Consider the following 56,312-nt stretch of genomic DNA (forward strand, 5'->3'; position numbering starts at 1 on the left):
ATGGAGACACCGTCGTTGGTGATCGTGGGGGCGCCCCACTTCTTCTCCAGCACGACGTTGCGGCCCTTGGGGCCCAAGGTCACCTTGACGGCGTCAGCGAGCTGGTTCATGCCGCGCTCGAGACCGCGCCGGGCGTCCTCGTCGAACGAAATCATCTTCGAAGCCATGTTCTCTCCTGCTCACGATGGGGGATTGCCGGGACGGCGCCCGCGACGGACGGCCCGCAGGCACGCGGACCTCGCCGTCCCGGCGGTTGGCACTCTCCAGGGATGAGTGCCAGGCGTGCCCCGCACTCTACCCACAACTTGCGTGCCACGCACATAGTGCGCGCCACGCAATATCGGATAGAGTCATGCCATGAACGACGACGCCGTGGACCTCCGGGCCCGCAACAAGCAGGCCACCCGGGAGGCGATCAGCCATGCCGCCCTGCGCCTGGCCATCGAGCAGGGGCCCCACGGGCTGGCCCTCGTCCGCGTCCATGACATCGCCACGGCCGCGGGCGTCTCCCCCCGCACGTACAACAACTACTTCTCCAGCAGGGAGGAGGCGATCTGCGCCTTCCACGCCGACCAGGCGAGGCGCGCGGGGCAGGCGCTGCGGGCCCGGCCCGCCGGAGAGCCGCTGGACCAGGCCGTCATCGCGGCCGTGGTCGAGCTCTACACCGATCCCGAGCCCGACCGGGCCGGGCTGCGCATGATCATGTCGACACCGGCGCTGGAGGGCGAGGCGCTGAAGACGTTCACCATGGCGGAAGGGCCGCTCGCCGAGGCGATCGCGACGCGTACCGGCACCGACCCCGGGCGTGACCTGTTTCCCGCCGTCGTGGCCGCCGCGGTGGCGGGCGCCATCCGGGTGGCGGGGCGGCGCTGGCTGGAGCCCGGCAACACCGACTCGTTCGCGGCCATCCTGCGCCGCGCCCTGTCCGTCGTCCTGCCTGCCGCGCCGCCCGAAGGGCCCCGCGGGTAGGGGCGCTCAGTGCTGCGCCGAGGCCAGATCCAGCCGGGCGGGGGTGCGCCACCAGACGGCCACGGCCGCCAGCAGCATGAGGACGCCGCCGTACAGGCTGGTCGTCCGCAGCGATTCGGTGAAGGCGAGCATGGCCTGGGCGGCCAGGTCGGAGGAGCCGAGCGCGCGGGCGGCCGCCAGCGCGCCGCCGAGCGACTCGCGGACCGCGTCGGTGGCGCCCTCGGGCAGCTCGGCCCGGTAGAGGGCGGCGGCCAGGCTGCCCAGCACCGCGACGCCGAAGGTGCCGCCGATCTCGTACGAGGTCTCCTCGATGGCGGCCGCGCTGCCCGCCTTGTCCGCCGGGGCGCCTGACATGATCACGGCGGAGGCGATGGCCAGCGAGCCCATGCCCGCTCCGATCAGCAGGATCGACACGGCCACCCACAGGTAGGTCGTCGGGGCGATCCAGAGCACCACGAAGCCGAGCGCGCCGATCACCAGCCCGCCGGCCAGCACCGTACGCGCGCCGATCCGGGCGGCCAGGGCCGGTGCCAGCGGCGAGAGGACCGCGGAGCCGACCGCCATGGGCAGCATGGCCAGGCCCGTCTGCAGCGGCGAGTAGCCCTGGACCAGTTGGGCCCACTGGACCATGAGCAGCATCATGCCCGCCATGGCGATCGAGGTGGTGAAGGCGGCCAGGGTGCCGGAGGTGAAGGCGCCGCCGCGGAACAGCCGGATCTCCAGGAGGGGGTCGGAGCGGCGCAGGCACCGCCGTACGAACCAGGTCAGAGTGATCGCGGCCAGGACGGCCGCGACGGCGGTCCAGGCGTCCAGGCCCTCGGTGGCCACGTGCTTGATGGCGTAGACCAGGGCGATCATGCCGACCATCGACAGCACCGTGCCCAGGGCGTCCCAGCGGCCCGGGCAGGGGTTGCGCGACTCGGGCAGCAGGAGCAGCCCGGTGACGACGGCGACGGCCATGATCGGTACGTTCACCAGGAACGCGGCGTGCCAGCTGAAGGCCTCCAGCAGCAGCCCGCCAACGATCGGGCCGAGCGCCCCGCCCACCGCCGCCATCGCCGCCCAGACGCCAAGCGCGGTGGCCCGCTCGCGGGCGTCGGTGAACAGGTTGCGGATCATCGACAGGGTCGACGGCATGATCGTCGCACCGCCGACGCCGAGCAGCGCCCGTACGGCGATCACCTCGGCCGGGCTGTCGGCCCACAGCACGGCGACGGAGGCCAGGCCGAAGAGGGCGAAGCCGGAGATGAGCATGCGCTTGCGCCCCCAGCGGTCGCCCAGCGCGCTGACGGCCACCAGCAGGCCCGCCACGACCAGGGAGTAGATGTCGATCATCCACAGCAGTTCGACCGCGCCCGGTCGCAGGTCGGCCGAGATCTGCGGGAGTGCCACGTTGAGGATGGTCATGTCCATCGTGATCAGCAACAGGCTGGCCGACAGGACGGCCAGCGCCGCCCAGCGTTTGGGGTTCAGCTCGGTCACGGTGTTCGTCATGAGGGTCCTCCGAAGAAAAGGGGCGACGGGGGTGGAGGCGCAGGGTCACGCGGCCGGCCCCGGCGACCTGGGCGATGCCGGTCGTCGGGGTGGCTGGGCACGTACGGGGGGTGGAGGACGCCTGCTCGGGCTCCCGCTTCAGCCGGCGTCGGCGTCCTCCGCCGCCACCAGCTTGAGCAGGCGGTCGTGGAGAGCCTTCCTGACCGGCTCGGGCAGGGGGGTCGTGCTCGTGGCCCGCCACATCCACAGCCCGTCGACGGCCAGCTGGGCCAGGAGCAGGTCGATGTCGCGGGGGTCGGTCGAGGTGGGTGGCGGGGTCCAGCGGCCGATGAGGTCGTCCCACACCTCGGCCAGCTCAGGCGTGGTGACCGACTCGACCATGAACGCGAGGTCCGCCTTGCTCGCCGAACCGTGCGTGCCCACCCGTACGTAGGCCTCGACGGCCTCCTGCGGCGACGCCTCCGCCAGCGGCTTGCCCAGCTCGGCGACGAGCTGGGCCTCCCACGCGTCGGTCAGATGCCTCTGGATCGCCACCAGCAGCTCGTCGCGCGTGCGGAAGTGGTACATGAGCCCGCCCTTGGTCACGCCGGCCTCCTCGGCCGCCGACTCCAGGGTCAGGGCGGTGATGCCGTCGCGCTCCGTCACACGGATGGCGGCGTCCAGGATCCGGGTCCTCTGGCTCGGTCGCATACCCGTAACTGTACCATCCAGAAGGTACAGTTACTCACCGACGCGGCAGCCCCGAACGCCGCGGCCGGACATTGGGCGCAGCCACGCAACCGACGAGATCACCCCGGGGCGCCCGGGCCTGCACCGCGCGCGTACTGGCGCAGGCTCGGGCGGAGTCGAGGTCAGTCGGGGCGCAGGGCCTTGAGGGTGAGGTCGACGAGGGCGTCGGCGTACTCGGGCGTGAGCGGGCCCGAGCGGTGCAGCCAGCGCTGGAACAAGGGGGCGTACAGAAGCTCCAGGGCCAGGTCGAGATCGGCGTCGTCGGCGACCTGACCGGCGCGCTGCGCGCTGCGCAGCCGGGCCTTCTTGGCCTCGTCGACCGGCCCCGCCAGCTTCTCGCGGTACTGCGCGGCGAGGTCGGGGTCGTTGATGATCTCCGTGTTGAGCGCCCTGATCGGCGCCTCGAACCCCGGGTCGGCGAACTCGGCCACCGTCGCCCGCATCACCAGCTTGAGATCGGCCTCGATGTCGCCCGTGTCGGGCAGCGCGATGCTGTCGCCGACCTGGCTGAGGGCGAGGAAGGCGTCGAAGATCACCGCCCCTTTGGAACGCCACCAGCGGTAGATCGTCTGCTTGCCGACGCCCGCGCGGGCGGCGATGGCCTCGATCGAGACCTTGGCGTATCCCATTTCGGAGACCAGCTCGCGGGCCGCCTCGAGGACGGCCTGCCGGGAGCGCTCGCTGCGGCGGGCGGGGTCGGGTTGCTTGGACATGCGGCTCAGCATAACAGTCAGACGAGACGACACGTTCCGTCTCGATTTTGAACCCCGGCAAGCACTCGGGTCATACGCGTCACTCGACAGTGTGCGCGAGGATAGCGGTGGCCCGGGTCCTCGTGCACCTCCGGCGGCAGCGTGCGCACGACGATCATCAACCGCGCCCCCGGGATCCGCTCGGCGATGATCGCGCCGTGACCCGGCTTGACCGGCTCGTGGCTGCCCTCGATGACCAGCGTGGGCGCCTTCACCGCGCTCGCCTGTTCGGTGAAGCGCCGGGCGCCGCGCGAGCGAGCGCTCCGCCTGGCACCAGCGCACCCGCGAGGGCATGGCCATGAAGACGAGGCCCCAGGGTTCAGCCAGTCGGAGTCTGGGACGCGAGGTCGATGCCGGCCGAGCGCATCCTTGCCTCGACCAACACATTCAGCCGAGCCCAGGCCGGCTTCTGCTCTTCTCCGTGGTGGCTGAGCAGGCTGTACCGGATCGCGCCGTCGGTGCGGGCCTGGAGTCCGGCCGGGACGGGCAGCAGGGAGGGGTGGGCGAGATAGTAGTCGGCCAGGGCTGTGGCGAGTTCGTCAACCCGGGGGTCGTCCGGCTCCCACTCGGCGGCACGCCACATGCGCTTGATCAGGGAGACGTAATGAGGGTCGTCGAGGGCGCGCTCGACCCGGGAGACATAGTCGTCGAAGCCCTCAGGCACCAGGGCCCTGATCAGCACCAGGCCCTCACGGGCCATCGTCACGTCGTCCGGGGTGAAGCCGAAAACGGCGGCCGCCTTGTCCAGCTTCGCGAGAAGGTGGTAGGGCAGCAGTGCCCGGTCGCCGGTGGCGAGCCGGTGCAGCATGTCACGTCGCGCGATCAGATCGTCGATCCGATCGTTGAGGCGCCGTTCGACGTCGACGAGCGCGGCGGCGAACCGGTCAGGATCGGCGTCGAGTATCGCCCCGATTTCGGCCAGCGGTACGCCGGCGGCGGCCAGCGTGCGGATCTGGACCAGCCGCAGCAGGTCGGCCGATCCGTAGCGCCGGTAGCCGGAGCTGTCGCGGCGGGGTTCGTCGATCAGGCCGTGCTTGTGGTAGTGCCGCACGGTCTTCACCGTGACGCCGGCGAAGGCCGCCGCCTGGCCGATCGTGATGCCGTCCGTCATCTGCTCAGCGGGCCTCGTGATCGTGGGGTGCCGGCGAGTTCGCGAGCCGCGTCGGCGACGGCGCGGAAGTCCTTGCGCAGCATGTTGCCGTGGTTGCCGGCGACCTTCGCGCTCACCTTGATGTTCGGGTTGCGGGCGAGCACCGGGTCGAGGGTGGCGCGCATCTGTTCCATCTCCTCCCGGCTGCCTCCGAGGTTGGCGCCCGTGGCGACCACGTACCGGACGGGGAAGGTCACACCGTCGAGGACCGGGCCGAGGGCGGCGCAGATCTCGATGAGTTCGATGTTGCTCTCGGCGTGCTCCTCGACGGACATCTTCGCGCACAAGTGCAGGGGACGCAGCACCGGAAACAGCCAGCCCCACCGGCGGAACAGCCCCCGGATCCGTTCCGGGGTGACGGTGTCGGTCCAGCCGTGCGGATACGCGCCGTCCACGGACACCACCCCCAGGACGCGGTCCGGATTCCGGCCGGCCCAGTGCAGCGCGACCGGCGCGCCGTAGGACCAGCCGACCAGCAGCGGCCGGTCCACGCCCCTCGCCGCGAGGACGGCGTCGACGTCACGGACGTTCGCCTGGAACGAATAGTCCGCCGAACGCCTCGATCGGCCGCGGGCCCGCATGTCGTAGGTGATGTGCCGGTAGTCGCCGCCGAGTTCGGCGATGACGCGCCGCCAGTACGACTGGGTGGCGAACTGGCCATTGAGGTAGACCAGGCAACGGCCGGGCCCGCCGGTGTCGGTCACGGCCAGCGCGGTGTCGTCGACCGGCACCATGCCGGTCCAGGTGGAGCTTAAGTCGGTCACCCGATCAGCGTGCACCCTGACCCAAGGTCAAGGTCAAACCCCCCAGGGTGACACCCCGGCAACGGTCACGGGGTGACACTGGGGGACCGATGTTCCGCACCGGGCGGCGCGCCCACGTCGCCCTCGGCGCCGCATCTGGGTGGATCACAGGCGACGACGCGGCCAGGTCGTCAGCCGGGGAGCCACCCTGCGCCCTGCGCCACGCTCATCTCTCTTGGAGATGACAGTCATCGCTGATTATCGCTTTGAGAGAGGAAGCGTGCGCGCAGGCCGGCTGTTGGAGGCGACACGAGGGATCCCGAAGCCCTCGATGAACCGCTTTCATCCCTGAGAGGTTCCTGTGACCGCTTCCGTCCAACCCCAGACCGGCCAACGGATCGCGTCGCCGGCGGCCGCGCCGTCAGGATGGCTCGTCGCGCTCCTGGCCGTCGCCACCGGAATGACCGTCGCCAACCTGTACTACGCACAGCCACTGCTGTCCGCGCTGAGCGCGTTCTTCACGATCAGCACGGCCGCCGCCGGCGGGCTGATCACCGCCACCCAGATCGGCTACGTGGCGGGCATGCTGTTCCTCGTCCCGCTGGGCGACCGCGTCGAGAAGCGGCGGCTGGTCACGATCCTGCTGTCCGTCACCACACTGGCGCTGCTGGTGGCGGGAACCGCTACCAGCTTCCCGATCCTGCTGGCCGCCTCACTGATCGCCGGAGGAACCTCGGTCGTCGCCCAGATCCTCGTCCCCTTCGCCGCGAGCCTCGCCCCCGACCACGCCCGCGGGCGCGTCGTCGGACGGGTGATGAGCGGCCTGCTCACCGGCATCCTGCTGTCGCGCACCCTGAGCAGCCTGGTCTCCCAGGCGGCCGGCTGGCGCGTCGTGTTCCTGGGCTCGGCCGTCCTGATGGCCGTGCTGGCGCTGGCGCTGCGCTCGGCCCTCCCCCGCCACGCCCCCAGCACGAACGCGTCGTACGCCCGGCTGCTGCACTCCATGGTGCTGCTGGTGCGTACCCACCCGGCGCTGGTGCGGCGCGGCGTGTACCAGGCGGCGATGTTCGGCGCGTTCAGCGCCTTCTGGACCACGGTCTCGTTCGTGCTGACCGGCCCCGGCTTCCACTACTCGGGCTTCGGCGTGGGCATGTTCGCCCTGGTCGGAGCGGCCGGAGCGGCCGTGGCCCCGTTCGCGGGACACTGGGCCGATCGCGGGCTGGTGCGCCCGATGACCGCCGTGGCGATCGCCGCCGCCGCACTGGCGTCCGGGCTCGCCGGACTCGGCCGGCACAACATCCTCCTGCTGGCCGTCGCCGCCATCCTGCTCGACATGGCCGTGCAGACCACGCTCATCCTCGGCCAGCACACCATCTACCGGCTGGACGCCGGCGCACGGGCACGGCTCAACAGCGTCTACATCGCCACGTTCTTCGCCGGAGGCGCCTTCGGCTCCCAAGCCGGCTCGATCATCTACCACGCCTACGGCTGGACCGGCGTCACCGTCCTGGGCGCCGCGCTGCCCGTCCTCGCCCTGCTCTACTGGGCCACCGAAGGCCGCGCCAGTGCCCGCACCGCGTCGTGACCGGGCGAGGCGGGCCGCGTCCCCGGATGAACGATCACGTCCGACACGAAAATCACCCAAAGCATCAGTAACTGGCAGAATAAGGTCGCCTGCTTGGACAGCCGGTTGAGAGGCGCGGCAGGCATCGGTACGACGGGGGACACACCATGGATGAGCCGATGGTCGCCACCGGTCGGGGTTCTTCCTGGCCGGGGGTGCGCATCGACGGCGCGAGCGAGGGACGCGGGATCCCGCACCCGCCCGGCCCCCCCGCGGCGCTGGTAGGCCGGCGGGCCGAGATCGCCCACATCCTGGACGCGATCGACGGAGGCCGGAGCGAGCCGCGGACGATGCTGCTGCTCGGGGAGGCCGGCACGGGGAAGACGGCGCTGCTGGCGGCCGCGGCCGACCACGCGCGAGGGATCGGAAGCCTGGTGCTGACCTCGCGCGGCTGTGAGGCCGAGGTGGAGCAGTCGTTCGCCGCCCTGCACCAGTTGCTCGTTCCGCTGCTGCCCGAGACGGGCGATCTTCCCGAACACCAGCAGGAGGCGCTGAAAGCGGCGTTCGGGATCGTCGCCGCCACCCGGCAGCACGACCCGATGCCGCTGCGCCTCGGAGTGCTGAACCTCCTGGCCGGCGCCTCCCGGAGCCGGCCCGTCCTGCTGATCGCCGACGATGTGCAGCACTTCGACCGCGACTCGCGCGACGTCCTCGGTTTCGTGATGCGCCGCCTGGCGACCCACGCCGTGACGGTGCTGCTCGCGGCACGGGGCCACACACCTCCGGACGGCCTCAATCCGGACCTGCCCGTGCTGTCCCTGGCGCCACTGAGCCGCCGGGCGGCCGCGCACCTGCTGGACGCCCAGCCGGAGCCGCCCACCGGCCGGGCCCGGATCGGCCTGCTCGAGCAGGCCGCCGGAAACCCCCTGGCCATCATCGAACTGTCCCGAGCCGTACGAGCAGGGCAGGCGGTGCCCGGCGGCGGGCTGCCGCAGACCCTGCGCATCCAGGAGATGTTCGCCGCCCAGCTGCGCGCCCTGCCGGCCGGTACCCGGCGGCTGGTCCTCTACGCGGCCGCCTCCTCGGACCACGAGGACCTGGAGACCATCATGGCCGCGGCCGGCGCCGGATCGGATCTCGGGGTGTGGGCGCCCGCGGAGGACGCCGGTCTCATCACCATCGCGGGCGCCCGGGTCGCCTTCCGGCATCCGCTCGTGCGTACGGCCTCGTATGACGGAGCCCCGGCGCACCTGCGCCGGCAGGTGCACACCGACCTCGCGGCCGTCCTCGACGCCGATCCCGCGCGCCGGGCCTGGCACCTGGCCGCCGCGTGCCTGCGGCAGGACGAGTCCGTCGCGGCGGCGCTGGAGGACACCGCGGAGCTCGCCGAACGGCGTGGCGGCTTCTTCGCGGCGGCACGGGCGCTGGAGCGGGCCGCCGAGTGCAGCCCGGGCGCCGCGGACCGGGCGCGGCGGTACGCCAAGGCGCTGCGAGCCGCCCAGAACGCCGGCGACCCCTCGTGGGTACGCGAGCTGTACGACAAGGTCACCGCGCTGACCGGAGACCGAGACCTGCTGGGTGTCGCGGCCTGCGGCGCCGGCATCGCCCTGTCGCTGTCCGGCCACCAGCGGCAGGGGTTTCAGGTGCTGATGAGCGCGCTGGAGCCGGATCCGCCCAAGGACGGCATGACGGTGCTCGCCCTGGCCGCCGTGCTGCAGGCGGTCGCCTTCCAGTCCGGCCTGCCCGAGGTGAGGCGGCCGATCGCGGCCCTGCTCGACGGGCTCGAGGCCGGGAGCCGCGACACGCCCTACTCCGAGCTGACGACGAGCGACGCCTTCGAGGCGGTCCGGGCCGTGGCCCTGGCCGGTGCCGACCCCGTCCGGGCTCCCGAGCTGCTGCGGCGGATCCGCCGCCGCACCAGCACGCCGGAGCCACCGACCGGCGTCGCGGACATGACCCGCCTGCACGCGGCCGGCGCGATCGCCTGGTACGCCGACGAGTCCGAACTGTGCGTGGAGTCATTCCGGCAGGCCTACGCCCTGCTCACCGCGTACGGCTCCATGGGCAACGCCGCGCCCACGCTCGCGGCGATGGGCTCGGCGCTGATCGACACCGGACGGTGGGCGGAGGCCGAGGAGCATCTGGAGGAGACCGCGACGCTGGCGGCCGTTCAGAAGCTGAGGCATCTGGAGATCGACGTCGAGGCGCTGCGGATGACCCTGCGAGCCCTGCGCGGGCAGCCCGACGACATGCCGGCCGACCTCGCCTGGACGGCCGTGGGCCTGGAGGAGAACCGTGCCACCCATGCCCGCCTGCTGCGCGCCGCCGGCACGGGCGCCGCGGCGGCGGGCGACTTCGACGCAGCGTTCCGCCACTTCCGGCTGCTGTTCGGCGAGGATGGCGTACCCCTGCACTATTTCCTGTCACCCCGGTCGGTCGTCGACCTGACCGCGGCCGCCCAGCGGACGGGCCGGCAGGAGGAGGGGGCGCGCGTCGTCGCGGCGGTGCGCGCCGCGCTCGGCGAACGCCCGACGACCCGGATGACGCTGCTCGTGCACCACGCCGCCGCGCTGACCGGTGACCCCAAGGACGCCGAGCACCACTTCCGGCTCGCCACGGTGAACCCGGCGGGGGAACAGTGGCCGCTGGCCCGGGCGCAGGCCCGGCTCCACTACGCGCAGTGGCTGCGCAGGAAACGGCGGCCCCTGGACGCCCGCCCGCTCCTGGCCACGGCGCTGGAGTCGTTCACCCGGCTCGGCGCCTGCGGCCTGGCTGACGAGGCGCGCGCAGAGCTGCGGGCCAGCGGCGTCGCCGCCGCGCCCGCCCAGGCTGACCCGCTGGCGGAGCTGACCGCCCAGCAGCGCCAGATCGTACGGCTGGCGGCGCGGGGACTGCGCAACCGGGAGATCGCCGAGCAACTCATGTTGTCTCCCCGCACGGTCGGCTCCCACCTCTACAACGTCTATCCGAAACTGGGCGTCAGCAGCCGTCACCAGCTCCGCGACCTCTTCGACGACCTGTGACCACCGGCGCATACGATCGGCACACTCGGCGAGCGAAAGGTGAGGGACGTGGGAACTGACCCCGCCACGGACAGCGGCGCCTGCGAGGGGCCGGCCGTCGTCCTCGATCCCCTGGTCCAGAGGCTCGTCGACGCCTCGGCGGCACCGCCGTACCTGCATCAGCTCGGCCCGGTCGACGGCCGGCAGGCGCTGCTGGAGACCCAGGATCACCAGCGCGACGACTTCGACGTGGAGGCCGGGTTCCAGGTGGCGCCGGTGGGGCCGTCCGGGCTCGCGGGCTTCTGGGTGTTCCGGCCGGCCCGGCCGACCGGCCCCCTCCCGGTGGTCGTCTACGTCCACGGGGGCCGCTGGATGCTGGGCGACGCCCGGACCCACGCCCGGATGATCTGCGAGCTCGCCGCCGCCAGCGACGCCGCGTTCGTGGTCCCCGAGTACACGCGGACGCCCGAGGCACGCTACCCGGTCGCCGTCGAGGAGTCGTACGCGGTGCTGACCTGGGTGGCCGAGCACGCCGCCGACCTGGAGCTGGACGGCCGGAGACTGGCGGTCGCCGGCGACTGCGCGGGCGCCACCATGGCCACGGCGCTCACCATGATGGCCAAGCGGCGCGGCGGGCCGCGCATCCGGGCCCAGCTGCTGTACTACCCGATGACCGACCCGCGCTGCGACACCGCCTCGCAGCGGCAGTTCGCCTCCGGCTACCTCCTGACCAGAGCGGCGCTGGAATGGTACTGGCAGCAGTACACCGACGACGAGCACGAACCCACCGCCGCGCCGGCACGGGCGACCACGGCGGACCTCGCGGGGCTGCCGCCCGCTCTGATCGTCTCCGCGGAGGCCGACGTCGTCCGGGACGAGGGCGAGCAGTACGCGCGCCGGCTGCTGGAGGCGGGCGTGCCCGTCACCTCGGTCCGGTACCTGGGAACCGTCCACGACTTCGCGTCGCTCAACCCGTTGCGGGACAGCCCGCCGGCGCTGGCCGCCGTCCGGCAGGGCGGCCTGTTCCTCAAGGACGCCCTGGCAGCCCGGCGCTGACCTCAGTCAACTTACTGATGCGTCCAGGCGGCCGGATTGCGATGCTGACCTGTATGTCCGATATCAAGCCCGTTCTCGAAGAGGCCGCACAGGCGTTCACCGAGGCGACCAAGAACCCGCCGTTCCTCTACGACCTCGGCCCGGTCGAGGGACGCAAGGCCGTCGACTCCGTCCAGGACGGCGACGTCCCCGTGCCGGACGCCGACATCGAGGACCTCACCATCCCCGGCGGCCCGTCGGGCGAGGTCTCCATCCGGATCTTCCGGCCGGCCGGCGCCCAGGGCACCCTGCCCGTGGTCCTGTACATCCACGGCGCCGGCTGGGTGTTCGGCAACGCCCACACCCATGACCGGCTCGTCCGGGAGCTCACCGTACGGGCCCAGGCCGCGACGGTCTTCGTGAACTACAGCCTCTCCCCCGAGGCGAAGTACCCCACCGCGATCGAGGAGGTCTACGCCGCGCTGCAGTGGATCTCCGAGCACGGGGCCGAGCATGACCTCGACCCGGCCCGCATCGCGGTGGCCGGCGACTCGGTCGGCGGCAACATGACCGCGGCGACCACCATCCTGGCCAAGCGGCGCAACGGGCCGAAGCTGGCCGCGCAGCTGCTGTTCTACCCGGTCACCGACGCCAACTTCGACACCGGCTCCTACGAGCAGTTCGCCACCGGCTACTTCCTCAGCCGCGACGGCATGAAGTGGTTCTGGGACCAGTACACGACCGACCCCGCCCAGCGAGCGGAGATCACCGCCTCGCCGCTGCGCGCGAGCCTGGACGAGCTCGCCGGGCTGCCGCCGGCGCTGGTCATCGTGGCCGAGGCCGACGTGCTCCGCGACGAGGGTGAGGCGTACGCCGCCAAGCTGCGCGCCGCCGGCGTGCCGACCACGGCCGTGCGCTACCAGGGGATCATCCACGACTTCGTCATGGTCAACGCGATGCGCGACACGTACGCCGCGAAGGCGGCCACCCAGCAGGGCGGCGAGTTCCTCCGCGACGCCCTGCGCGCGTGAGCGCCCCCGACAGCGTACCCCTGATCAAGGAGACCTCCCCATGACGGAAAGCACCACCCCCACGGTCGTTCTCGTGCATGGCGCGTTCGCCGACGCCGCCAGCTGGACCGGTGTCATCGCCGAACTGCAGGCGCACGGCATTCCCGTGGTGGCCCCGCCCAACCCGCTGCGCGGCCTGGCCTCCGACGCGGCGTACATCGCCTCCGTGGCCGCCCAGATCGACGGCCCCGTCGTGCTGGTCGGCCACTCCTACGGCGGCGCGATCATCACCGTGGCCGGCGCGACGGCCAACGTCGTCGGCCTCGTCTACGTCGCGGCGTACGTGCTCGAGGACGACGAGAGCCTCGGCGAGCTGCAGGGGCGTTTCCCGGAGTCGCCGCTGGGCGCCAACCTGCGTCAGTCGGCCTACCCGGTCGAGGGCGCCGAGCCTGCGGTCGAGGTCACGATCGCTCCCGAGGCGTTCCCGGAGATCTTCGCCGCGGACGTCCCCACCGAGGTCACCAAGGTTCTCGCGGTGGCGCAGCGACCGCTGGCCGCGGGGGCGTTCACCGAGACCGCGGCCACGGCGGCCTGGCGGACGAAGCCCTCCTGGGCCCTCGTCGCCACCGCCGACCAGGCGATCAACCCCGAGGTCCAGCGGTTCGGCGCCAAGCGGGCGGGCGCGATCGCCGTCGAGGTCGAGGGCGCCTCGCACGCCGTCGCGGTGTCCCGTCCCAAGGACGTGGCCGACCTGATCCGCGAGGCGGTCCGGGCCACCTCGGCCTGACGTACCCGCAGGCGGCGGGGATCAGGTGATGTGCCGGAGCAGCGCCGCGACCGCCGGCGGCGCCTCTCCGCGGGGCCGGACCACCATGACCTTCCACCTCGGCGCGTGCTGGGCGAAGCGGTGGACGGTCAGGTCCGGGAACCTCGCCGCGATCGACTCCGGCATGATGCACACGCCCAGGTCGTGGCGGACGAGCTCGGACGCCGCCACGATGTCGTTCACCTCGAACGTGGTGGCGCGCTCGACCAGGGCCGCGCGGAACGCCTGGTCGACCGAGTGCCGGATCGCCCAGCCGGGCGCGAAATCCACCAAGGGCAGGCGGGCCGCGTCGGCGAGCGTCACCGGCCCGTCCCCGGCCAGTTCGCGTCCGGCCGCACTCACCAGCACCATCTCCTCCCGCGACAGCAGCCGGGTCACCAGGCCCCGCTGCTGCTGGCGGTCCAGCGCGACCACCGCGAGGTCCACGGCGCCCTCGCGCAGCGCCTGCCGGATGTCGACGACCGCGGCCTGCCGCAGCCGCACCACGACGCCGGGATGCTCCTCGCGCAACCTGGCCAGCGCGCGATGCAGGTCGGCCCAGACCCCCTGCATCGTGCCGACGGTCACCCGCCCTCGCAGCTGTCCCCGTACGCCGTCGACCACCGTACGCGCCTGCTCGGCGGCCCGCAGCGCCGCCCGCGCGGCCGGGATGAAAGCCTCACCGGCCGCGGTCAGGGCCACCCGGTGGGTGGTGCGGTCGAACAGCGGAGTCCCCAGGTCGCGCTCCAGCGCGCGTACCGTGCTCGAGACGGCCGACTGGACGACGTGCAGACGCTGGGCCGCCGCCGTGAACCCGCCCTCTTCGGCGACCGCGACGGCCACCTCCATCTGACGCAGCTCCACATCGCCCTCCCCGGCCACGGACGGTCATCTCGAAAGGAGATGACGCTCGCCATCGATTATCACCGGGCGCGGCCGGATCGGCCTCAGCGGAGGGGGTCGAAGTCGGCCAGGGCAGCGGGTTGCTTGCCGGTGGTGATCTGTTCGGCCAGCAGCCGTCCCGTGATCGGGCCGTGGGCCAGGCCCCACATGCCGTGCCCGCCCGCCACGTAGACGGTGGGAGCCACCGTCGCGCCGATGAGCGGCCGTCCGTCCGGGGTGACGGGGCGGGGCCCCACCCAGACGTCGGTCCGCTCCTCCCAGTGCACACCCCGCAGCAGCGGACGGGCGGAGGCGATGATGGCCTCCAGCCGGGCGGGCACCTGCGGGGCGTCCGGATCCCGGAACTCCATGGTGCCCGCCACCCGCAGCCTGCCCTGGTACGGCGTGCACGCCACACGTACGCCGGGCAGGTAGACGGGGCCGGGGACGGGATGGTCGACCGGCACGGTGAAGGAGTAGCCGCGGCCGGCGCGCACCGGGACGCGCACGCCCCACTGCCGGGCCAGCCGGGGCAGCCACGCGCCGGTGGCGAGCACCACCGCGTCGGCGGACAGGACGGTGCCCTTGGCCGAGCGGACGATCACCTTCCTGTCATCGGTACGCACCTCGTCGACCTCGACGGCGTACACGGTCGCGCCGCGTCGCATGACGGCCTTGCCCAGGGCGTGCACGAAGGCGCCCGGGTCGACGTAGCGCTGGCCGTCGATCCGCACCCCTGCCCTCAGTGCGTCGCCGGCGAGCGGGACGTGCTCGGTGAGCCGGTCGCCGTCCAGCACGGTGTGGTCGACCCGCTGCCCGACCGCCTGGAGCCTGCGCAGCTCGCGCAGCAGCCCCTGGGCCTGGTGCGGCGTGCGGAACGCGGCCGTGATCGGCGCCGCGACGACCGGGGCGGACACGCCGTCGGCGGCGAGCACCTCGTAGGCCTCGACGCATTCGTCGTTGAGCGGCACGTTGGCGCGCGCGGCGCGGGTCCAGGACCGCCAGTGGCTGTTGGCGGCGAAGCGGGCCAGGAACCTCCACAGGCCCGGGTCGAGGCTCGCCGGCACGTGCAGCGGCGCGGCCGGGTTGAGCAGCGAGAGCAGGCCGTAGCGCAGGACGGCGGGCTCGTTCAGCGGGATGGCCAGGCCCGGCGCGATCCATCCGGCGTTGCCCCAGGACGCGCCGGCCGCCACTCCCCCGCGGTCCACCACGTCGACCTGGACGCCGCGCTCCTGCAGGAACCACGCGGTCGACAGGCCCACGATGCCCGCGCCCACCACGATCACCGATCGCGGCCAGTTGCCGACCATGCCCAACCTCCAACGGGACGAATGACGGGGTGTCGCAGTCAGCATGGCCCTGGCGGCGGCCGGCGGCGTTGTGGGCGAGCGACAATCGCAGCGCCGCCGTTGTCGATCCGGCACAACGTGTCAGTGGCGGGGCTCGTCCTCGATCGCGGCCAGCATGATGATCATGGCGAGACGCTTGCGGCCGTCGTTCAGGTCCAGCGGAACGAGCTCGTCCATCTTGCGCAGCCGGTTGCGCACGGTGTTGGGGTGCACTCCGAGCCGCTCGGCGGCCAGGGCGAGGTCGCCCTGGCTCATCAGCCAGGCCCGCAGCGTGGCCACGAAGCGCGTACCGTGGCCGGTGTCGTGCCGCAGCAGCGTGCTCACCGGCCCGCGGGCCGGAGTCCGGCCGGTACGCGCCGCCGCGCGCAGCCGCCGCAGCAAGATGTCGTCCCAGGACTCGTCGTAGGCGGGCGGGACGGCGCCGGGCCCGGCGCTCTCGTGCAGCGCCAGGCACTCGTCGGCTTCCTGGCGGGCGGCGGGCAGTTCCGCGACCTCGGCGGGGGCGCCGATCCCGGCCGCGACGCGTACCTGAGCGGGCAGTTCGCGGTGCAGGGCGACGATCCACTGCCGGGCCGCATCGGCGTGCTCGGCCGGGATCACGGTATAGAGCGTGTCGCCGAGCAGCGCGCTGCGGCCGGGCCTGGACCAGCCGAATCCGGTGGTCGCCTGCTCGAAGGCGAGCAGCAGCGCGGCGTGGCGATCAGGGGTGTGCGCACGGACGGCGATGACCCGCATCGGCTGCGGCGCCAGGCCCAGCCGGCTGATCACCGTCTCGGCGTCGGAGCTGCCCTCCAGCAGCCGGATGACCAGGTCCGACTCCACCTGCCGCTCCAGGTCGGCGCTGGCCCGGGAGCGCAGCAGGTGCAGCGCGACGGTGCGCGCGCCGTCCGCCAGCGCGCGCAGATGAGCGCCGGTCAGCGGGCGCTCGCAGGTCACCCACACCCAACCGAGCAGCTCGCGGCCGGCCCGTGCCGCCACCGCCATCCGCCCGGTCAGGCCGTGCCCGGGATCGGCGGGGACGAACACCGGCTCGTCCGTCGCGGCCAGCCGGGCGAACACTCCCTGCTGCTGGAACAGCTCGCGCAGCCGGTCGGGGACGCGCCGGGCGAGGATGGTCTCCAGCCGGGCCGGGTCGCCTGCCTGCTGGGAGCGGGAGTAGGCCAGCACCCGCGAGTGCCGGTCCTCGATGGTCACCGCCCCGCCGATGACGTCGGCCAGGCTGTCGGCCAGGGCGAACAGGTCGGTCGGGCCGCGTCCGGAGGCGGTCTCGCGGCTCTCCAGCACCAGCCCGTACACCACGCCGGCGAGCTGGCTCCACGAGACGGCGGGGTCGGCCAGCAGGACGGCCACCCCATGCCGGTCGCCGAGCGCGGCGGCGTCCCGCTCGACATCCGCGCCGCTCCCGCCTCCCGCACCGCTCCCGCCTCCGGCACCGCTGCCACCTCCGGCACCGCTCCCGCCTCCGGCACCGCTGCCACCTCCGGCACCGCTCCCGCTTCCGGCGCCGGTGGCGGCGGGGCGGACCAGGACCGCTGTGGCTCGGGACGCGGCGGCCCACTGCACCGCCTCGGCGATCGACGTGGCGCCGACGGCCAGGAGCAGGTCACCGGCGGCGTGGCGGTCGGTGGCATCGGGCATCGCCACGCTGCGCAGCCACGCCGAGCGTGCCTCGGGACGGCCGCACAGCCGCACGCCGTACCCGCCGAGCACGTTCACCAGGCGGTCCAATGTGATCATGTTCAACTCCGGGTCGGCGGAAGGGAGCGGGCTGCCCCGCTCCCTTCCGGGGTGTCAGGCGGCCTCGTGCCGCCGCTGGCAGTCGATGCAGTTGCGGGCCAGCGGCCGGACCTTGAGCCGTTCGAACGGGATGGCCGCCTGGCAGCCGGCGCAGCGGCCGTAGATGCCGGCCACCAGCCTGTCGTAGGCCTGGGACAGCTCGGCGACGGCGCGCTCGGCGGCGGTGATCGAGATGACCAGCTCCTGCCACGTGTCGTCGGCGCCGCTGCCGTCCTGCTCCTGCGCCCGCAGCCCGTCCAGGTGCCGCCTGCGCTGCTCCAGCTGCTGCTGCAGGTCCTGGCGCAGCGACTGGAGCTGCACGCTGCTGAGGTGTGAGGTCGCGTGGTCGTCGGTCATGATGGAACGTCCTTTCTGCGAAGGGAACAAGTCAGCGGGCGCTCAGGCCGAGGCCTTCGGCCAGAGCCGGCTGCAGGCACAGGCGCATCAGGCCGCGGATGGTGGCGTGCTGCGGCCGGGGCGCCACGTTGATCGGCAGCCGCAGCGCGGCGCGCAGGCCGCTCAGCAGCTGCTCCTGACGAGCGCCGCCGCCGGTGACCACCAGGCCCCGGGAGCGCGAGGCGGTCGGCAGGCGGCGTAGCAGGGCCGCCGTCATGTCGACGACGCTTTCCAGCGCGTACGACGGCAGCCCCGCGGCGGTGGTGGCGCTGAGCTGGAGGGCGACCGCGTCGACGACGGCCCCGTCACTGACGGCCACGGCCTCGACGATGCCCGCCCCGACGTCCAGCACCAGGCAGGGCCGGGGATCGAGGACGTCCAGGCCGACGCCGACGGCGGCGGCCAGCGGCTCCTCCACCAGCGTCACCTCGCACCCGGCGATCTCGGTCACCGCGGCGTGGACCGCCCGGCGATCGCCCGGCGACGCCGCCATCGGCACCCCGGCCAGGACCCGCGCCGGCGGCCGGCCGTCGTAGAGCCGGGTGTCCCGCAACACCAGGCGCACCAGCCGAAGGCAGGCGCCCGGGTCGGCCACCATGCCGTGCCGGATGGGCCGCACCACATCCGGCACACCGGAGGCTCGACTCATGATCGCCGACGGCCGGTCGGCGATGGTGTGCCCGCTCAAGGCCAGCGATCGGGTACGCGCGGTGCCCAGGTCGAGCGCCACCAGGCGCCGCGTCGAGCTCATTCCGCACTTCCACGTGCCGCCGGGCGGGGCCGCATGACAAGCGCGGCCGGCCCGGGCCCGCGCACGGATCTGACGAACGGCATGACGATGATCAGCTCCTAGCCGACGTCGAGGGAAAGACAGGTGGCCCTGTCACTTCTCCTGCCACAGGGATGATCGGCGGACGTCTCCAGGCGCGACGGCACGCAGGAATCCGGCGTCGGCGGACAGCGTGGGCGCGCGGTCAGACTCCGTGGCGCGTGTGGCCGCAGAGCCCGACGGGGAAGACGTCGGCTAGATGAGCGGCGGGCTGCGCGATCCCGCGGTGCGGTGCGCCAGCTGCTGAGGATCGCGGAGCGCGTCCGCGTCCGAACCCGCTGACGGCAGCAGCGCCAGATGGGCGAGCTCGCCGTGGCGTTCGCCACGCAGCGGTGGCCACAGCGACAGCACGTGGTGCTCGCGGACGCCGCTCGCCTGCGGCGGCAGGCTAGAAAGGTCGGTGTCCCATCCGCCCAGGCTCCACGCCGGGCCGGAGAACTCTTGCACAACGACGGGACCACTCGCCCTGCCCGAAGCGCCGGTCAGCATCAGCGCCACCAGGGACAGCAGGACCAGGACCATCACGCCGACCAACGCGATGGACCTTTGTGGTGTTCTCCACGGTCCCGTCATAGGGCCGACCATAGCCCACACCACCGGAAAAGGCATGTCAGGCCATCACCGGCGGCATATGCGCCCGCGTCAAGGCACAACGGCCGGCACTTCCCCACCGTGACCAAGGACCTGGCCGTCACCCGCACCGAAACCACGGCCATCGAGCAGGCCCGGGCCGGCGCCATGAAACATCTGGGCGGGGTACGCGGGGACGAAAAGCGGACGCTGTGTCGGGCAGTGCCCCGCGTCCCCGCCTCTGTGAGCTGTCAGGCGTCGAAGCTGCGGCGGGCGCCCTCGATGTGACCGAAGTACTGGTGGGTCCAGCCGCAGATCAAGTCGACCGTGGCGCGCAAGGCCTGGCCCGGCTCGGTGAGGGTGTACTCGACCCGTGGCGGCACGGTGGGGTACACCTTTCGCTCGGCCAGGCCGTTGCGCTCCAGCATGCGCAGGTTCTGGGTGAGCATCTTGTGGCTGATGCCCTCGACCTCGTCCCGTAGCTCGCTGAAGCGCAGGGTGCGCTCACCGAGAGCCTCGATGATCAGCAACGCCCACTTGTTGGCGACATCCGAGAAGATCTCCCGCGCCAGGGAGTCCGCCCGCCGCAGATCCGCTTCATCGGTCGAGCCGCTGAACTGCTTGGTCACCATCTGGTTCCCCAGTCACTGGAAAGTTCGTTCTTCCACGTCAACAAACACTCTCCTATGGTTTCTCAGTAACTGCAAGAGACCACGGGAGCGCTGTCCGGCGGACGCGGGCCCATGGGCCGCACATCGTCTGCCTTGCGCTCCCCCGACGTAATAATGACCGATAGGAAATCTCATGGCTGTCTCGCTCATCAACCCTGACAAGCATGTCCGAGTCCCGATCTATCACCACGTCGCGGTGGCGACGGGTAGCAGGCAGGTCCACATCGCGGGACAAGTCGCCTGGGACGAGAACGGCGAGCTCGTGGCACCGGGCGACCTCACCGGACAGGTCGCCCAGGTCTACCGCAACGTCGCCAAGGCGCTCGACGCGGCAGGAGCGACGTTCCACGACGTCGTCCGCTTCACGTGGTACGCCGCAGGCTGGAAGAGAGAAATGTACGACGCCTTCAACGCGGGAATCGAACAGGCGGCCCTCGAGTTCGATATCGCCACGCCGCCGCTCGCGCTGATCGGGGTCGAGATCCTCTTCGAGCCCGGCATCCTCGTTGAGGCCGAGGTCACCGCGATCATCGATTGAGGGGCGTAATGCGCTGCGCAGGTCGCACACCGGGGCGCGTCCACCACCCGCGCTCTCGAACAGGAACGCGGCTTCTACGACCGCAGCGCCCTGTGGCCCGCTACCCCCAGCTCTACAGCCGCAGTGGGCGGGACGGGCGCCAGCGCCGGATTCATTTCTCGGGACCCGCTTGAGCGGCAGGCGTGTCCTCGGCCGTGGCAGACCAGCTCATCAGGAGCTTGAGGCCGTCCTCGGAGGCGCTGCCGGGCTCGGCGCTGTAGGCGATCACGGTCAAACCGTCGTCGCCGGGCAGCTCCATCGCCTCGTGCGCCAGGTCCAGCTCGCCGACGTCGGGGTGCCGGATCCGCTTTCTCCCGTCCAGGTAGACGTGCACGTCGTGGTCGGCCCACAGGGTGCGGAAGGCGTCGCTGCGGGTGGCGAGCTCGCCGACGAGGTTCGACAGCTCGCGGTCGTGCAGGTTCCTGCCGGCCTCGACCCGCAGCGCCCCGACGCTGTTCCTGGCGATGCGTTCCCAGTCGACGTAGAACCGTGTCGCCCGGGGGTCGAGGAAGATGAACCGCATGATGTTCACCGGTTCCACCGCGCCGGCGTACATCTCCGAGAACAGTGCGCGACCGAGCGGATTGGCCGCCACGACGTCGAAACGGTCGTTGCGCACGAACGCGGCCACTCCGGTCAACGCGTCGATGATCCGCCGCACGCTGGGCCGTACGGCCGGCTGGACAGGCTTGCGTCGTCGGGCGGTGGCGGTGTTGGCCGCGCGGGCGAGGTCGAACAGGTGCGCCCGCTCCGTCTCGTCGAGCTGAAGGGCACGGGCGACCGCGTCCAGGACGCTTTCGGAGACTCCGCCGAGGTTGCCGCGTTCCATGCGGATGTAGTACTCGACGCTGACCCCGGCGAGGATCGCGACCTCGCCTCTGCGCAATCCGGTCACCCGGCGCTTGCCACCGGCGATCAGGCCGGCCTGCTCAGGCGTGATGTTGGCGCGCCGAGACGTGAGAAAGGTACGCATTTCAGCGCGGTGGTTCACATGTCCAGCGTAGGTGTGCCGCAGCGCGCCTGGGGGTCACTGTCGGTACCCCTCTCAGCGGTGCCTCCCACATCGCGGCCGTAGCCGGTTGCATGGTGACGGCCCACTTCAAGGACCGACCGATGCCGAGCGCTTCGGCCATGGGAGGAAGGCCCGCACTTGCGCCGTTCGCGGTCGAGGGGCGTCCCGTGCCGCCGGCAGCCGGGTGATCCGCTATCTCTTTCCCCGTACGGGTCCCTCCCATGAAGGAATCCGCACCTGGTGCGGGCAGTGCCCGAGAGGCGCTGGTCTGCGTCGTCATTCCACAGAGGAGACCGTGACTGTCATGAAAGCCATCGGAATAACGGAGTTCGGCGGCCCTGAGGTGCTGCGCGTCCTGGATCTTCCGATGCCCGAGGCAGGGCCGGGCGAGATCCGGATCCGCGTACACGCGGCCACCGTGAACCCCGTCGACGCCATGGTGCGCCAGGGAATGGCGTTCGTGCACGACGCCGAGCCGCCTTACGTTCCGGGTATGGAGGCCGCCGGTGTGGTCGAGCAAGTCGGCGACGGCAAGGACCGGGGCCTGAGTGTCGGCGATCGCGTGATGGCCGTCTCGGTCGTCTCCGGGACCCACGGCGCGTACGCCGAGCATCTGGTGGTACCGGCCGAGTCGGTCGTCCGGATTCCGCGCGGGGCGAGTGAGGTCGAGGCCGCGACCCTGCCGATGAACGGCCTGACGGCCCGCATGGCTCTGGATCTGCTGGCGATTCCCGCGAACGGCACCGTCGCGATCACCGGCGCGGCTGGAGCGGTCGGCGGCTACGCCGTGCAGCTGGCCAAAGTGGACGGTCTGCGTGTCGTGGCCGACGCGGCGCCGCAGGACCAGCAGCTGGTCAGCGACCTGGGGGCGGACGTCGTGCTCCCCCGCGGGGCGGACTTCCAGGAGCTGGTGCGCAAGGAGGTGCCGAACGGCGCCGACGGGCTCATCGACGCCGCTCGCCTGGGCGAGGCCGCCGCCCGGGCGGTGCGCGACGGCGGACGGATCTCCGGTTTCGGGGGCCGGGACAGCACCGGCGAACGCGGCATCCTCACCAAGGCCGTCTACGTGCCCGCGTACGCGCGTGACGCCTGCTACGACGCCGGCGACGGCAACATCTTCGTCGACGGCTACTACCGCGGCACCGCCACCTCAGGCCGCGAGGTCGAGGTGCGGTTCACCCACCACTGGACCGTACGCGACGGCAGGCTCGCCGTGCTGCGCCAGGTGGCTGACAGCCACGTCGCACGCGAGACCGTCGGAATGTGACGAGCGTCCCCCGATGGCCTTGGCACAGGTCTCGGCGGCCGAGCGGAAGATCACCGCACGGCGCCGGGACGACGTCAACGCTCTGCCAGGCGTCGGCTCGCCAGTGGGTGCGGCGGTCGCTTCCGGCTTGGTCGTCAGGACGATGGCCGGTGGCGGGCCGTCGTCGTGGGTGGGACCGGTGAAGCCGATGGCCTGCGGCAGGTGCGGGCGGTGGCCGCACCTGCCGAACGGCCGGCGCCGGCGATCGACGGCCACTACGCGTGACCGGCGGTGCCGTCAGTCATGGTCGTGGCAGGAGCTTGAAGGTGGTGGCTCGGGCCTGGGCGGCGACCATGGTGGCGACATAGGTGCCGCCGTAGCGGCGGTACTTGGTGCGGTAGGCCGCGTCGATCCGGTCGTTGACGCCGGGATCGTTCTCCTCGGCCAGGGCGACGTCCTTGTCGATGCCGCCTGCGGTGATGTGGGCGTGGTGGCTGGCTCGGGCGGTCCGGTACCAGGTGCCGTCGGTGCCCCGGTAGGAGCGGATGTAAAGATCGTCGCCGTCACGGACGATCCAGATGGGCACCGGCGTGCGCGGCGTGCCGTCGTCGCGGACGGGCGCGATCTGCAGCTCGTCCGCTGTGCCGATACGGGTGAGCTCGTCGCTGGTCCATGAAGCCATGACGAAGGTCCTTTCCTTGCGGTGGTGACGGTCGGTCACAGGCCGGTCATGCGTTCGAGGTGTTCGGGGTAGCGGGCGCCCTGGATGTCGATCTTGGCTGCGGCGGTCTCGATCTGTTCCAGGTCCTCGGTGGTGAGCTCGACGCGGGCGGCGCCGATGTTCTCCTCCAGGCGCTCCAGCCGCCGGGTCCCGGGGATCGGGACGATCCAGGGGTGCTGGGCCAGCAGCCAGGCCAGGGCGATCTGGGCGGGTGTGGCGCCCTTGCTCCGGGCGATGGCGCCCAGGAGGTCGACGAGTGCCTGGTTCGCCTTCCTCGCCTCTGGGGTGAAGCGCGGGATGCTCGCGCGGATGTCGGTGCTGTCGAAGGCGGTGGCCTCATCGACCTTGCCCGTGAGGAATCCCTTGCCGAGCGGGCTGTAGGGGACGAAGCCGATGCCGAGTTCCGCCAGGACGGGGAGGACCTCCTGTTCGGGCCTGTGCCACCACAGGGAGTACTCGCTTTGCACGGCGGTCACGGGCTGGACGGCATGGGCGCGGCGGATGGTGCCGGCGGCTGCCTCGGACATGCCGAAGTGCCGGACCTTTCCCGCCTGGAGCAGCTCCTTGACCGCTCCGGCGACGTCCTCGATCGGCACATCGGGGTCGACGCGGTGCTGGTAGTACAGGTCGATCACCTCGACGCCCAGCCGCTGGAGCGAGCCGTCGACGGCCTGCCGGATGTGCTCGGGCCGGCTGGACAGCCCGATCTGGCGGCCGTCGGCGTCGAAGGCGAATCCGAACTTGGTGGCGATCACGACCTGATCGCGCACGGGGGCGAGGGCTTCACCGACCAGCTGCTCGTTGAGGAACGGCCCGTAGACCTCGGCGGTGTCGAAGAACGTGACGCCGCGCTCCACCGCTGCCCGGACAAGCGCGATCATCTCCTGCCGGCTGCCCGGGTTGGGGCCGTAGCCATGGCTCATGCCCATGCAGCCAAGGCCGATCTCCGAGACCTCGAGGTCACGTCCGAGAATTCGGGTGTTCATGGCCATCTCCTCCGTTGATCGTTCACCGCTGCCGGCCGGTTCGGCGGTCGTCTGTCGCACCGCAGCGGCGCAGGCGCCCTCGCGGGTGGAACAGCGCTACGACGCCGCCAGAGCGGTCATGGAAAATGAGGTTGCGGTCGGGCTGACCGTGTCCGCGTCCGGCACGCACGACCCGGCACCAGCCAGCAAACCCCTGATGAGACGGATGCAGGAAGTTCCTGCTGTTCCCTGTACTGACAGAACACCCCACAGCAGTAAAACCCGGCCTACCCTGGGAAGACATGGACAACCGCAGTGAGGTCCGCGAGTTCCTGGTCTCGCGGCGAGCCAAGATCACCCCGCAGGAAGCGGGGCTGCCCGCCTACGGCGGCCACCGGCGCGTGCCCGGGCTGCGCCGCGAAGAGGTCGCCATGCTCGCCGGCGTCAGTGCCGAGTACTACGCCCGCCTGGAACGGGGCAACCTCAGCGGCGTCTCCGAGAGCGTCCTGGAATCACTTTCCCGCGCCCTGAAGCTGGACGAAGCCGAACGCGCCCACCTGTTCGACCTGGCCAGAACCGCCAACGCCGGGCCCCGCGCCCGCCGCCGCCCCGCCCAGCAGGAGATCCGGCCGGGTATCCAGCGCCTGCTGGACTCCATGACCGACGCGGCCGCCTACGTCCGCAACGGACGCCTGGACATCATCGCCGCCAACCGGCTCGGCCGGGCACTGTACTCACCCGTCTTCGACGATCCCGTCAGGCCCGCCAACCTCGCCCGATTCCGGTTCCTCAACCCTCGCGCCCGCGACTTCTACCCCGACTGGGACGAATCCGCCCACACCACCGTGGCCCTGCTGCGTACCGAAGCAGGACGCGATCCCTACGACCGGTCCCTGACCGACCTGGTCGGCGAACTCGCCACCCGCAGCGAAGAGTTCCGCACCCTGTGGGCCGCCCACAACGTCCGCCTGCACCACACCGGCGTCAAGAACTTCCACCACCCCGTCGTCGGCGACCTCAGGCTCCCCTTCGAAGCCATGCCCCTGCCCGCCGACCCCGGCCTGACCCTCACCGCCTTCAGCGCCGAACCCGGCACAGCGGCCCACGACGCGCTCACCCTCCTCGCCGGCTGGGCCTCCACACTCGAACAGCAGACGAACGGAACCGACAAAGCGACCAGGACACCTGATCTGCGCCGGACATGAACCGGTCCCGCCTGCCCGCCGGGCCGGTCATCGCTCGACGCCGGCGATGACCGTCGCCACCATCTTGCGGACGGCGGCGGGCTCCGGCGGGGCGCCCGTCCGGTCGGCGAACAGCAGGTGGCCGGTCCCGATCAGGGTCGGAGCGAGCGTGTCGACGTCGGCGTCGGCCGCGATGCGCCCCAGGTCCCGCTCCGCGCGGAGGTAGGAGGCGATCATGACGCAGGCCTCCGTCAGGACCGGGACACCGGCCGGCCAGGTCCGGCGCAGCCGGGCGCGCAGCTCGTCCCGGAAGGTGACGAGGGCGACGATCGACACGGCGACCGACCCGAACAGGGCCGTCAGCGAGTCGGAGAGGTTGCCGGCGACGGTGCCGGTCCCGGCGGACTCGCGCAGCGCGGCGGCCTGGGCGTCCATCCGGTCGACGCGATCGAGCACGAACTCGGCGAGGAAGGCGTCGAAGTCCTCGAAGTGCCGGTGCAGAACGCCCTTGGCGCAGCCGGCCTCGGTCGTGACAGCCCGGCTGGTCAGTGCGCTCGGCCCGTCACGCAACAGAATCCTGTCGGCGGCGTCGAACAGCTGCTCACGCACGTCGCGGAGGGCCACCCCTGTCGGCACCGCGCATCCCGCCTTCCATTTTCCGTCAACGCCGGGTTGACGAGTGGGCACATGCCCATCCATAGTGGGCGTATGCCCATTATATCTCGGCCGGCAGGCTCTCTTCCCGAGCCCGAGCCGCATCAAGCTCGGGAAATGGCGGAATCGTTCGGCGTGGACGCCGAACGCTACGACCGGACCCGGCCCCACTACCCCGACGCCATGGTGACCCGGATCGTCGCCGGCAGCCCCGGCCCCGACGTCCTCGACGTCGGCTGCGGCACCGGCATCGAGGCCCGGCAGTTCCAGGCGGCCGGCTGCAAGGTGCTCGGGGTCGATCCCGACGCGCGGATGGCCGACTTCGCGCGGCACGAAGGGCTCGAGGTCGAGGTGTCGACGTTCGAGACCTGGGACCCCGCCGGCCGCGACTTCGACGCGGTCATCGCCGGACAGGCCTGGCACTGGGTGGACCCGGTCGCCGGTGCGGCCAAGGCGGCGCAGGTGCTGCGTCCCGGTGGACGGCTGGCCGTGTTCTGGAACGCGTCCCACACCCCGCCCGATCTCGCCGAAGCCATCGCCGCGGTCTACCGCAGGATCATGCCCGACGCGCCGATCTTCCAGCGCGCGCTGTCCGACTCGGACGCGTACGCGGCGCTGAGCGCCAAGGCCGCCGACGGCATCCGGCAGGCGGGCGCGTTCGGCGAGGTGGAGCGGTGGCGGTTCGACTGGGAGCGGCCCTACACCCGCGACGAGTGGCTGGACCTGCTGCCCACCACCGGCGTCCACACCCGGCTCCCGGCGGCCACGCTGCAGGAGGTGCTCGCGGGCGTCGGCGCCGCCGTCGACGCGGTGGGAGGCGGCTTCACGATGCGGTACGCCGCAGTGGTGGTCACCGCGGTGCGCGGCGCCTCCTGATCCAATGCGGGTACGCGCTTCGGCGACGGCCGGACGGGGAACGTACTCAGCACACTCGGGGAGCGCACGGTCGGTGAAGTCGCCGCCTCCTTGATGGCGGGTTGACGAGGAGAAGACGCATGTCCCCCCGCCGTATCCATCTCGTCGGAAGCTATCCTGCCGCGGACGCCCGCCAGGCCATGACCATCATGGCGAGCACGGCGGGCCCGTATCTCAGGACGCTGGCGGACGGGGAGGTCGGCGCCCGCCGCAACTGGATCCTCCACGTCATCAACGGCCTGCGCGAGCATCCGGACATCGAGCTGCGGACCGACGGGAACTGGTCCGACTACGACGACCGTCCGGTCTTCAGGGTGAAGCCCGGGCACCGGCTCACCGCCGCCTCCCTGCGCCCCGGCCACGCGGCCGCCGCCGGGGAGAGCTACGAGGTGTTCAAGGAGATCCGCGCGGAGCACGGGCTGAAGGGCGTGTCGTTCCAGGTCGGCATCCCCGGCGACCTGGACCTCGCGCTCTTCTCCTTCGGACCGGCGGGGGTGTTCACCCGCCGCGGGGCCTTCCGGGGCGCGCTCGCCCGGGAGATCGCGGAGATCTCCCGGTGGGGCGGCCGGGACGTGCTGTTCCAGCTCGAGGTGCCCGCCGAGCTGGTCATGGTGGCCGGCACCCCGCGCCCGCTGCGGGCGGCGGTCGCGCGAGCATTGGCCCGCGGCATGGTCAAGCAGGCCGCCGCCGCGCCGCCGGGCGCCCGCTTCGGTGTCCACCTGTGCGTCGGCGACCTCGGCAACAAGGCGCTGAAGCAGATGGACGACGTCGGACCCGTGGTGTCGATGGTTAACGCACTCCTGAGGGCCTGGCCGCGGGGCCGTCCGCTGGAGTTCGTCCACGTTCCGCTGGCGGCGGGCGACCGGCCCCCGCCGGTGGAGACGGGCTTCTACCGGAGGCTGGAGTCCCTGGCCGCGCTGCCCCAGGACATCAGGTTCGCCGCCGGCCTGGTCCACGAGGCCCAGGAGGAAGCCGACCAGCGCAGGATCCTGCGCACCGTGGAGAGCATCCTGTCCCGTACGGTGGACGTCTCCCCCGCCTGCGGGCTCGGCAGACGTTCCGCCCAGGACGCCCGGCGCGTCCTGGACAGAGCCGTCGCCCTGGCCGAGTCATGACGCCCCTACGCTGACCACCAGCCCGCGGATCTCGTAGCCGCCGATGTCGTTGTTGAAGCTCACGCGCGGCGCCGCCGCCATCCGCACGCCGTCCATGGCGAACAGGCGGCTGAGGAAGACGTCCGTCTCCAGGATGGCGATACCCGCTCCCGGACAGCGGTGCGGCCCGTCGCCGAAAGACAGCGCCGCGCCGCTCGTGCCCCCGTCGATGGCGCGGCCGGGGCAGACCGACAGCGGCTGCGAACCCACGGCTCGGGGATCGGTGTTCGCCGCGTCGACGAACACCTCGATCACCGCGCCCGGTGGCACCGTGACGGGCCCGTCGTCGCCGGCCAGGTCGAGGGCGGCGGTGGTGCGCCGGCGCAGCCGTCCGACCACGGGCTCGAGCCGCAGGATCTCGTGCAGGACGGCGAGGCGGCCGGGCTCGTCGGCCGCGCGGTAGCGCTCCAGCAGCGCCTCGTCGGTGAACAGGTGCCAGGCCGCGACGCAGATGAACTCGCGCGTGGTCACCATGCCGGCCGCGGCGAAGGTCAGGCACTCGCCGAGGATCTCGGCGTCCGTGCACCCTTCGGAGATCAGGTGCGAGATGAGGTCGTCGCGCGGCTCGCGGCGGTGCGCGCGGATCGCCGGGCACACGTCGGCCAGGTAGACGCTCAGCCAGCTGACGTTCTGCCTGACCAGCCAGTAGATCCCGGTCAGGCTGGTCAGGCCGGGCCTGCCGAACTTCTCGGGGAAGAAGCGTTCCAATCTGCCGCGGATCCCGGGCCTGCTGGACGTGAGACCGATGATCGCGCTCGCCACCTCGATCGCCATGCCGAAGCTCAGCTCCGACAGGTGCGCCTCCCCCGTCGCCCGCAGCTCGGCGAGCCGGCTCTCCGCGACCCGCGCCATCAGGTCGCGATACCGCTCGTCCACCCTGCGGGGCGTGAAGAACCGCGCGGTCTGGCGGCGGTCCTCGCGATGCTCGGGCCCGTCCCGGTAGAGGACCGGCCGCCGGATCCTGGCGGGCAGCTTCTCCACGGTCTCGATGCCCAGCCCGGCCTGGACGGTGTCGTCGCTGCGCAGCACGGCGCGGGCCTGCGCGTAGCCGTGGACCTCCCACGTTCCGTCGTCGGCGCGCCGGACCGGGCAGGACCCGGGTGGGGCCGCGCTCCGGATCTTGCGCGTGTCTCCGCTGTGGTCGTTCACGCCGGCACGTCTCCCTTGATCGTCCACCGCCGTTGACCATGCTCGTCCCCGTCCGGCGTGAGATCAAGGGAACGGGGTGCCCGGGAAATACCGGATGTCATGGTTCGACTTGACTGATGATCTTCGATGCACCAGATTGTTCGCGACTTTTCGGACCGTTCCCAAGGAAACCCATGAAGCGAGCCATCATCGGTGCCGCCGTGGTCGCGGGCGTGGTGCAACTCACCGCCACGCCCGCGCAAGCGGCACCCAAGATCGACCCGGTCAAGGCGCTCAAGGCCGAGTTAGCCGGCGGCAGAGCCGTCAACGTCCAGTCCACGGCGAAGGTGACCTACACGCGCAGCCTGGTCGTCACCTCGGGGCTGGAGGGCACGATCGGGTTCGACCGGCGCGGCGCGGCCGCGTCCGATGTGGCCCAGACCCTGCAGTACAGCAAGGACCTCCTCCGCAGCGTGAAGAAGTCGAAGCCGGAGGAGGTCGAGGCCCTGCAGCAAGGGCCCATCAGGATGATCTCCACGCGGGACGTGAGCTACGTCTCCGGCCCGGTGGTCGATCACGCGTTGCCCCAGGGCACGAGCTGGGTGCGCTACGGGCGGGTCATCCCGCCGCCGAGCAACCTGGTGCTGGAGATCCTGGAGCCCGCCACGCTCAAGACACTCCTGTCCCACCGCACTTCCTGGCGTGACGGGGTGCTGAAGGGCTCCATCAAGGCCACCAAGCTCGCGGCGGTGTCCCCGTCGTTCGTGTCGCGCTTCGGTACGCGTTCCAGGAGCGGCCGCGACGGCAAGATCGCCTACACCCTGTGGTTCGGCGGGAACGGCCTGGTCGAGCGGCTGTCCGCCAAGGCCGTCCTGCCCATCAACGACGGCTCCGTGACGGTCGAGTCGAGCACCCGCTACTCGGACTGGGGTCGGGAAGTCACCGTTCTCCTGCCTCTGCAGGGAGACGTGCTCGACCGGGAGCAGCTCGGGAACAAGGTGCCGGCCGAGGTTCCGGGGATCTGGAGCTAGACAGCGGCCGTTCGCCCGGCCGTGCCTCATGGGGGCCGGCCGGGATTTCCCAGCTCCGGAGCATGCCCTCGCGGGTGGTATGAAGTTGATTGAGTGCTTTGTCCTGAATTACCGTTCATCGCACCCCCAACCTCCTGTCCCCTGCCAAAGAGGCTGTTCTCCCCGATGTCCGGATATATCAGGAAAAGCTTGGCGGTGGCGCTGGCCGTCGTCCTCGCCTTGACCGTCGCGTCCCCGGCGGGCGCCGGCACCGCCGCCGCACCCAAGCGGCCGAACATCATCTTCTTCCTCGTCGACGACATGTCCGCCGAGCTGCTCCCGTACATGGACACGGTCAAGAGCCTGAGCCACGACGGCACCACGTTCACCGACTACTACGTGGCCGACTCGCTCTGCTGCCCGTCCCGCGCCACCATGTTCACCGGCCAGTTCCCGCACAACACGGGCGTGCGGACCAACCAGGGCTACGACCACGGCGGCTACGGGGCGTTCGCGAAGCACGAAAGCAGGACGTACGCCGCCTCCCTGCACCAGGCCGGATATCGCACGGGCTACCTCGGCAAGTACATCAACGAGTATCCCGCGGGCCCCGGCTACCACGTCCCGGCCGGCTGGGACGAGTGGCACGTGACGGCGAGCGGCGGCTACAACGAGTTCAGGTACAAGCTCACCCGCTACGTCAAGGAGGAAGCGGGCGGCCGGCGGCCGATCGACGCCTCCGGGGGCGAATACCTGGTCGACGAGCTGGGGCAGCGGGCGGTGGGCTTCATCGAGCGGTCCCGCCGGTACACCCCCGGCGAGCCGTTCTTCCTCCAGGTCTCCCCGTTCTCGCCGCACAACAGGGTCAACGTCAAGCCCGGCGACACGGAGCCGCGCTTCCCGCCCGCGCCGCGCGACCGGCCGAAGGACCGCTTCCCCGCCGGGGAGTTCCCCCACGGCGACTGCGGCGGCCCCGACTGCGACTCCATCGACGTGACCACCCTGCCGTCGTTCAACGAGGACACCGCCGACAAGCCCTCCTGGGTACGGCGGGCGCCCATCGGCCCGAAGATCACGGAGAAGCTCCGCGAGGACTTCCGCGACCGGATCCGCATGGTGCAGTCGATCGACGACATGGTGCAGCGCGTCCTGTCCGCGCTGACCGAGCAGGAGAGGCTGAACACGTACGTCGTGTTCACCAGCGACAACGGCTTCCACCTCGGGCAGCACCGCCTGGTGCGCGGCAAGGCCACGGCCTACGACCACGACGTACGGGTGCCGCTCCTGGTCAGGCGTCCGGCCTCGGGGCCGCGCGGCGACCTCGTGAGCCACGCCGTCGCCCAGAACGTGGACCTGTTCGCGACCTTCCTCGACATGGCCGGCGTCGGCGCGGCGACGCGTGACAGCCGCGACGGCCGCAGCCTGCTGCCCCTCATCCAGGGCCAGAACGTCACCGGCTGGCGCGACGCGGCGCTGGTCGAGCACGTCAAGCCGAACCCCCACGCGCCCGGCCAGCCCGACCCCGACGCGGACGCCATGAAGAAGGGCAACTCCCGGCCGCCCAGCTACTCCGCCGTGCGCACGGCCGGGGAGCTCTATGTCGAGTACAAGGGCGATCCGACGCCCGAGTACTACAACACCGTCACCGATCCGCGCGAGGAGTCCAACGACCCCGGCAACGCCAGGACGGCCGCCCTGAGGAAGGTCCTCGACGGCCTGAAGAAGTGCGGCAAGCCGGGCGCGGTGGACTGCTGGTCGGCCGCTCACCTGCGCTGACCCTCGTCCCGTGGGGGCGTGGCGGGCCTTGCCGGCCGCGTGCAGGAGGTCGTGGGCGGGCGTGCTGACCAGCGGCTAGAAGGCGAAGCCGCCCGGGCGGGCGTTGCGGTCGGCGATCAGGCCGGCCAGGGTGGCGACGGCGATCTCGGGCGGGGTGCGCGAGCCGATGTTGAGCCCGATGGGCCGGTGCACCCGGGCGATCTCCTCCGGCGGCACGCCGAGGTCGGCCAGCGCCCGTACGTGGGGCGCGGTGTGGCGGGCGCTGCCCATGATGCCGACCCACCGGACGGGGTACTTGAGCACATCGCGAAGGACCGGTCCGATCTCCTCGCGATGATGGTCGGTGAGCACCACGTCGGCCGTGGCGTCGAGAAAGGCGCCGAGTTCGGTCACCGCCGTGAATCCCTCGAGGCGACGCTCAGGATCGGGCTCGAAGAGGATCGGGCGGAAGCCGAGCTCGGCGCCGAACCTCAGCAGGCACTCGGCCACCGGGGAGGCGAAGACGGCGACCAGCGTCCGCCCGGCAGGCTCGGCGGGAGCCTCGCTGTGGGCCACCGCACACGCCGGGTCCTCTGCATCATGGGTGTGGGCCATAGTCGCAGTCTGACACGAAGCGATGGGCTCGTCCCCGAGCGCGGGTCCGGTGAAGCGCCACCCGACCCGCGGATTGCCCGAAATATCGGCTCTTGTTCTGGTGGGAGATCGCGGAGACACTGCGGACGGAGACACGCTGGAGACAGGCTGGGAGGCCCCGTGAGATGGCGTGCCGCGATCGTCGCGCTGCTGCTGACGCTGACCATGGGAGCGGCCGAGGCCCCCAAAAGCTCCTATGAGATCTGGCTGGTCGACCAGTCCGACACGAACGGCCTCGCCCACGGCGGCACCGTCCACGTCTACGACGGCGGCGACGTCACCAGGCGCCTGTCCGCCGCCCGCCCGGTCCACGTGATCGACCTGGGCGGCGCCACCTCGTCCCTGTGCCTGGCGAGCACCGGGCGGAACCCCGTCAGGCCCCACATGATCGTGTTCAACAAGGCCGGCACCCACGCGGCGCTCGCCTTCGTCGCCAGCGGCCACGTGGTCGTCTTCGACGCGGCCTCCCGGCGGCCGCTCGCCTGTCTCGCCACCGAGGCCGGGGCGGGCGGCGCCCGGCAGGCGCACGCGCTCTGGCCCACCGAGGACGACCGGTACCTCGTCGTCGCCAACCAGAACGGCAAGAAACTGGAGCGGATCCGCACCGACTACGCCGCCGGCGCGTTCACGCAAGAGCCCGCGGCGACGCTCGACCTGGCGGGCTGCACGACCCCGAGCAGCGCGCCGTGCCAGTCCCCCGGCGTGCGCCCGGACAACGCGCCGATCTGCCCGTTCATCGCCTCCGACAACGGCCCGGTCTTCGTCAGCCTGCGGGGCGGCGGCATGTTCGTCGTGGACTGGCGCACCACGCCGATGAGCATCGTGGGCGAGTACGACGGGGATCACGTGCCCGCGAACGGTTGCGGCTTCATCGAGGCCAAGGGCGCGGTCTTCGGCGACGGAGGCGGCGGCACCCCGGCCAACCTGGACCAGTTCAGCGTCTTCCGGGTGCCCCGGGGCGGCTACTCCGCCTCGAACCCGCCGAACACGCCTCCCGTGGAGCGGCTCTACGACGACGACTCGCCGGAGCGCGACGCCCACGGCACCGCCGTCGGCGCCCGGGAGCGCCACGTCTGGGTGGGCGACCGCGACGGCAACGTGGTGGAGGTCTTCGACGGCGGCACCGGCGCCCACGTCGGCACGATGCCGCTGGCGTCGCCGTTCAGCGCCGACCCGACCGTGGACCTGTTCGCCTCGTCCCCTGACCACGCGTGGGTGTTCGCCTCGACGCGCGGCCCGAACCCGCTCTCCGGCGACCCGCACTCCTCGCACGGGACCGACCCCGGCATGCTGATCATCCGCATGACGGACGGCGGTCGCACCGGTCAGGTGCGCGGCCTGATCCCCATCACCAACGTCGACGCGACCGGCGCCGAACGCGCCGACGCCCACGCCATCCGGGTCCGCCGCCTGCCCTCCGCCACGTAGATAGGCTTCGAAAATGGACGCCGACCCCAGGATCGACCGTACGAAGCCGCATTCCGCCCGGGTCTGGAACTACCTGCTCGGCGGGCACGACAACTACGACGTGGACCGCGAGGCCGGGGACACCCTGCTGCGCGTGTTCCCCGATTTCGCGCAGGTGGCCACGCTGCAGCGCGAGTTCCTCCGGCGAGCGGTGACCTACCTCGTCACCGAGGCGGGCATCCGGCAGTTCCTCGACATCGGCTCGGGCCTGCCCACCGCAGACAACACGCACGAGGTGGCACAGCGCCTCGCCCCCGAGTCCCGCGTCGTCTACGTCGACAACGACCCCCTGGTGCTCGTGCACGCCCGCGCCCTGCTCGCCGGCACCCCCGAGGGCAGGACCGCCTACGTCGACGCCGACGTGCGCGACCCCGACACCATCCTCGCGGCGGCGGCCGAGACCTTGGACTTCTCCCGGCCGATCGGCCTGATGATGCTCAGCATCGCCGGTCAGATCCCCGACGACGAGCTCGCCGCTGGCCTCGTCCGCCGGTACGTCGCGGCGCTGCCGCCCGGCAGCCACCTGGCACTGTCCGACGGCGCCGACGTCAACCCCTCGCTGGTGGCGGCGGTGAGCTCGTACAACGAGCGGGCCGCCTTCCCCTACACGCTGCGCAGCCCCGAGCGCCTCGCCGTGCACTTCGAAGGGCTCGAACTCGTGGATCCGGGCGTGGTCTCCACGCCGCTCTGGCGACCCCCGGCGGGCGCGCCGCCGCAGCCCGCGACGATCAACGCGGTCTGCGGCGTGGGACGCAAACCCTGACGTACGGGCGGTCCGGCGGGGCTGCGCCGGACCGCCGCGCGGGTCAGGTGAGCTGGATGTAGTCGAGTTCGGCGTATCCGGTGCCGCCCGCGAAGAACGGCGAGCCCTTGGCCAGGCGGATCACGTTGTACCCGGCCCGGAGGGTGACAGTGGTGCTGACGGTGGCGCCGAACTCGCCCCACGCCGACGTGGGCGGGTAGCTGACCGTGCTCCAGGCGCCGCCGTTGTAGGCCAGGCCCTGGGTCGCGGTGGCGCCGGTGCCGTTGGCGTAGCCGATGGTCATCGTGTACGAGCGCGCCGCGGGCACGTTCACCACGAAGTCGACGTAGCTGTCGGTACGCGGCGTGCCCGAGTTGTCGATCCGGCCCACGTAGCCGCCGCCGGACGCGCTGGAGGCGCTCAGCCGCTGGGCTCGGAAGACGGAGGCGTTCTCTGCCTCGTAGCGCTGCTGGTAGGAGGGCACCCCGCTGATCGGCTCGACGACGATCTGGTAGGCGCTGGTGGCCACCATGTTGGGCACGGACACGCTGAGCTGGCCGCCGCTGACCGTCCGGGTCGTCGTGGAGATCACCGTGGGGGCGGTGACCGCGGTGAAGCGGCCGCTGGACGGGGTGGAGGTCAGCGTGACGCGGACGCTGGAGCCGAGCGCGCCGAGGCCAGTGAGGTTGACGGTGTTGGTGCCGGCCTCGTTGCCGAACACCACGTTGACGATCTTGCGGGTGCCGTCGTAGGAGGCGAACCCGTCCAGGCCCGTCGTCGTGGTCGTCGTGGTCGTGACCATGTTCCCGGCCATGTCGCCGTACCACTTGTACAGCCACCAGGTGCCGGTGGGCTGATTGTTGTTGACGACCAGGCCGTTCATGGTGCCGTACTCGTACCAGAAGGCCCGGTGCGCGGACTCCACGCCGCCCCGCTCCAGCTTGGCGACGTAGCCGGCGATCCGGCCGGGCACGTCGACCTCACTGGTGGCGGCGTACTCGTTGATGGAGATGCGGCGCGGGCTGATGCCGAGCGAGGACTCCAGGTTGCGGTAGTCGGCGATGTCGGAGGCGATCCTGGTGGGGTTCTGCAGCTCGTGCCAGCAGATGATGTCGGGCAGGGTGCCGGTGTTCTTGGCGTTGGTGAGGAACGACTGCATCCAGGAGCGGTTGTAGGTGGCGGTGCTGGGGCCGACGATCGGCGTGAGCGTGTCGAGCGCGCGCACCGCCCGGTACGTACGCACCCAGGCGTCGTTGAAGTTGCCCGCCGCGGCGGTGTTCCAGGTGTAGTCGGGCTCGTTCCAGAGCTCCCAGCCGATGACGTTCGTGACCGTGGTGGCCGACAGCCGGGCGTTGACCATGGTGTTGACCTTGGCCAGCCAGTCGTCCCAGCTCACCCACCTGTACGGGAAGTCGGGATAGATGTCGGGCATCCGGATGAACTCGCCCGCGCCGACCCGGGTGGCCTGCGGGGCCACCAGCAGGGAGTCGCCGCCGGGCGGCTGGCCGTTGGGGCGCTGGCCGACGCCGGGCGCGGGCTGGGTCAGGGAGTTGACCTTGATCGGGAGGAGGGTGGAGTCGGCCGGCCGGGAGTTCTCGGCCAGGCCGTACAGGCCGCCGGAGGCGACGTGGGTGACCGGCCGGAACGGCTGCGCGACGTTGACGGTCAGCGTCGCGCCGGCGGCCGCGGCCGGGGGTGAGGCGGTCACCAGGGCAGTGGCCGTGGTGACCAGGGCTAAGGCGAGCACTCGGAATCGGGACATCGTGTCACTCTCCTTCGATGGGCAACCAGACACGCATGCTCGACGGGCCGCGACGGGCCCACGAGTGGTACGGCCGCAGCGGCACGTCGAACCACTCGACGTCCGCCGCGGAGGCAGCCGCGGCGCCGGAGTAGGCCCACGGCCGGTCGGGGGGCGCGGCCAGGCGGCCGCGGACCAGCACTCCGCCGGGCTCGGCCCGGGGGACGGATCGGGGGTCGATCGCCAGGGCGTCGAGCCCGCCGGGATGCGGGAGGTCGTGGGACTCGGCGCACAGGACCTCCGGGCCGCGCTCGACGGCGACGCAGCCGCGTACGGCGTCGATGCGGGGGTCCGGCCAGGTGAAACGGGGCTCCATCGGCAGTTCGAGCGTGATCACCTCGCCCGCCCGGAACGCGCGCCGCACCGTGGCCATGCCGGGCTCCACCGGCCGCGCCCGCCCGTCCGCGACGAGCGTGGCCCCGGCGGCCCAGGCGGGGACCCGCAGCGCGAGCGTCCAGAGCCCGTCGTCCAGGATCCGGACGCGGACGGTTCCGCTGTCGGGGTAGGCGGTCTCGACCTCCACCGCGATCTCCCGCCCGTCCGGCAGCTCGGCGCGGATGGTCGAGGGGGCGTACTGGTGGAGCTGCAGGCCGTCGTCGTCGGTGGTGGCGAGGTAGCCCTGGAGGCCGGCCAGGGTGCGGGCGACGTTGGTGGGGCAGCAGGACACGTCGAACCAGGCGGCCCTGACGCCGGCCTCGGCGCGCGGGCTCACCTCGTCCGGGTCCGCCGGCCGGCCCGGGGTCCGCTGGTGGAGGGGGTTGGCGTAGAAGAACGCCGTTCCGTCGGAGCTCGGGGAGGTCGCGACGACGTTGTAGAGCGTGCGCTCGATCAGGTCGGTGTAGCGGACGTCGCCGGTGGCGAGGTGCAGGCGCCAGGAGACCATGATCGAGGCGACGCCGGCGCACGTCTCGCAGTACGCCCGGTCCGGCGGCAGCTCCCAGTCCTCGCCGAAGCCCTCGTCCTGGTGGCGTGAGCCCATGCCGCCCGTGATGTACGTGCGGCGCGCGACCGAGCGCTCCCATTGCCGCTCCACGGCACCCAGCAGCTCGTCGTCGCCGCGCTCGACGGCGACGTCCACGGCGGCGGCGGTGAGGTAGAGCGCGCGGACCGCGTGGCCGCGCCACACGTCGGCCTCCCGGATCGGGATGTCGTCCTGGAAGTAGGCGCGTCCCAGGGGGATGTCCCTGAGCGTGCCGTGCCCGCGGCGGTCGAGGAAGATCCGCGCCTGCTCGACGTAGCGCTCCTGCCCCAGCGCCCGCCCGAACTCGGCCAGGCCGACCTCGATCTCCGGATGCCCGCAGATCCCGGCCCGGCCGTCCGGGCCGAACGTGCGGCACACATGGTCGGCGGCCCGCCGCGCGACCCGTACGAGGTCGTCCTCGCCGTGCGTGCGCAGCCGGGCCACCGCGGCCTGCAGGAGGTGGCCGGTGTTGTAGAGCTCGTGGCCCATCTCCAGGTCGCTGTAGCGCGGCTGCTGCGTGCCGTGCCCGAAGCAGGTGTTGAGGTAGCCGTCCGGGTCCTGGGCGCGGGCGATCCGCCCGGTGAGGCGCTTGATCGCCGCCTCCGCGCCCTGGTCGCCGGTACGGGCGCTCTCCCAGGCCAGGGCCTCCAGGAGCTTGTAGACCTCCGAGTCGGAGAAGGACCAGCCGGGCCGGTCGGGCGCGGTCGTCCCGTCGGCGACCCGATCGAAGTTGGCGAGCCAGCCGAGGCGCTCCATCCACGACTCGCAGTGGGCGAGCGTCGCCGCGGCGTTCACGGCCTGCCGGCTCCCCCAGAACCCTCCGGTGATGGAGACCTGCGCGAGCCCGAGAGGGCGTACCCGGCCGTGGGACGGCAGCACGGGGCTGGTCATGTGGTGAACCTTTCGACGAATTGCTGATCAGTCCTTCACGGCGCCCGCGGTGACCCCGGCGGCGATGTAGCGCTGCGCGAGGACCAGCAGGAAGGCCGCGGGGACGGACGCGATCACGGCGGTGGCCATGATCGAGTTCCACTGCGTGGTGTTGTTGCCGATGTAGCGGAAGATGCCGAGCGTGATCGGGATCACGTCGCTGTTGCGGTTGAGGGTCGAGGCGAAGATGAAGTCCGACCACGCCCACAGGAACGCGAAGAGCGAGACCGTGATCACCGAGTTGCGGCTCAGCGGCAGGATGATCGACCGGAAGGTGCGCCAGGTGCTCGCCCCGTCGATCTGCGCGGCGGCCATGAGCTCTCCGGGGATGCTCGCCATGAACGCCCGGAAGAGCAGCACCCCGAACGGCACGGCCAGCGTCGAGTCGGCGACGATCAGGCCGGGTACGGTGTTGAGCATCCCGAGCCTGATGTAGATGGCGTAGAAACCCATGGCCATGACGACGGCCGGGATCATCTGCGCGACGAGGAGCAGGAAGTCGATCCCGCGCGCGCCGCGCGGGCGCAGCTTGGCCAGCGAGTAGCCCGCGGGCAGGGCGACGAGCAGCGTGAGCGCGACGGTGCCGAGGCCGATGAACAGGCTCGTGGCCAGGGCCGGCAGCTGCTGGGCGAACGCCGCCGCGTACCCCTCGAACGTGGGGTTCCAGGGGAACCAGTGGGGCGGGTCCGCCCGCATGTCGCCCGTCCTGGTGAGCGAGACGTTGAACATCCAGTAGACCGGGAACAGCATCACCCCGACGAGGACGACGCCTGCCACGGTCTTCCAGGTCTTCATGCGCGCTCCTCCTTGCGCTGCAGGTGCACGTGCAGGAGCCCGGCGGCGAAGGCGATGAGGATGAGCAGGTTGCCGACGGCCGCCGCCGGCGAGAAGTCGGGCTGGCCGGTGCCGAACGCCTCCCGGTACGACCAGATGGCCAGCGTCGTCGAGGCGTCCGCCGGGCCGCCCTTCGTCATGATCCAGATGATGTCGACGACCTTGAGCGTGTAGATCAGGCCGAGCAGCAGCGTGATCGCCGAGACCGGGCGCAGCAGCGGGAAGGTGATGCGCCAGAAGCGCTGCCACCCGTTCGCCCCGTCCAGGCCGGCGGCCTCGTACAGGTCGGCGGAGATGTTCTGCAGCCCGGCGTACAGGATCACCAGGTTGAACGGGATGCCGAGCCAGATGTTGGCGATCGTGACGGCCAGCAGCGAGGTGTCGGGAGAGGTGAGCCAGTTGATCTGGCCGATCCCGAACGCCTCCAGCGCCGCGTTCACGATGCCGTTGTCGCTGTTGAGCATCCACGACCAGGTCGAGGCGGAGACGATCAGCGGCAGCAGCCACGGCACCAGGAACATCGCGCGCAGCACCGCCGACAGGCGGAAGTTGCGGTGGAAGAAGACCGCGAGGGCCAGGCCGAGGGCGTACTGCGCCGCGATGGACACCAGCGTGAACAGGGCCGTGTTGCGCAGCGCCCGCAGGAAGGTGTCGTCGGACAGGATGTCGCGGTAGTTGTCCAGCCCGGTGAACTCCGGGTCGCCCCGCACGAACGCCCGCGGCGTGTAGTCGTGCACGCTGAGGTCGATGTTGCGGTAGAGCGGATAGGCGTAGAAGACGAGCAGGTAGATCACGAGCGGCGCGAGGAAGGCGTAGGCCGTCCACTGCCGCGAGCGCCCCCGCCGGGGAGCCGCGTGCGCCGCCCTGCCCACCGTCACCGCCCCGCTGCTGAGAGAGGTCATCGGATCAGCCGCCGGTGGCCTGCTTCGCCTGGGCCTGCGCCTGCTTGAGCGCGTCGGCGGGGGTGGCCGAGCCGCTCAGCGCCTTCTGCACCCCGGTCCACAGCGCCTCGGAGATCTTCGGGTACTTGGTGCCGAGGTTGTCGCTGGTCCGGCCCTTGGCCGACTTCACGGCGTCGACCCACGGCTTCAGGCTCGGCTCCTTGGCGAGGATGGCCTGCTGGCCCTCGGCGGTGGAGGGGATGTAGTACGCGAACGTCGTACCGGTCTCCACCAGGCCCTCGGGCGTCGTCATGCACTCGAGGATCTTCTTGGTGGCGGCGTAGCGCTTGGTGTCCTTCTGCACCGGGACCGTGATGAACTCGCCGCCCGTGGGCGTGGGGGCGGTGCCCCCGTCCATGCCGGGGATCTGCACGATGCCGGTGGGGAAGCCCGCCTTCTTGGCGCTGTCGATCTGCCAGGTGCCGTTCTCGGCGAACGCGAACTCCCCGGTCAGGAACTGCTCCCAGGTGGTGTTCTGGGAGTTGCTGATGACGGAGTTGGGGGCGGTGCCGTCCTTGACCCACTTGGTCCACAGGTCGAGCGCCGCGACGGCCTGGGGCGAGTCGAGCTGGGTCAGCTGCGCGCCGGAGCCCCAGAACCACGGCAGGAACTGGAACGAGCCCTCCTCCGTGCCGATGGCCGAGAACGTGATCGGCTTCTTGCCCGCGGCCTTGACCTTCTTCAGCGCCGCGTTGAGCGTGGCCCAGTCCTTGATCGAGCCGGGGTCGACGCCGGCCGCGTCGAGGATCTTCTTGTTGTAGTAGAGGGCGAGGGTGTTCGCGCCGATGGGGATGCCGTACGTCTTGCCGTCCAGCTCGCCGGCGGCGATGAGGTTCTTGTCGAACCGGGCCGTGTCCAGGCCGAAGTCGGCCATCGTGGTGAGCATCCCGGCGTCCGCGAGCGTCGAGACGGCGGGGTTGTCGAGGAGGATGACGTCCGGCGCGTTGCCCTCCTGACCTGCGAGCAGCGCCTGGTTGGTCAGCGCGGTGGTGTCGTAGGCGGTGCGCTGGATGGTGACGCCGGCCTGCTTGCCACAGGTGTCCACCCGCTTCGCCCAGGCGGAGGACGCGTCGTGCTGCGGGTACGGGTCCCACCAGGTGTAGGAGCCGGCGCCGCCCGCGGAGGCGGAAGTGGTGGTGGAGCCGCCGCCCTGGGGAGCGGACGCGCAGGCGGACAGGGCCAGAAGAGCGGTTCCGAAGACCGCCGCCTTCGCGGAAACCGACGTGCGGTTCATCGAGGCCTCCAATGTTAGCGCTCACAGCCGAGCGCGGCCGGAAGGTGTGTGGATCGGGCCCGCGAGCTAGCGGGCGGTCGGGGACGCGGTGCTTCCGCGCGAGACCAGTTCGGGAGAGATGAAGCGCACGACGAACGGCTCGTCGCGGGCCGCCGGTGACTCCACGCGGCGCACGAGCTGGCGTACCGCCATGGCGCCGAGCCGGTCGGGCGCGCTCTCGATGAACGAATAGGGCAGGGAGAAGGTCGCGGCGAACTCGGCGGAGTAGCGCCCGATGACCGAGAGGTCCTCGGGCACCCGCAGGCCCCGCTGGTGGGCGACGGAGGGCAGGGCCGCGGTGGCCGCCTCGTTGTTGAGCAGCAGGCCGGTGGCCGAAGGGTAGGTGTCGAGCAGGGCGTTGAGCAGGCGGCCGACCGCGGGCTGGCGGGACTCGCCGTACACGGCGTGCAGGGTGACGCCGAGCTGGCGGGCCCGTTCGAGTGCGGCGTCGCGCAGGCGCCACACGTACGCGCCGCCGCGCTCGACGACGTGCTCGGGCTGCGAGATCAGGATGAGCTCGCGGTGGCCGAGCCGGTGGAGGTGCTCCACCATGGCCCGGCCGGCCTCCTCGAAGTCGAGGTCGAACACGTCGAGCCCCGAGCAGTCGCCCGGCAGGCCGACCAGGGCGCCCGGCTGCGGCGCGGCCCGCAGGATGGGCAGCCTGGGGTCGACCTGCGCGATGTTCATCAGGACGACGCCGTCCACCATGCGCGAGTCGGTGATGCGCCGCAGCGCCCGCACGCCGTCGGCCTCGGTGACCAGCAGCGTGTCGTAGCCCAGGTCGCGGGCGGTGTTCGTGACGCCCAGGATGTACTGCATCATCGCGGGCGCGAACTCGTCTTCGTGGAACTGGGCGAGCAGACCGAGGACCTTGGTCTGGGATGTGGCCAGCGCTCGGGCGCCCGCGTTCGGCGTGTAGTCGAGTGCCTCGGCGGCCGCCAGCACGCGGCGGCGGACCTCCTCCGAGATGGGCCGCTTGCCCGACAGCGCGTAGGACGCGGTGCTGCGGCTCACCCCGGCCTCCCGGGCCACGTCTCCGATCGTCGCCACTCTCACCTCCTGTACGTAGTTGAACCGGTTCGACAGTTGCGTCATGAAAACCCTCGGATCGCCGACCGGCCGGTGCCTTTTCCTGGGGATCAGCAGGATCGATCGGCCCGCGGCCGGTCATGGCCGGGAGCGGGCTCCACCTGCGGGCCGCCGGAATCAGCGAACCGGTTCAACGATGTGGCTCGACTGTCGCGCCGCCGGTGAGCGGGCGTCAAGAGTGAGGACGGCCGGCGATATCGAATCGTGACATGCCTGAAATGCCCATTGACGTGTGGGGCGCGGCTACGTAACCTACGCGAAACCCTCAGTTGCGTTCACCGATCACCCTCCCTGAGATTTTGTTAACGCTCACACCTCCCAGGGACATCGTGATGACCACCAAGGCCATGTGGGCCGGGCTGCTCCCGGCCGCCCTTGTCGCCGCCTTAACCACGGGCGTCGCGGATGCGCGTACCGTGGATCCGCCCCCTCCCGTGCTCGTCTACACCTTCGACTCCGACGACCTCGCCACCGGCTCGATCACCGACTCCTCCGGCAACGGCCTGAACGGAACGCTGGTCAACGGCTCCACCGCCGCGCTGGTCGACGGCGCGGGCGGTGGCCACGCGCTGAGCCTGCCCGGCGGCGCGCCGACCTCCGACGGCGCCTACGTGCGGCTGCCGCTGGACGCGATCAAGGGCAGGACCGACCTGACGGTGTCGGCGCGGGTGAAGTGGGACGGCACCGCCGCTCCCTGGCAGTGGATCTACGCGCTCGGCAAGGACACCAGCCGCTACCTGTTCAGCACGCCGTACAACGGGGACGGCGTGCTGCGCACGGCGGTCACCACCTCGGGCGGCGGCGGCGAGGCCAAGGTCACGGGCTACGCCCCGCTGCCGGCCGGCGCCTGGAAGACGCTGACGGTCACCCTCGACACCGCCGCCAAGCGCGTCACCACCTACCTCGACGGCGCCGCCGTGGCCTCGGCCGCCACCACCATCAGCGCCGCGCAGCTCATCGACGCCGCCACGACCTCGGCCGGGTTCATCGGCCGCTCGTTCTATCAGGACCCGCTCTTCGACGGCGCGATCGACGACTTCCGCGTCTACGCCGCCGCGCTGTCGGCGGAGCAGGTGGCCGCCGTCACCGGCGGCCGGCCGCCGACCCCGACGGGCATCGCCCAGAGCGCCTTCTCCGTCCGGACGACCATCGGCACCGCGCCGGCCCTGCCGGCCGCCGTCCGCGCCACCTTCAGTGACGGCTACGACCGCGAGCTGCCCATCGCCTGGTCGCCCGTGGATCCCGAGGACTACGCGGCTGCCGGGACCTTCACCGTGACCGGCACGGCCGGCGGCAGGCCCGTCACGGCCGAGGTCACCGTCATCCGCGAGGGCCAGCTCGTCATCGACCTCGCCAAGGACACCGGCCCCTTCCACGGCGGCGCGTCCGGCACGCTCTACGGCCTCTACGGGCCGGGGGTGCCGACCAACAACCTGATCGAGGGAATGCGCCTGCGCACCGTCTCGACCAAGGCCCAGGACGGCCCGCAGCACCCCGGCGCCGACGCCCTGGAGGTCGTCAAGCCGCTGGCCGACAGCACCGACGGCGACGTGTACATCTACATGACCGACATCCACCGGGGCTTCCCCTACCAGTGGCCCGGCGGCACGCCGCAGGAGAAGCTCGACCTGTACAAGGAGAAGATCGCCAAGCAGGTGGACCAGGTCCTCCAGCTCGACCCGAAATATCAGGACAACGTCGTCTTCGTGCCGTTCAACGAGCCCGAGGGCAACATGTTCGGCACCGGCGAGTGGAGCTACAACCGGGTCAGCTGGCTCAGCGACCCGCGCGACTACTTCAAGGCGTGGGACGACGTCCACGCCCTCATCAAGGGCAGGATGCCGGCCGCCCGGATCGCCGGCCCCAACACCAGCGTGCTGTACTCCCAGGTCAAGGGCTATCTGGAGCACGTCGTCGAGGCCGGCACCGTGCCCGACGTGATGACCTGGCACGAGCTCAGCCACCCCGAGCAGGTCAGGGCGAGCGTCAAGCGCTACCGCGAGATGGAGGCCGAGGTCTTCACCGGCACTAAGTACGCCGGGAAGCGGCTGCCCATCAACGTCAACGAGTACGCCTTCAACTACCACACCTCGGTGCCCGGCCAGATGATCCAGTGGGTGTCGGCCATCGAGGAGTCGAAGGTCGACGCCGACATCGCGTACTGGAACATCGACGGCAACCTCAGCGACTCCGCCGTGCAGGCCAACCGGGGCAACGGCCAGTGGTGGCTGTTCAACGCCTACGGCGGCATGAGCGGCCACACCGTGCGGGTCACGCCGCCGTACCCGGGGCAGAACTACACCCTGCAGGGCGTCGCCACGCTCGACCCCGGCAAGAAGCAGGCCCGCGCGATCTTCGGCGGCGCCGACAGCGCCGGGCACGTCCGCTTCGAGAACGTCCCCGCCGGGGTCTTCGGCCGCGGCGTGCACGCCTGGGTGCGGGAGATCCCGTGGACCGGCCAGGTCGGCGACTCGGCGCAGCCGGAGATCATCGCCGAGCGCGACGTCGCCGTCAAGGACGGCACCGTGGTCTTCGACTTCGGCGCCGGTGACCTGCCGAGGCTCAAGGAGTCGTCGGCGTACGAGATCGTCCTCACCCCCGCGGGCTCGGGCACCGCGACGGCGGCCGCGCCCAAGCTGTGGGAGGGCTCGTACGAGGCCGAGGACGCGAAGTACACCGGCGGCGGCTACAGCCGCAACGGCCCCGAGGGCTCCCCGTCGGACGTGTCGAAGTTCTACACCTCCGGCCGTTACGACGTGGGCGGGCTGCGTACCGGCTCGGACGGCGTGCTCGACTTCACCGTCGAGGTCCCGCGGGCCGGCCGCTACGACCTCAGCGTGTTCGCCAACTCGCTGAACACCTTCGACCGGGTGCGCGAGCAGGGGCCGACCAACGTCTTCGTCCGCGTGGACGGGGGCGCCGAGCAGGAGCTGTTCCTGCCGCTGGGATACAAGTGGGTGGTGTGGGACCACGCCGACACCACCGTGGAGCTCACGGCGGGCAAGCACGTGCTCTCCCTGGCCGCACGCAGCCTCGACGGAGCCAAGGCCACCAAGGGCGACGCGATCGTCGACCGGATCAGGCTCTCGCTGCCCAACCCGGAGGCGGCGACCTCGATCTACGAGGCCGAGCTGGCCGACCTGCGCGGCGCCCGCCCGTCCTACTCCGCGCACGGCGCCGGGCTCTCGGGCTCCGGCGTCGTCACGGCCCGGCGCGACCAGTCGGCCACCTTCTGGGTGTACTCCGCCCAGGACGCCCCGGCCACCCTGGACCTCAAGCTGCTCGGCTCCGGCAAGGCGTCGGTGACGGTCAACGGCGTGCAGGTGCTGGACCGCGCCCGGCGCGGCGACTCGGCCGCGGCGGTGTCGCTGTCCGGCGGCGTCAACAAGGTCACGGTCACCGGCAGGTCCGGCACGTCGCTCATCGACCGGCTCGACGTGCGGCCCGCCGCCGGCGCGCTGCCGGCCACCGTGTACGAGGCGGAGTCCGCCCGCCTCGCAGGGACGGCGAAGGCGTCGCCGCTCTCGCTGGCCAGCGGTGGGAGCGCGGTCACCGGGGTCGGCGGCACGCCCGGCAACGCCAACACGCTCACCTTCGACGTGCGGGCGGCGGCCGCGGGCACGTACGCCATGCGCGTGCGCTACTCCAACCCGGAGCAGTCGGCCGCCACGCACTACAACCCGGACCCGCTGGCCAGGCACGCCGACATCTCGGTGAACGGCGCCGCCGCGCAGCGCGTCCTGTTCCCCCACACCTTCCACGAGAACAACTTCTGGGAGCTCACCGTCCCGGTGCGGTTGAAGAAGGGCGAGAACACGGTGCGCTTCTCCGCCGAGGAGCTGCCGAACTTCGACGGCACCACGTACGCGTCGGAGACCTTCCCCGGGGTGCTCCTGCGCGCGCAGTACGCCCCCGTGATCGACAAGATCACGCTCGCCCCGTACAGCGGCTGACCCCGCACCGGTGCCGCCCGCGCCCCCGGATCTCCGGGGCACGGGCGGCACCGTCCTTGAGCCACGAGGCGGGCCGAGCCGATCAGCGGGACGGCGATACCAGGCCCGCGTCGTAGGCCGTGATGACCAGCTGGATCCGGTCGCGGGCGGCGAGCTTGGTGAACAGGCTGGCCACGTGCGCCTTGGCCGTGCCCGGGCTGATGTGCAGCTCGGCCGCGATCTCGGCGTTGGACAGCCCGCGCCCGACCAGGGTCAGCACCTCGCGTTCCCGCCCGGTGACCCCCGCGAGCTCGCAGGCGGCCGGAATGTCGGGCCCCGACGCCCTCTCGCCGCGGCGCTCGCTGGAGATCACCCGTGCCTATGTCTGCGCCTTCTTCGACCAGCACCTGAAGGGCCGCAAGCAGCCGCTGCTCGACGGCCCGTCACCGACCGCCCCGGAGGTCACCTTCCACAACCCCTGAGCCCCGTTGGAGGCTCGGCCTTCGGGCGCAGCGGGAAGCGCTCGGCTTCGGGCACGGTCACCACGAGGACCGTGGCGCCGACCGGGTAGGGGGCCGGCCAGCCCGCGCTCAGCTCGCGCCCCGCGTGCCGTACCAGCGCCACTCGGTGAGCCGTGGGCGATCGGAAAGAGCGGTACGCCCGGTCGCCCACAGCAGGATCTCCCAGGCGTCACCGTCAACGGCGGCGTGGTGGGGAAAGAGCCTCTTCAGGACCCGTTCGCACAGCTCCCCCGGCGGCGACCACTCCAGATTCAGCCCTTGAGTGATGTCATGCGTGTGCACGAGGACCTCGACGACGGCCATGGCGGCAAAGCCCTCCGGGTCCGAGGGCCCGAAGACGTGGTAGGCGACGGTGTCCGAGGGGGCGGTGCGCAGGACGGACGTGAGCAGGCCTCCGCACGCCTCCACAACGGTCAGCAGGCCCTCGGCGCCCCCGGCCCGGTCGACGAAGATGACGTTCGCCGGGCCACCGTTTCGGTCGCTGCTCGTCCGGAACGGCAACAGCGCGGACGTCGGCGGCTTCGCGAGCCCGAATCTCGCCGCGTAGGTGAACAGGTCGTCGGCCAGATGCTCGAGCGTCTCCCAGCACGTCCACTCGAGCGTTCCCGCCTTGGCCTCCCAGGCATCGGCATCGGCGTCCCTCAGGGCGTCGATAGCCAGGGCCACGACCCGGCGCACGTCCTCTCCGTCGACTGCGGCCTCCGCGCTGCGCATGAGGAGGATCGTAACAACGACCGGCGTGGGGCCGGTCGGCGATCCGGACGTCCTGAAGGCCGGTGGCCGGTCAGTCCCGGGTCGGGGTGAGGGCGCGCAGGGCCTCGCGAAGGTCGGCGCCGGAGCCCGCCCCCACGACCCCGCCCTCGCGGTCGACGGCCACGGCGGAGAAGACCGGGCCGGTCGGGGCGTCCAGGTCGCAGGTGAGGGTGATGGCGTGCCCGTCGAGCAGCATGGCCTCGGCGCCCGTCCTGGACGGGGGCGCGGCCCGGTTGATCAGGTCGCGGGCCGAGATCAGGGCGGCCACCGGGGTGCGGTGGCGGCCCAGCAGCGCGGGGCTCTCGTCGTACGGCTGGGTGACCTGCCGTACGAGGTCGCCGAGCTTGGCCCGGGCCGTCGAGAGCGGCACGAGCGGGAGCCCGCTCAGGATCCCCGACACCTTGGAGAGCGGGACGAGCGCGGCCCACTCCCAGCGTTCGCGGGTGATCAGGATGGTCTCGCCGTTCCTGGCGGCCTTGACGATGGTCCCCCAGCGGGCGCGGGCCTCCTCGACGCCGAGCGGGGTGCCGTAACGGGCGTGCAGTTCGGCGTAGGAGGGCGGCTGGGGGACGGATTCGTTGATCACCCGAGGAATGGTAAGGCGCCTTACGGAATATATGCAAGGCGCCTGACAAAATCCCGAAAACCGGTCAGGCGCGCTTCGCTGTGGAGGCGCGGACGATCAGTTCGGTGGCCAGCTCGACGTGGTGGGAGTCGATCTTCTCGCCGGCCGCCAGCCGCAGTGCCGTTCGCACCGCCACCCCGCCCATCTCGCGCAGCGGCTGGCGGACGGTGGTCAGCGGCGGGGAGGCCATCCGGGCCATCTGGGTGTCGTCGAACCCCACGATGCTCAGATCCTGCGGGATGCGCAGGCCCCGCGCCCTGGCGGCCTCCATGACGCCCAGCGCGCTCTCGTCGCAGCCGGCGAAGATCGCCGTCGGCGGCTCCGGCAGGTCGAGCACGGCCGCGCCGTACTCCAGCCCGTCGGCGTAGCGGAAGTGCCCGGAGCGTATGTACGGGGGCGGCACCGGCACCCCTTCGGCCTCCATGGCCGCGCGGTAGCCGTGCAGGCGGGCCTGGTTGCAGGCGGCGGTGGCCGGGCCGCCGATGTAGGCGATGCGCCGGTGGCCGAGGGACAGCAGGTGCTGGGTGGCGGCCAGCCCGCCGGCGAAGTTGGTGGAGCCGACGCTGGTCACGCCGGCGTACGGCAGGTGGAGCGGGTCGATCACGACCAGCGGCAGCTGCGCGCGGGACAGCGCGGCCAGCTGCCTGGTGGTCAGCTGGTCGCACGTGACGCAGATCAGCGCCCGGCGCCCGGCGGCGGCCAGGTCGCGGGCCCATGCGGCGGGGTGGTCGATCTTCTTCCTGACGCTGACGACGACCCCGACGCCGAGCTCGGCCCCGGCCGCGACCACGCCCTGGATGATCTCCGTGGAGTAGGTGCTGAAGTCCCCGTCGAACTGCACCTCGACGGTGTCCGTCGCGACGGCCCCGTCACCGGCCGGGGCCCGGCGCGGCGACGGCGCGATGTAGTCGTGCTCCCGCAGCAGCGACTGCACCAAGGAGCGGGTGGTCGGCGCCACGTCGCTGCGGCCGTTGAGCACCTTGGAGACGGTCGCCACCGACACGCCCGCCGAGGCCGCGACCGTGGCCAGCGTGGCGCGTCTAGAACTGGACGGCATCGTTTCCCCCTTCCGGCTCGACCGACACGGGCGTGTCCAGGCGCCGGTCGTGGCCGACGACCCGGGCCGGACCGGTCAGCCGTACTGTGCCCCGGCACGGCAGGTCGGCCGCCGACGTGCCGACGAGCACCTCGATGTCCCCTGGCTCCACGATGCGCCTCAGATCGCGGCCGGTGAAGGCCGTCCGGTCGGCGTGCACCCGGAAGCTCACGCGGGCGCTCGCCCCGGGTTCCAGCCGGACCCGGGCGAACCCGGTCAGCTGCCGGACCGGCCGGGTGACCTGGGCGATGACGTCGTGCAGGTAGAGCTGGACGACCTCCTCGCCGGCCCGGCCCCCGGTGTTGCGCACGCTGACCGCCACCCCGAACTCGCCGTCGGTGGCCACCTCGGCGTCGCTGATCCGCAGGTCGCCGACCTCGAAGCCGGTGTAGGAGGTGCCGTACCCGAACGGGAAGAGCGGGGTGGGATCGAGGTTGCTGATGCCCTGGCTGTCGGCGCCCAGCGGCGGCTGCAGGTACGTGCCCGGCTGCCCGCCGTGCCCGCGCGGGATCTGCACCGGGAGCCTGCCCGACGGCTGGACCCGGCCGGACAGCACGCCGGCGATGGCCGCGCCGCCCTCCTCGCCGGGCATGAAGGCCTGGACGAGCGCCGCCGCGCCCGCGTGCACCCGGCCCAGCGCGTACGGGCGGCCGGAGACGACGACGGCGACGACCGGCGTGCCCGTCGCGGCCAGCTCGGCCACCAGTTCCTCCTGCACCCCGGGCAGGCGCAGGTCGTCGGCGTCGCAGCCCTCCCCGGAGGTCCCGAGGCCGAACAGCCCGGCGAGGTCGCCCACGGCCACCACACACAGGTCCGCCCCGCGCGCCGCTTCGAGCGCGGCGGCGAACCCGGAGCGGTCTTCGCCCTGCACCTCGCAGCCCCGCTCGTGGACGATCTCGGCCTCCGGCAGCTCGGCCCGCAGCCCGTCGAGCAGGCTGGGCGCCTCGATGCCGAGCCCGAGCCCGGGATGGCGGGGCAGCACGTGGTTGGGGAAGGCGTAGCAGCCCATGAACGTCCGCGGGTCGTCGGCGCACGGCCCCACGACCGCGATCCGGCGCAGCCCGGGACGCAGCGGCAGCGCGTCGCCGGCGTCGAGCAGGATGACCGACCGCTCGGCCAGCTCGCGGGCCAGCGCCCGGTTGCCCGGCGAGTCGAGGTCCACGCCGTCGGCGCCGGACACGGACGTCTCGGGCGTCCAGTCCGGGTCGAGCAGCCCGAGCTGCACCTTCTGGGTGAGCAGGCGGCGCACCGCCCGGTCGATCAGCGACTCGGGGAGCTCGCCGCCGAGCACGCGCTCGACCAGGTGCGGGCCGAAGCCGAGCGTGTCGGGCAGCTCGACGTCGATGCCCGCGGTGAGGGCCTGCACGCCCGCCTCGCCGGTGTCGGCGGCGACGCGGTGCATGCTCGCCAGGAACGGGATCGACCAGTAGTCCGACACGACCGTCCCGGTGAAGCCCCACTCCTCGCGCAGCACCTCGGTCAGCAGCCAGGGGTCCGCCCCGGCCGGCACGCCGTCCACGTCGGAGTAGGAGTTCATCACCGACCGCGCGCCGCCCAGCGCGATGGCGGTCTCGAACGTCGGCAGGATCATGTCCATCAGCTCACGCCGGCCCATCGGCACGGGCCCGTGGTTGCGGGCCGCCCGGGAGGCGGAGTATCCGGCGAAGTGCTTGAGGGTGGCGATGATCCCGGCGTTCTCCAGTCCGCGCACGTAGGCGGCGCCGAGCATCGCGACGAGGTACGGGTCCTCGCCCATCGTCTCCTCGACCCGGCCCCAGCGGTAGTCGCGCACCACGTCCAGCACCGGCGACAGGCCCTGGTGCACGCCCACGGCCCGCATGTCCCGGCCGATCGCGGCCGCCATCCGCTCCACCAGCTCGGGGTCGAACGTCGCCCCCCACGCGATGGCCGCCGGGTAGACGGTCGCCCCGAACGTGGTGAACCCGGTCAGGCACTCCTCGTGGACGATGGCCGGGATCCCGAGCCGGGAGCGCTCGACGACGGCCCGCTGCAGCCTGACCACCTCGGCGGCGCCCTCCCGCGCGGTCACGGGGGCGCTGCCGTGCACCCGGGTCAGGTGGCCGAGCCCGTGCGTGATCGCCTCGTCGAGGGGGACCGTGCCGGAGGCCGCGAACACGTCCTGCATCGGCGCGACGTTCAGCGTCTCGGCGTCCTGTGCCGGCTCGTGCTGCATGTCGTTGCCGATCCACCGGCTGCCGAGCTGGCCGACCTTCTCCTCGAGGGTCAGCTCCGCAAGGAGGGCCTCGACTCGGTCGGCCACGGGAAGCGCCGGGTCCTGCCACGGGCGGAGCACGCCGTCCATCGCGGGGGTCCGATCCAGAGCCGTCATCTGCTCTCCTTAAAGCCGATTCCCGCCGTGAGTATTTCGAAATGTTTCGATGTCGTCGAGTGGCCTACGAGCAAGCGTCCCCGATTACAGACGACCAGATGAACGCCGCGCCTGAGTACTTTACACACGCGCTGCTCGGATGGGCAGATTCCCGGATACGACGGTCTTGACAGGCCCATGGTCGAAACCTAAATTGACGGACCACGCGGTATGTCGCAAATGTTTCGACGAGCTCACTCAAAGGAGACGTGACGAGCGGCATCGGCAGGCGCCGCGTCCCCGGCCGCCCGCCACCACCATCCGACGATCAACGAGCCGCGCGGCCAACCCCCCGGCGTTCAAGTACGGAGATCAGCGTGGAGAACAGGTCAACTTCTCGCCGCACCTTCCTCAGCCTCTCCATGGGCCTTCCCCTCGGAGCCGCGCTGACCGCTTGCGGAGGCTCCGGGCCGACCCAGGCCGGCGCCGGTGGCGGCGGTGGCAGCACGAGCACAGGCGGCGGTGCCGGCAAGGCCACCTACTGGTATCTCACCGGACAACCGCAGGAAGGTGTCCGCACCCGAGCCGTCGAGCGCTTCAACAAGGCCAACCCGAGCGGCCAGCTCGCGACCACGATGTTCCAGAACGACGCGTTCAAGACCAAGATCAAGACGGCGATCGGCGCCGGCGAGGCCCCCACGATCATCTGGGGCTGGGGCGGCGGCGGCCTGAAGAGCTACGTGCAGGCGGGCCAGGTCGACGACCTCACATCGTGGTTCGACCAGAACGCGGCACTCAAGGACAAGCTGTTCCCGTCCTCCTTCGGCGCGGCCACGGTCGACGGCAAGATCTACGCGGTGCCGGTCGAGGCCGTGACGCCGATCGTCCTGTTCTACAACAAGAAGGTCTTCGAGAAGGTCGGCGCGCAGCCCCCGCAGAGCTGGGGCGACATCATGGACCTGGTCAAGAAGTTCAACGCCGCGGGCGTCGCGCCGTTCTCCCTCGGCGGCCAGTCGCGCTGGACGAACATGATGTGGCTGGAGTTCCTCTTCGACCGCATCGGCGGCCCCGAGGTCTTCCAGGCCGTCTTCGACGGCGAGAAGGACGCCTGGAACAACCCGGCCGCCATCGACGCCCTGACCAAGATGCAGGACCTCATCAAGGCGAACGGCTTCATCAAGGGCTTCTCCTCGATCACCGCCGACTCCAACGCCGACCAGGCGCTGCTGTACACCGGCAAGGCCGCGATGATGCTGCACGGCGGCTGGACGTACGGCAACATGCGGGACACCGGCGGCGACTTCGTCAAGGGCGGCAACCTCGGGTACATGAACTTCCCGCCGGTCGACGGCGGCAAGGGCGACCCCAGCGACACCGTGGGCAACCCGGCCCAGTACATGTCGATCTCCTCCAAGGCTTCGGCCGCGGAGAAGGAGATCGTCAAGAAGTTCTTCGCCACCGAGATGAACTCCGACGCGCAGAACAAGGACTGGGTCAGCAACGGCTTCGTGCCGATCGTCAAGGGCGCCGACACGCAGTTCGGCACCGACCTCGACGGGACGTGGCAGCGGTTCGTCTACGACGTCGCCAGCAAGGCCAAGTCCTTCCAGCAGTCCTGGGACCAGGCGCTCAGCCCGACCGCGGCCGAGGTCCTGCTGGACAACATCTCCAAGCTGTTCCAGCTGTCGATCTCGCCCCAGCAGTTCGCCACGAGCCTCAACGAGGTCATAGGCAAGTGACGGTCCCCCCGATCTCCGCCAGGGGAAACGCGCCCCTGGCCGCCGTGCCCGGCGGCCAGGGGCGCGGCCTGGCCTGGCTGGCCGTGCCGGCCCTGCTGTTCTTCGTCGGCTTCGGCGTCATCCCGCTCATCGGGGTCTTCGTGCTCAGCTTCACCGCCTGGGACGGGCTCGGCGAGATCCGTCCGGCGGGCTTCGACAGCTGGCGCGCCGTGCTCTCCGATCCCGGCCTGCCGCACGCGCTGTGGGTGACGTTCCTGGTCATCGCGATGTCGTGGGTGGTGCAGACGCCGGCGAGCATCCTGCTCGGCACGTTCCTGGCCGGCTTCCAGCGCTACCGCGCTGTGCTCTCGGTGATCTACTTCATCCCGCTGCTGCTCAGCTCCGCCGCCATCGCGATCACCTACAAGGCGCTGCTCGACCCGAACTTCGGGCTCGGCGCCGGGCTGGGGATCCCGATCCTCGTGCAGGACTGGCTGGGCGAACCCGTCCTCGCCTTCAGCGTCGTGATCTTCGTGGTGTCGTGGCAGTTCATCCCGTTCCACTCGCTGATCTACCAGGGTGGCGTGCGCCAGATCCCGCGCTCGATGTACGAGGCCGCCGAGATCGACGGCGCCGGCCGGGTCCGCATGTTCTTCAGCATCACCCTGCCCCAGCTCAAGTACACGATCATCACGTCCTCGACGCTGATGGTCGTGGGCTCGCTGGTCTTCTTCGACCTCATCTTCGTGCTCACCGCCGGCGGCCCGGGGGACGCCACCCGGGTGCTCGCCCTGGAGATGTACAAGAGGGGCTTCCAGGCCAACCTGATGGGTCCGGCCAGCGCGATCGCCGTCATCCTGGTCCTGGTGGGCCTGGCGCTGGCGCTGCTGCTGCGCCGCCTCGGCGGCCGGGACGCGAGCCACAGCCAGCTGGAAGGTGCCTGACATGACGACGACCCTCGCGAAGAACACCTCGCAGGCGGCGGCGCGGCACACCGCTCCCGGTCCCAAAAGAGTGACCCGCCGCCCCAACTGGCTGGGCGGCGCGGTCGCCTGGTTCTGGCTGGCGGTCGTGGTCGTGCCGATCTACTGGATCGTCATCACCAGCTTCAAGTCGCAGAGCAACTACTACATCGAGAACCCGCTCCTGCCGCCGTCCGAGCCCACGCTGGACAACTACCGGCTGGTCATCGAGTCGGACTTCATCCGATATTTCATCAACAGCGTCGTCGTGACGGTCGGCGCGGTCGCGCCCGCCGTCGCGGTGTCGTTCATGGCGGCGTACGCGATCGTCCGCAGCGGCAAGGGACGGTTCCTGCGCTGGACCAACTCGGCGTTCCTCATGGGCCTGGCCATCCCCCACCAGGCCACGATCATCCCGATCTACCTGATCATCATCAGGCTCGGCCTCTACGACACGCCCATGGCGCTGATCCTGCCGTCGATCGCGTTCGCGATCCCGCTGTCGGTGCTGATCCTGTCGAACTTCATCAGGGACGTGCCCAAGGAGCTGTTCGAGTCGATGCGCCTCGACGGCGCCAGCGAGCTCGGCACGCTCTGGCACCTGGCACTCCCCCTGACCAGGCCCGCCGTGGTGACGGTGACCATCTACAACGCGCTGACGATCTGGAACGGGTTCCTGCTGCCGCTGATCCTCACCCAGAGCCCCGAGCAGCGCACGCTGCCGCTGGCGCTGTGGACCTTCCAGGGCCAGTACAGCATCAACGTGCCCGCGGTGCTCGCCTCCGTCGTCCTGACCTCGGTGCCCATCCTCATCCTGTACGTGGTGGGCCGCCGGCAGCTGCTGGCCGGCCTGACCGCCGGATTCGGCAAGTAACGAGGAGGCCCACGCCCCCGATTGCATAATCGGACTGCGGTCCGGTAACGTCTTCACACGTAACCGGACCGCAGTCCGACTTATTCCGGAGGCAATGACATGACCGCTCTCATCACCCGAGACGACCTCGCGGCCGCCATCGAGGCGGGCACCGTGACCGTGGTCGACGCGCTCGGCGGCGCGTACCACGCCAAGCAGCATCTCCCCGGCGCCGTCCCCCTGGCCCCGGCCGACGTGGACGCCCAGGCATCCGCGCTGCTGCCCGACAAGAACGCCGCGATCATCACGTACTGCTCCAACCCGGCGTGCCCGAACAGCGGCCAGGTCGCCGACCGGCTCACCGCGCTGGGCTACACCGACGTGCGCAAGTACCGCGAGGGCATCGAGGACTGGACGGCCGCCGGCCTACCCGTCCAGTCGTCCTGACCCGCCCTTCCGCTTACTGACCAAAGCTCCCCACCAGCGCCTCCACCCGGTCCCGCTTCGTGTACAGCTCCCAGAAGCCGTCCGCGAAGACGTCCGGGTGGATCACCTCCGGCTCGAAATCGAGCGGCACCGCGGAGGAGGTGATCGCCTGGTGCGGCACGCTGCCCTCGATCAGCGCGCCCACGTTGACCGCCCCCACGTACACGCCCTTGCCCCCGAGCTCGGCGTTGAGCGTGTGGAAGTAGTTGCGCAGCGCCGCCTGCGCCATGCCGGCGTTGCCGAGGAACGGCGTCGGGTAGATCCCCGACTGCCCCGCCGTGAACAGGATCGCGCCGTC

General features: G+C 71.5%; 52 protein-coding genes and 1 pseudogene (1 of these 53 running past the window's edge). 21 read left to right on the forward strand and 32 right to left on the reverse strand.

What is annotated here, in order from left to right; genetic code table 11:
* Positions 1–167: pseudogene (groEL, locus tag ACIBI9_RS58740) on the reverse strand (chaperonin GroEL); the annotation flags it as partial.
* A 190-nt stretch (positions 168–357) separates the two neighbouring features.
* On the opposite strand from groEL, the gene ACIBI9_RS58745 reads away from it, so the two are divergent.
* Entirely contained in the window at positions 358–969 is a 612-nt protein-coding gene (locus ACIBI9_RS58745) for a TetR/AcrR family transcriptional regulator (RefSeq protein ID WP_397236330.1), read from the forward strand.
* Between the two features lie 6 nt (positions 970–975).
* Here ACIBI9_RS58745 and ACIBI9_RS58750 read toward each other — a convergent pair whose 3' ends face one another.
* The 6 genes from ACIBI9_RS58750 to ACIBI9_RS58775 all read right to left on the reverse strand — a co-directional run bounded on the left by ACIBI9_RS58750 (position 976) and on the right by ACIBI9_RS58775 (position 5,858).
* Positions 976–2,463 (reverse strand): MFS transporter, encoded by a 1,488-nt coding sequence (locus ACIBI9_RS58750; RefSeq protein ID WP_397236332.1) that lies wholly within the window; start codon positions 2,461–2,463, stop codon positions 976–978.
* Between the two features lie 138 nt (positions 2,464–2,601).
* Complete coding sequence (locus ACIBI9_RS58755) at positions 2,602–3,153, reverse strand: TetR/AcrR family transcriptional regulator (protein ID WP_397236334.1); 552 nt, start codon at positions 3,151–3,153, stop codon at positions 2,602–2,604.
* A 161-nt stretch (positions 3,154–3,314) separates the two neighbouring features.
* Complete coding sequence (locus tag ACIBI9_RS58760; protein ID WP_397236336.1) at positions 3,315–3,905, reverse strand: TetR/AcrR family transcriptional regulator; 591 nt, start codon at positions 3,903–3,905, stop codon at positions 3,315–3,317.
* A 17-nt stretch (positions 3,906–3,922) separates the two neighbouring features.
* Positions 3,923–4,159, reverse strand: coding sequence for a hypothetical protein (locus tag ACIBI9_RS58765; RefSeq protein ID WP_397236338.1), 237 nt, complete (start codon positions 4,157–4,159; stop codon positions 3,923–3,925).
* A 104-nt stretch (positions 4,160–4,263) separates the two neighbouring features.
* Positions 4,264–5,055, reverse strand: coding sequence for a MerR family transcriptional regulator (locus tag ACIBI9_RS58770; RefSeq protein ID WP_397236340.1), 792 nt, complete (start codon positions 5,053–5,055; stop codon positions 4,264–4,266).
* Positions 5,052–5,858, reverse strand: a complete 807-nt coding sequence (locus tag ACIBI9_RS58775; protein WP_397236342.1) for an alpha/beta fold hydrolase — start codon at positions 5,856–5,858, stop codon at positions 5,052–5,054. The genes ACIBI9_RS58770 and ACIBI9_RS58775 overlap by 4 nt, the downstream gene beginning before the upstream one ends.
* 340 nt (positions 5,859–6,198) lie before the next feature.
* Between ACIBI9_RS58775 and ACIBI9_RS58780 the strand changes: the two genes are divergently transcribed.
* From ACIBI9_RS58780 to ACIBI9_RS58800, 5 genes are all read left to right on the forward strand, one after another.
* Positions 6,199–7,422 (forward strand): MFS transporter, encoded by a 1,224-nt coding sequence (locus ACIBI9_RS58780; protein WP_397236344.1) that lies wholly within the window; start codon positions 6,199–6,201, stop codon positions 7,420–7,422.
* 146 nt (positions 7,423–7,568) lie between these two features.
* Positions 7,569–10,424 (forward strand): AAA family ATPase, encoded by a 2,856-nt coding sequence (locus ACIBI9_RS58785; protein ID WP_397236346.1) that lies wholly within the window; start codon positions 7,569–7,571, stop codon positions 10,422–10,424.
* A gap of 48 nt (positions 10,425–10,472) precedes the next feature.
* Entirely contained in the window at positions 10,473–11,459 is a 987-nt protein-coding gene (locus ACIBI9_RS58790; protein WP_397236348.1) for an alpha/beta hydrolase, read from the forward strand.
* 53 nt (positions 11,460–11,512) lie between these two features.
* Positions 11,513–12,469, forward strand: coding sequence for an alpha/beta hydrolase (locus tag ACIBI9_RS58795; protein WP_397236350.1), 957 nt, complete (start codon positions 11,513–11,515; stop codon positions 12,467–12,469).
* Between the two features lie 40 nt (positions 12,470–12,509).
* Positions 12,510–13,235 (forward strand): alpha/beta fold hydrolase, encoded by a 726-nt coding sequence (locus ACIBI9_RS58800; protein WP_397236352.1) that lies wholly within the window; start codon positions 12,510–12,512, stop codon positions 13,233–13,235.
* 21 nt (positions 13,236–13,256) lie between these two features.
* On the opposite strand, the gene ACIBI9_RS58805 is transcribed toward ACIBI9_RS58800, so the two are convergent.
* From ACIBI9_RS58805 to ACIBI9_RS58835, 7 genes are all read right to left on the reverse strand, one after another.
* The gene (locus ACIBI9_RS58805) at positions 13,257–14,117 is read right to left on the reverse strand and encodes a LysR family transcriptional regulator (RefSeq protein WP_397236354.1); all 861 of its coding nucleotides are present in this window, start codon (positions 14,115–14,117) and stop codon (positions 13,257–13,259) included.
* A gap of 83 nt (positions 14,118–14,200) precedes the next feature.
* Positions 14,201–15,445 carry an NAD(P)/FAD-dependent oxidoreductase gene (locus ACIBI9_RS58810; protein WP_397236356.1) on the reverse strand — a complete coding sequence of 415 codons (1,245 nt, stop codon included), beginning with the start codon at positions 15,443–15,445 and terminating at the stop codon, positions 14,201–14,203.
* Between the two features lie 120 nt (positions 15,446–15,565).
* Positions 15,566–17,221, reverse strand: coding sequence for a helix-turn-helix domain-containing protein (locus ACIBI9_RS58815; protein WP_397236358.1), 1,656 nt, complete (start codon positions 17,219–17,221; stop codon positions 15,566–15,568).
* A gap of 54 nt (positions 17,222–17,275) precedes the next feature.
* On the reverse strand, positions 17,276–17,617 hold the full coding sequence (locus ACIBI9_RS58820) for a TraR/DksA family transcriptional regulator (protein WP_397236360.1): 342 nt from the start codon (positions 17,615–17,617) through the stop codon (positions 17,276–17,278).
* Between the two features lie 31 nt (positions 17,618–17,648).
* Positions 17,649–18,407 (reverse strand): rod shape-determining protein, encoded by a 759-nt coding sequence (locus ACIBI9_RS58825; protein WP_397236362.1) that lies wholly within the window; start codon positions 18,405–18,407, stop codon positions 17,649–17,651.
* A 273-nt stretch (positions 18,408–18,680) separates the two neighbouring features.
* Positions 18,681–19,058: a hypothetical protein gene (locus tag ACIBI9_RS58830; protein ID WP_397236364.1), complete on the reverse strand. Its 378-nt coding sequence runs from the start codon at positions 19,056–19,058 to the stop codon at positions 18,681–18,683.
* Positions 19,059–19,306: 248 nt separating this feature from the next.
* Positions 19,307–19,687, reverse strand: coding sequence for a winged helix-turn-helix transcriptional regulator (locus ACIBI9_RS58835; RefSeq protein ID WP_397236366.1), 381 nt, complete (start codon positions 19,685–19,687; stop codon positions 19,307–19,309).
* 172 nt (positions 19,688–19,859) lie between these two features.
* On the opposite strand from ACIBI9_RS58835, the gene ACIBI9_RS58840 reads away from it, so the two are divergent.
* Positions 19,860–20,264: a RidA family protein gene (locus tag ACIBI9_RS58840; RefSeq protein WP_397236368.1), complete on the forward strand. Its 405-nt coding sequence runs from the start codon at positions 19,860–19,862 to the stop codon at positions 20,262–20,264.
* Positions 20,265–20,415: 151 nt separating this feature from the next.
* Here the strand turns inward: ACIBI9_RS58840 and ACIBI9_RS58845 are convergent, their stop codons facing one another.
* On the reverse strand, positions 20,416–21,276 hold the full coding sequence (locus tag ACIBI9_RS58845; protein ID WP_397236370.1) for a helix-turn-helix transcriptional regulator: 861 nt from the start codon (positions 21,274–21,276) through the stop codon (positions 20,416–20,418).
* Between the two features lie 343 nt (positions 21,277–21,619).
* On the opposite strand from ACIBI9_RS58845, the gene ACIBI9_RS58850 reads away from it, so the two are divergent.
* Positions 21,620–22,582: an alcohol dehydrogenase catalytic domain-containing protein gene (locus ACIBI9_RS58850; protein ID WP_397236372.1), complete on the forward strand. Its 963-nt coding sequence runs from the start codon at positions 21,620–21,622 to the stop codon at positions 22,580–22,582.
* A 280-nt stretch (positions 22,583–22,862) separates the two neighbouring features.
* Here ACIBI9_RS58850 and ACIBI9_RS58855 read toward each other — a convergent pair whose 3' ends face one another.
* Both ACIBI9_RS58855 and ACIBI9_RS58860 read right to left on the reverse strand, forming a co-directional pair.
* Complete coding sequence (locus ACIBI9_RS58855; protein ID WP_397236374.1) at positions 22,863–23,243, reverse strand: DUF2255 family protein; 381 nt, start codon at positions 23,241–23,243, stop codon at positions 22,863–22,865.
* Positions 23,244–23,278: 35 nt separating this feature from the next.
* On the reverse strand, positions 23,279–24,268 hold the full coding sequence (locus tag ACIBI9_RS58860; RefSeq protein WP_397236376.1) for an aldo/keto reductase: 990 nt from the start codon (positions 24,266–24,268) through the stop codon (positions 23,279–23,281).
* Between the two features lie 281 nt (positions 24,269–24,549).
* Here ACIBI9_RS58860 and ACIBI9_RS58865 point away from each other — a divergent pair, with 281 nt between their 5' ends.
* Positions 24,550–25,452 (forward strand): helix-turn-helix transcriptional regulator, encoded by a 903-nt coding sequence (locus ACIBI9_RS58865; RefSeq protein ID WP_397236378.1) that lies wholly within the window; start codon positions 24,550–24,552, stop codon positions 25,450–25,452.
* Positions 25,453–25,479: 27 nt separating this feature from the next.
* Here the strand turns inward: ACIBI9_RS58865 and ACIBI9_RS58870 are convergent, their stop codons facing one another.
* Positions 25,480–26,067 (reverse strand): TetR/AcrR family transcriptional regulator, encoded by a 588-nt coding sequence (locus ACIBI9_RS58870; RefSeq protein ID WP_397236380.1) that lies wholly within the window; start codon positions 26,065–26,067, stop codon positions 25,480–25,482.
* Positions 26,068–26,202: 135 nt separating this feature from the next.
* Here ACIBI9_RS58870 and ACIBI9_RS58875 point away from each other — a divergent pair, with 135 nt between their 5' ends.
* Both ACIBI9_RS58875 and ACIBI9_RS58880 read left to right on the forward strand, forming a co-directional pair.
* Entirely contained in the window at positions 26,203–26,961 is a 759-nt protein-coding gene (locus tag ACIBI9_RS58875; RefSeq protein WP_397236382.1) for a class I SAM-dependent methyltransferase, read from the forward strand.
* 119 nt (positions 26,962–27,080) lie between these two features.
* Positions 27,081–28,115 (forward strand): hypothetical protein, encoded by a 1,035-nt coding sequence (locus tag ACIBI9_RS58880; RefSeq protein ID WP_397236384.1) that lies wholly within the window; start codon positions 27,081–27,083, stop codon positions 28,113–28,115.
* Here ACIBI9_RS58880 and ACIBI9_RS58885 read toward each other — a convergent pair.
* Complete coding sequence (locus tag ACIBI9_RS58885) at positions 28,110–29,303, reverse strand: cytochrome P450 (RefSeq protein WP_397236386.1); 1,194 nt, start codon at positions 29,301–29,303, stop codon at positions 28,110–28,112. The two genes, ACIBI9_RS58880 and ACIBI9_RS58885, sit on opposite strands and share 6 nt — an antisense overlap.
* Positions 29,304–29,476: 173 nt before the next feature.
* On the opposite strand from ACIBI9_RS58885, the gene ACIBI9_RS58890 reads away from it, so the two are divergent.
* Both ACIBI9_RS58890 and ACIBI9_RS58895 read left to right on the forward strand, forming a co-directional pair.
* Positions 29,477–30,313 (forward strand): hypothetical protein, encoded by an 837-nt coding sequence (locus ACIBI9_RS58890; RefSeq protein ID WP_397236388.1) that lies wholly within the window; start codon positions 29,477–29,479, stop codon positions 30,311–30,313.
* Between the two features lie 195 nt (positions 30,314–30,508).
* Positions 30,509–32,068, forward strand: coding sequence for a sulfatase-like hydrolase/transferase (locus ACIBI9_RS58895; protein ID WP_397236491.1), 1,560 nt, complete (start codon positions 30,509–30,511; stop codon positions 32,066–32,068).
* Positions 32,069–32,143: 75 nt separating this feature from the next.
* On the opposite strand, the gene ACIBI9_RS58900 is transcribed toward ACIBI9_RS58895, so the two are convergent.
* Positions 32,144–32,662 (reverse strand): XdhC family protein, encoded by a 519-nt coding sequence (locus ACIBI9_RS58900; protein WP_397236390.1) that lies wholly within the window; start codon positions 32,660–32,662, stop codon positions 32,144–32,146.
* Between the two features lie 159 nt (positions 32,663–32,821).
* Here ACIBI9_RS58900 and ACIBI9_RS58905 point away from each other — a divergent pair, with 159 nt between their 5' ends.
* On the forward strand, positions 32,822–34,129 hold the full coding sequence (locus ACIBI9_RS58905) for a hypothetical protein (RefSeq protein WP_397236392.1): 1,308 nt from the start codon (positions 32,822–32,824) through the stop codon (positions 34,127–34,129).
* 13 nt (positions 34,130–34,142) lie between these two features.
* Positions 34,143–34,931, forward strand: coding sequence for an SAM-dependent methyltransferase (locus tag ACIBI9_RS58910; protein WP_397236394.1), 789 nt, complete (start codon positions 34,143–34,145; stop codon positions 34,929–34,931).
* 43 nt (positions 34,932–34,974) lie between these two features.
* On the opposite strand, the gene ACIBI9_RS58915 is transcribed toward ACIBI9_RS58910, so the two are convergent.
* The 6 genes from ACIBI9_RS58915 to ACIBI9_RS58940 all read right to left on the reverse strand — a co-directional run bounded on the left by ACIBI9_RS58915 (position 34,975) and on the right by ACIBI9_RS58940 (position 42,745).
* Positions 34,975–36,672 carry a hypothetical protein gene (locus tag ACIBI9_RS58915; RefSeq protein ID WP_397236396.1) on the reverse strand — a complete coding sequence of 566 codons (1,698 nt, stop codon included), beginning with the start codon at positions 36,670–36,672 and terminating at the stop codon, positions 34,975–34,977.
* A 4-nt stretch (positions 36,673–36,676) separates the two neighbouring features.
* On the reverse strand, positions 36,677–38,563 hold the full coding sequence (locus ACIBI9_RS58920) for a glycoside hydrolase family 127 protein (RefSeq protein WP_397236399.1): 1,887 nt from the start codon (positions 38,561–38,563) through the stop codon (positions 36,677–36,679).
* A 27-nt stretch (positions 38,564–38,590) separates the two neighbouring features.
* Complete coding sequence (locus tag ACIBI9_RS58925) at positions 38,591–39,397, reverse strand: carbohydrate ABC transporter permease (protein ID WP_394504765.1); 807 nt, start codon at positions 39,395–39,397, stop codon at positions 38,591–38,593.
* Complete coding sequence (locus ACIBI9_RS58930; RefSeq protein ID WP_397236401.1) at positions 39,394–40,338, reverse strand: carbohydrate ABC transporter permease; 945 nt, start codon at positions 40,336–40,338, stop codon at positions 39,394–39,396. The genes ACIBI9_RS58925 and ACIBI9_RS58930 overlap by 4 nt, the downstream gene beginning before the upstream one ends.
* A 4-nt stretch (positions 40,339–40,342) precedes the next feature.
* Positions 40,343–41,611, reverse strand: coding sequence for an extracellular solute-binding protein (locus ACIBI9_RS58935; RefSeq protein WP_397236403.1), 1,269 nt, complete (start codon positions 41,609–41,611; stop codon positions 40,343–40,345).
* 66 nt (positions 41,612–41,677) lie between these two features.
* Complete coding sequence (locus ACIBI9_RS58940; RefSeq protein WP_397236405.1) at positions 41,678–42,745, reverse strand: LacI family DNA-binding transcriptional regulator; 1,068 nt, start codon at positions 42,743–42,745, stop codon at positions 41,678–41,680.
* A 326-nt stretch (positions 42,746–43,071) separates the two neighbouring features.
* Between ACIBI9_RS58940 and ACIBI9_RS58945 the strand changes: the two genes are divergently transcribed.
* Positions 43,072–46,692 carry a LamG-like jellyroll fold domain-containing protein gene (locus tag ACIBI9_RS58945; protein WP_397236407.1) on the forward strand — a complete coding sequence of 1,207 codons (3,621 nt, stop codon included), beginning with the start codon at positions 43,072–43,074 and terminating at the stop codon, positions 46,690–46,692.
* A gap of 82 nt (positions 46,693–46,774) precedes the next feature.
* Here the strand turns inward: ACIBI9_RS58945 and ACIBI9_RS58950 are convergent, their stop codons facing one another.
* Positions 46,775–47,044, reverse strand: a complete 270-nt coding sequence (locus ACIBI9_RS58950; protein ID WP_397236409.1) for a response regulator transcription factor — start codon at positions 47,042–47,044, stop codon at positions 46,775–46,777.
* Here ACIBI9_RS58950 and ACIBI9_RS58955 point away from each other — a divergent pair.
* Positions 46,998–47,153 carry a hypothetical protein gene (locus ACIBI9_RS58955; protein WP_397236493.1) on the forward strand — a complete coding sequence of 52 codons (156 nt, stop codon included), beginning with the start codon at positions 46,998–47,000 and terminating at the stop codon, positions 47,151–47,153. The two genes, ACIBI9_RS58950 and ACIBI9_RS58955, sit on opposite strands and share 47 nt — an antisense overlap.
* Before the next feature lie 108 nt (positions 47,154–47,261).
* Here ACIBI9_RS58955 and ACIBI9_RS58960 read toward each other — a convergent pair whose 3' ends face one another.
* From ACIBI9_RS58960 to ACIBI9_RS58975, 4 genes are all read right to left on the reverse strand, one after another.
* Entirely contained in the window at positions 47,262–47,906 is a 645-nt protein-coding gene (locus tag ACIBI9_RS58960) for a hypothetical protein (RefSeq protein WP_397236411.1), read from the reverse strand.
* A 70-nt stretch (positions 47,907–47,976) separates the two neighbouring features.
* Positions 47,977–48,531 carry a hypothetical protein gene (locus ACIBI9_RS58965; protein ID WP_397236413.1) on the reverse strand — a complete coding sequence of 185 codons (555 nt, stop codon included), beginning with the start codon at positions 48,529–48,531 and terminating at the stop codon, positions 47,977–47,979.
* Between the two features lie 64 nt (positions 48,532–48,595).
* A complete protein-coding gene (locus tag ACIBI9_RS58970; RefSeq protein ID WP_397236415.1) occupies positions 48,596–49,627 on the reverse strand; it encodes a LacI family DNA-binding transcriptional regulator in 1,032 nt (343 codons plus the stop codon).
* On the reverse strand, positions 49,611–52,016 hold the full coding sequence (locus tag ACIBI9_RS58975; protein ID WP_397236417.1) for a glycoside hydrolase family 3 N-terminal domain-containing protein: 2,406 nt from the start codon (positions 52,014–52,016) through the stop codon (positions 49,611–49,613). Before ACIBI9_RS58975 ends, ACIBI9_RS58970 begins: the two co-directional genes overlap by 17 nt.
* 356 nt (positions 52,017–52,372) lie before the next feature.
* Here ACIBI9_RS58975 and ACIBI9_RS58980 point away from each other — a divergent pair, with 356 nt between their 5' ends.
* The 4 genes from ACIBI9_RS58980 (at position 52,373) to ACIBI9_RS58995 (ending at position 55,975) form a co-directional block, all read left to right on the forward strand.
* Positions 52,373–53,734: an extracellular solute-binding protein gene (locus tag ACIBI9_RS58980; protein ID WP_397236419.1), complete on the forward strand. Its 1,362-nt coding sequence runs from the start codon at positions 52,373–52,375 to the stop codon at positions 53,732–53,734.
* Positions 53,731–54,657, forward strand: a complete 927-nt coding sequence (locus tag ACIBI9_RS58985) for a carbohydrate ABC transporter permease (protein ID WP_397236421.1) — start codon at positions 53,731–53,733, stop codon at positions 54,655–54,657. The genes ACIBI9_RS58980 and ACIBI9_RS58985 overlap by 4 nt, the downstream gene beginning before the upstream one ends.
* Position 54,658: 1 nt before the next feature.
* Entirely contained in the window at positions 54,659–55,549 is an 891-nt protein-coding gene (locus ACIBI9_RS58990) for a carbohydrate ABC transporter permease (protein WP_397236423.1), read from the forward strand.
* 99 nt (positions 55,550–55,648) lie between these two features.
* On the forward strand, positions 55,649–55,975 hold the full coding sequence (locus ACIBI9_RS58995; protein ID WP_397236425.1) for a rhodanese-like domain-containing protein: 327 nt from the start codon (positions 55,649–55,651) through the stop codon (positions 55,973–55,975).
* Between the two features lie 13 nt (positions 55,976–55,988).
* Here the strand turns inward: ACIBI9_RS58995 and ACIBI9_RS59000 are convergent, their stop codons facing one another.
* Positions 55,989–56,312 carry the 3' portion of an SDR family NAD(P)-dependent oxidoreductase gene (locus ACIBI9_RS59000; RefSeq protein WP_397236427.1) on the reverse strand. Its footprint extends 399 nt past the window's final position, so 324 of the gene's 723 nt are visible here — the last part of the coding sequence; its start codon lies beyond the right edge, outside the window; the stop codon is at positions 55,989–55,991.

It is taken from the genome of Nonomuraea sp. NPDC050451, assembly GCF_044458585.1.

Coding starts and splice junctions, on each gene's coding strand:
- ACIBI9_RS58745 (WP_397236330.1), top strand. CDS start 358: ATGAACGACGACGCCGTGGACCTCCGGGCCCGCAACAAGCAGGCCACC.
- ACIBI9_RS58750 (WP_397236332.1), bottom strand. CDS start 2,463: ATGACGAACACCGTGACCGAGCTGAACCCCAAACGCTGGGCGGCGCTG.
- ACIBI9_RS58755 (WP_397236334.1), bottom strand. CDS start 3,153: ATGCGACCGAGCCAGAGGACCCGGATCCTGGACGCCGCCATCCGTGTG.
- ACIBI9_RS58760 (WP_397236336.1), bottom strand. CDS start 3,905: ATGTCCAAGCAACCCGACCCCGCCCGCCGCAGCGAGCGCTCCCGGCAG.
- ACIBI9_RS58770 (WP_397236340.1), bottom strand. CDS start 5,055: ATGACGGACGGCATCACGATCGGCCAGGCGGCGGCCTTCGCCGGCGTC.
- ACIBI9_RS58785 (WP_397236346.1), top strand. CDS start 7,569: ATGGATGAGCCGATGGTCGCCACCGGTCGGGGTTCTTCCTGGCCGGGG.
- ACIBI9_RS58795 (WP_397236350.1), top strand. CDS start 11,513: ATGTCCGATATCAAGCCCGTTCTCGAAGAGGCCGCACAGGCGTTCACC.
- ACIBI9_RS58800 (WP_397236352.1), top strand. CDS start 12,510: ATGACGGAAAGCACCACCCCCACGGTCGTTCTCGTGCATGGCGCGTTC.
- ACIBI9_RS58810 (WP_397236356.1), bottom strand. CDS start 15,445: ATGGTCGGCAACTGGCCGCGATCGGTGATCGTGGTGGGCGCGGGCATC.
- ACIBI9_RS58815 (WP_397236358.1), bottom strand. CDS start 17,221: ATGATCACATTGGACCGCCTGGTGAACGTGCTCGGCGGGTACGGCGTG.
- ACIBI9_RS58820 (WP_397236360.1), bottom strand. CDS start 17,617: ATGACCGACGACCACGCGACCTCACACCTCAGCAGCGTGCAGCTCCAG.
- ACIBI9_RS58825 (WP_397236362.1), bottom strand. CDS start 18,407: ATGAGCTCGACGCGGCGCCTGGTGGCGCTCGACCTGGGCACCGCGCGT.
- ACIBI9_RS58830 (WP_397236364.1), bottom strand. CDS start 19,058: ATGACGGGACCGTGGAGAACACCACAAAGGTCCATCGCGTTGGTCGGC.
- ACIBI9_RS58835 (WP_397236366.1), bottom strand. CDS start 19,687: ATGGTGACCAAGCAGTTCAGCGGCTCGACCGATGAAGCGGATCTGCGG.
- ACIBI9_RS58840 (WP_397236368.1), top strand. CDS start 19,860: ATGGCTGTCTCGCTCATCAACCCTGACAAGCATGTCCGAGTCCCGATC.
- ACIBI9_RS58845 (WP_397236370.1), bottom strand. CDS start 21,276: ATGCGTACCTTTCTCACGTCTCGGCGCGCCAACATCACGCCTGAGCAG.
- ACIBI9_RS58850 (WP_397236372.1), top strand. CDS start 21,620: ATGAAAGCCATCGGAATAACGGAGTTCGGCGGCCCTGAGGTGCTGCGC.
- ACIBI9_RS58855 (WP_397236374.1), bottom strand. CDS start 23,243: ATGGCTTCATGGACCAGCGACGAGCTCACCCGTATCGGCACAGCGGAC.
- ACIBI9_RS58860 (WP_397236376.1), bottom strand. CDS start 24,268: ATGAACACCCGAATTCTCGGACGTGACCTCGAGGTCTCGGAGATCGGC.
- ACIBI9_RS58865 (WP_397236378.1), top strand. CDS start 24,550: ATGGACAACCGCAGTGAGGTCCGCGAGTTCCTGGTCTCGCGGCGAGCC.
- ACIBI9_RS58875 (WP_397236382.1), top strand. CDS start 26,203: ATGGCGGAATCGTTCGGCGTGGACGCCGAACGCTACGACCGGACCCGG.
- ACIBI9_RS58880 (WP_397236384.1), top strand. CDS start 27,081: ATGTCCCCCCGCCGTATCCATCTCGTCGGAAGCTATCCTGCCGCGGAC.
- ACIBI9_RS58890 (WP_397236388.1), top strand. CDS start 29,477: ATGAAGCGAGCCATCATCGGTGCCGCCGTGGTCGCGGGCGTGGTGCAA.
- ACIBI9_RS58900 (WP_397236390.1), bottom strand. CDS start 32,662: ATGGCCCACACCCATGATGCAGAGGACCCGGCGTGTGCGGTGGCCCAC.
- ACIBI9_RS58910 (WP_397236394.1), top strand. CDS start 34,143: ATGGACGCCGACCCCAGGATCGACCGTACGAAGCCGCATTCCGCCCGG.
- ACIBI9_RS58915 (WP_397236396.1), bottom strand. CDS start 36,672: ATGTCCCGATTCCGAGTGCTCGCCTTAGCCCTGGTCACCACGGCCACT.
- ACIBI9_RS58920 (WP_397236399.1), bottom strand. CDS start 38,563: ATGACCAGCCCCGTGCTGCCGTCCCACGGCCGGGTACGCCCTCTCGGG.
- ACIBI9_RS58925 (WP_394504765.1), bottom strand. CDS start 39,397: ATGAAGACCTGGAAGACCGTGGCAGGCGTCGTCCTCGTCGGGGTGATG.
- ACIBI9_RS58930 (WP_397236401.1), bottom strand. CDS start 40,338: ATGACCTCTCTCAGCAGCGGGGCGGTGACGGTGGGCAGGGCGGCGCAC.
- ACIBI9_RS58935 (WP_397236403.1), bottom strand. CDS start 41,611: ATGAACCGCACGTCGGTTTCCGCGAAGGCGGCGGTCTTCGGAACCGCT.
- ACIBI9_RS58940 (WP_397236405.1), bottom strand. CDS start 42,745: ATGACGCAACTGTCGAACCGGTTCAACTACGTACAGGAGGTGAGAGTG.
- ACIBI9_RS58945 (WP_397236407.1), top strand. CDS start 43,072: ATGACCACCAAGGCCATGTGGGCCGGGCTGCTCCCGGCCGCCCTTGTC.
- ACIBI9_RS58955 (WP_397236493.1), top strand. CDS start 46,998: ATGTCGGGCCCCGACGCCCTCTCGCCGCGGCGCTCGCTGGAGATCACC.
- ACIBI9_RS58960 (WP_397236411.1), bottom strand. CDS start 47,906: ATGCGCAGCGCGGAGGCCGCAGTCGACGGAGAGGACGTGCGCCGGGTC.
- ACIBI9_RS58970 (WP_397236415.1), bottom strand. CDS start 49,627: ATGCCGTCCAGTTCTAGACGCGCCACGCTGGCCACGGTCGCGGCCTCG.
- ACIBI9_RS58975 (WP_397236417.1), bottom strand. CDS start 52,016: ATGACGGCTCTGGATCGGACCCCCGCGATGGACGGCGTGCTCCGCCCG.
- ACIBI9_RS58990 (WP_397236423.1), top strand. CDS start 54,659: ATGACGACGACCCTCGCGAAGAACACCTCGCAGGCGGCGGCGCGGCAC.
- ACIBI9_RS58995 (WP_397236425.1), top strand. CDS start 55,649: ATGACCGCTCTCATCACCCGAGACGACCTCGCGGCCGCCATCGAGGCG.